45 protein-coding genes and 8 pseudogenes (2 of these 53 cut by a window edge) are annotated in these 57,407 nt (G+C 62.4%); 30 read left to right on the top strand and 23 right to left on the bottom strand.

The features are described 5' to 3' along the window. From cyoA to ACZK2V_RS21805, 5 genes and pseudogenes are all read left to right on the top strand, one after another. Positions 1-422, top strand: partial view of a ubiquinol oxidase subunit II gene (gene cyoA / locus ACZK2V_RS21825; protein WP_486322797.1) — the 3' end only. Its footprint begins 484 nt before the window's first position; only the last 422 of its 906 coding nucleotides appear in the window; the start codon falls outside the window, past its left edge; it ends in the stop codon at positions 420-422. Positions 423-427: 5 nt separating this feature from the next. After that, positions 428-2,402: pseudogene (gene cyoB, locus ACZK2V_RS21820) on the top strand (cytochrome o ubiquinol oxidase subunit I). Beyond that, positions 2,399-3,034 carry a cytochrome o ubiquinol oxidase subunit III gene (gene cyoC / locus ACZK2V_RS21815; protein ID WP_012512371.1) on the top strand — a complete coding sequence of 212 codons (636 nt, stop codon included), beginning with the start codon at positions 2,399-2,401 and terminating at the stop codon, positions 3,032-3,034. Before cyoB ends, cyoC begins: the two are co-directional and overlap by 4 nt. Before the next feature lies 1 nt (position 3,035). Then, complete coding sequence (gene cyoD, locus ACZK2V_RS21810) at positions 3,036-3,368, top strand: cytochrome o ubiquinol oxidase subunit IV (protein WP_006399830.1); 333 nt, start codon at positions 3,036-3,038, stop codon at positions 3,366-3,368. A gap of 142 nt (positions 3,369-3,510) precedes the next feature. Beyond that, positions 3,511-4,182 (top strand): SCO family protein, encoded by a 672-nt coding sequence (locus tag ACZK2V_RS21805; protein ID WP_486323351.1) that lies wholly within the window; start codon positions 3,511-3,513, stop codon positions 4,180-4,182. A 127-nt stretch (positions 4,183-4,309) separates the two neighbouring features. Here the strand turns inward: ACZK2V_RS21805 and ACZK2V_RS21800 are convergent, their stop codons facing one another. Continuing rightward, positions 4,310-4,903 (bottom strand): S8 family serine peptidase, encoded by a 594-nt coding sequence (locus ACZK2V_RS21800; RefSeq protein WP_006399785.1) that lies wholly within the window; start codon positions 4,901-4,903, stop codon positions 4,310-4,312. Beyond that, the gene (locus ACZK2V_RS21795; protein ID WP_049400824.1) at positions 4,903-6,669 is read right to left on the bottom strand and encodes a S8 family serine peptidase; all 1,767 of its coding nucleotides are present in this window, start codon (positions 6,667-6,669) and stop codon (positions 4,903-4,905) included. The genes ACZK2V_RS21800 and ACZK2V_RS21795 overlap by 1 nt, the downstream gene beginning before the upstream one ends. A 310-nt stretch (positions 6,670-6,979) precedes the next feature. Between ACZK2V_RS21795 and ACZK2V_RS21790 the strand changes: the two genes are divergently transcribed. Continuing rightward, positions 6,980-7,420 (top strand): DUF2231 domain-containing protein, encoded by a 441-nt coding sequence (locus ACZK2V_RS21790; RefSeq protein ID WP_486322796.1) that lies wholly within the window; start codon positions 6,980-6,982, stop codon positions 7,418-7,420. Then, entirely contained in the window at positions 7,413-8,723 is a 1,311-nt protein-coding gene (locus ACZK2V_RS21785; protein ID WP_486322795.1) for a PQQ-dependent sugar dehydrogenase, read from the top strand. The genes ACZK2V_RS21790 and ACZK2V_RS21785 overlap by 8 nt, the downstream gene beginning before the upstream one ends. 140 nt (positions 8,724-8,863) lie before the next feature. Here ACZK2V_RS21785 and ACZK2V_RS21780 read toward each other — a convergent pair whose 3' ends face one another. After that, positions 8,864-9,526: an exopolysaccharide biosynthesis protein gene (locus ACZK2V_RS21780; protein WP_049421123.1), complete on the bottom strand. Its 663-nt coding sequence runs from the start codon at positions 9,524-9,526 to the stop codon at positions 8,864-8,866. A gap of 149 nt (positions 9,527-9,675) precedes the next feature. Here ACZK2V_RS21780 and yidA point away from each other — a divergent pair. From yidA to ACZK2V_RS21760, 4 genes and pseudogenes are all read left to right on the top strand, one after another. Continuing rightward, positions 9,676-10,505: pseudogene (gene yidA, locus ACZK2V_RS21775) on the top strand (sugar-phosphatase). Positions 10,506-10,923: 418 nt separating this feature from the next. Next, positions 10,924-13,242: a TonB-dependent receptor gene (locus ACZK2V_RS21770; protein ID WP_486322794.1), complete on the top strand. Its 2,319-nt coding sequence runs from the start codon at positions 10,924-10,926 to the stop codon at positions 13,240-13,242. A gap of 119 nt (positions 13,243-13,361) precedes the next feature. After that, positions 13,362-13,751 carry a hypothetical protein gene (locus ACZK2V_RS21765; protein WP_486322793.1) on the top strand — a complete coding sequence of 130 codons (390 nt, stop codon included), beginning with the start codon at positions 13,362-13,364 and terminating at the stop codon, positions 13,749-13,751. 24 nt (positions 13,752-13,775) lie between these two features. Beyond that, positions 13,776-14,072: a hypothetical protein gene (locus ACZK2V_RS21760; protein ID WP_486322792.1), complete on the top strand. Its 297-nt coding sequence runs from the start codon at positions 13,776-13,778 to the stop codon at positions 14,070-14,072. Positions 14,073-14,079: 7 nt separating this feature from the next. Here the strand turns inward: ACZK2V_RS21760 and ACZK2V_RS21755 are convergent, their stop codons facing one another. Continuing rightward, positions 14,080-15,585: a YifB family Mg chelatase-like AAA ATPase gene (locus tag ACZK2V_RS21755; RefSeq protein ID WP_486322791.1), complete on the bottom strand. Its 1,506-nt coding sequence runs from the start codon at positions 15,583-15,585 to the stop codon at positions 14,080-14,082. Positions 15,586-15,998: 413 nt separating this feature from the next. Between ACZK2V_RS21755 and ACZK2V_RS21750 the strand changes: the two genes are divergently transcribed. The 7 genes from ACZK2V_RS21750 (at position 15,999) to ACZK2V_RS21720 (ending at position 24,373) form a co-directional block, all read left to right on the top strand. After that, the gene (locus ACZK2V_RS21750; RefSeq protein WP_440568613.1) at positions 15,999-16,367 is read left to right on the top strand and encodes a hypothetical protein; all 369 of its coding nucleotides are present in this window, start codon (positions 15,999-16,001) and stop codon (positions 16,365-16,367) included. A gap of 282 nt (positions 16,368-16,649) precedes the next feature. Beyond that, complete coding sequence (locus ACZK2V_RS21745) at positions 16,650-16,772, top strand: class III lanthipeptide (protein WP_197573011.1); 123 nt, start codon at positions 16,650-16,652, stop codon at positions 16,770-16,772. Between the two features lie 428 nt (positions 16,773-17,200). After that, entirely contained in the window at positions 17,201-17,323 is a 123-nt protein-coding gene (locus ACZK2V_RS21740; RefSeq protein ID WP_197573012.1) for a class III lanthipeptide, read from the top strand. Between the two features lie 106 nt (positions 17,324-17,429). Further along, the gene (lanKC, locus tag ACZK2V_RS21735; RefSeq protein WP_081352253.1) at positions 17,430-20,171 is read left to right on the top strand and encodes a class III lanthionine synthetase LanKC; all 2,742 of its coding nucleotides are present in this window, start codon (positions 17,430-17,432) and stop codon (positions 20,169-20,171) included. After that, a complete protein-coding gene (locus ACZK2V_RS21730) occupies positions 20,168-21,772 on the top strand; it encodes an ABC transporter transmembrane domain-containing protein (RefSeq protein ID WP_071227696.1) in 1,605 nt (534 codons plus the stop codon). Before lanKC ends, ACZK2V_RS21730 begins: the two co-directional genes overlap by 4 nt. Before the next feature lie 55 nt (positions 21,773-21,827). Next, complete coding sequence (locus tag ACZK2V_RS21725) at positions 21,828-23,147, top strand: ABC transporter permease (RefSeq protein ID WP_486322790.1); 1,320 nt, start codon at positions 21,828-21,830, stop codon at positions 23,145-23,147. 11 nt (positions 23,148-23,158) lie between these two features. After that, complete coding sequence (locus ACZK2V_RS21720; protein WP_071227694.1) at positions 23,159-24,373, top strand: ABC transporter permease; 1,215 nt, start codon at positions 23,159-23,161, stop codon at positions 24,371-24,373. 57 nt (positions 24,374-24,430) lie between these two features. Here the strand turns inward: ACZK2V_RS21720 and ACZK2V_RS21715 are convergent. From ACZK2V_RS21715 to ACZK2V_RS21700, 4 genes and pseudogenes are all read right to left on the bottom strand, one after another. Further along, a pseudogene (locus ACZK2V_RS21715) lies at positions 24,431-24,643 on the bottom strand (magnesium chelatase domain-containing protein); the annotation flags it as partial. Positions 24,644-24,849: 206 nt separating this feature from the next. Continuing rightward, positions 24,850-27,525 carry an XVIPCD domain-containing protein gene (locus ACZK2V_RS21710; protein WP_081352260.1) on the bottom strand — a complete coding sequence of 892 codons (2,676 nt, stop codon included), beginning with the start codon at positions 27,523-27,525 and terminating at the stop codon, positions 24,850-24,852. Between the two features lie 41 nt (positions 27,526-27,566). Next, positions 27,567-28,229, bottom strand: coding sequence for an imm11 family protein (locus tag ACZK2V_RS21705; protein WP_071227692.1), 663 nt, complete (start codon positions 28,227-28,229; stop codon positions 27,567-27,569). Positions 28,230-28,428: 199 nt separating this feature from the next. Beyond that, positions 28,429-28,786 (bottom strand): annotated as a pseudogene (locus tag ACZK2V_RS21700) (hypothetical protein). Between the two features lie 637 nt (positions 28,787-29,423). Here ACZK2V_RS21700 and ACZK2V_RS21695 point away from each other — a divergent pair. The 3 genes from ACZK2V_RS21695 to ACZK2V_RS21685 all read left to right on the top strand — a co-directional run bounded on the left by ACZK2V_RS21695 (position 29,424) and on the right by ACZK2V_RS21685 (position 32,509). After that, a complete protein-coding gene (locus tag ACZK2V_RS21695; RefSeq protein WP_143048165.1) occupies positions 29,424-30,506 on the top strand; it encodes a hypothetical protein in 1,083 nt (360 codons plus the stop codon). 205 nt (positions 30,507-30,711) lie between these two features. Continuing rightward, the gene (locus ACZK2V_RS21690) at positions 30,712-31,878 is read left to right on the top strand and encodes a TIR domain-containing protein (protein WP_071227690.1); all 1,167 of its coding nucleotides are present in this window, start codon (positions 30,712-30,714) and stop codon (positions 31,876-31,878) included. A 187-nt stretch (positions 31,879-32,065) separates the two neighbouring features. After that, the gene (locus tag ACZK2V_RS21685) at positions 32,066-32,509 is read left to right on the top strand and encodes a DUF4279 domain-containing protein (RefSeq protein ID WP_071227689.1); all 444 of its coding nucleotides are present in this window, start codon (positions 32,066-32,068) and stop codon (positions 32,507-32,509) included. On the opposite strand, the gene arr is transcribed toward ACZK2V_RS21685, so the two are convergent. Both arr and ubiK read right to left on the bottom strand, forming a co-directional pair. Next, positions 32,502-32,936, bottom strand: coding sequence for an NAD(+)--rifampin ADP-ribosyltransferase (gene arr / locus ACZK2V_RS21680; protein ID WP_071227688.1), 435 nt, complete (start codon positions 32,934-32,936; stop codon positions 32,502-32,504). The genes ACZK2V_RS21685 and arr overlap by 8 nt on opposite strands. A gap of 125 nt (positions 32,937-33,061) precedes the next feature. Beyond that, entirely contained in the window at positions 33,062-33,313 is a 252-nt protein-coding gene (gene ubiK, locus ACZK2V_RS21675) for a ubiquinone biosynthesis accessory factor UbiK (protein ID WP_049456468.1), read from the bottom strand. A 155-nt stretch (positions 33,314-33,468) separates the two neighbouring features. Between ubiK and ACZK2V_RS21670 the strand changes: the two genes are divergently transcribed. Continuing rightward, entirely contained in the window at positions 33,469-33,807 is a 339-nt protein-coding gene (locus ACZK2V_RS21670; RefSeq protein ID WP_005411374.1) for a P-II family nitrogen regulator, read from the top strand. Positions 33,808-33,883: 76 nt separating this feature from the next. Here the strand turns inward: ACZK2V_RS21670 and ACZK2V_RS21665 are convergent, their stop codons facing one another. Next, positions 33,884-34,846: an IS110 family transposase gene (locus ACZK2V_RS21665; protein WP_486322789.1), complete on the bottom strand. Its 963-nt coding sequence runs from the start codon at positions 34,844-34,846 to the stop codon at positions 33,884-33,886. Positions 34,847-35,200: 354 nt separating this feature from the next. Further along, positions 35,201-35,740: pseudogene (locus ACZK2V_RS21660) on the bottom strand (RIO1 family regulatory kinase/ATPase domain-containing protein); the annotation flags it as partial. A gap of 110 nt (positions 35,741-35,850) precedes the next feature. On the opposite strand from ACZK2V_RS21660, the gene istA reads away from it, so the two are divergent. The 3 genes from istA to ACZK2V_RS21645 all read left to right on the top strand — a co-directional run bounded on the left by istA (position 35,851) and on the right by ACZK2V_RS21645 (position 39,679). Continuing rightward, entirely contained in the window at positions 35,851-37,350 is a 1,500-nt protein-coding gene (gene istA, locus ACZK2V_RS21655) for an IS21-like element ISPa36 family transposase (protein ID WP_003097546.1), read from the top strand. After that, the gene (istB, locus tag ACZK2V_RS21650) at positions 37,337-38,128 is read left to right on the top strand and encodes an IS21-like element ISPa36 family helper ATPase IstB (RefSeq protein ID WP_003097544.1); all 792 of its coding nucleotides are present in this window, start codon (positions 37,337-37,339) and stop codon (positions 38,126-38,128) included. Before istA ends, istB begins: the two co-directional genes overlap by 14 nt. A 645-nt stretch (positions 38,129-38,773) precedes the next feature. Continuing rightward, positions 38,774-39,679, top strand: coding sequence for an aspartyl/asparaginyl beta-hydroxylase domain-containing protein (locus ACZK2V_RS21645; RefSeq protein WP_024957655.1), 906 nt, complete (start codon positions 38,774-38,776; stop codon positions 39,677-39,679). Positions 39,680-39,765: 86 nt separating this feature from the next. Here the strand turns inward: ACZK2V_RS21645 and speE are convergent, their stop codons facing one another. Then, positions 39,766-40,620 (bottom strand): polyamine aminopropyltransferase, encoded by an 855-nt coding sequence (speE, locus tag ACZK2V_RS21640; RefSeq protein ID WP_010482074.1) that lies wholly within the window; start codon positions 40,618-40,620, stop codon positions 39,766-39,768. Positions 40,621-40,810: 190 nt separating this feature from the next. On the opposite strand from speE, the gene speA reads away from it, so the two are divergent. Next, on the top strand, positions 40,811-42,700 hold the full coding sequence (speA, locus tag ACZK2V_RS21635) for an arginine decarboxylase (RefSeq protein WP_012512349.1): 1,890 nt from the start codon (positions 40,811-40,813) through the stop codon (positions 42,698-42,700). Positions 42,701-42,783: 83 nt separating this feature from the next. Then, positions 42,784-43,062 carry a DUF6122 family protein gene (locus ACZK2V_RS21630; RefSeq protein ID WP_486322788.1) on the top strand — a complete coding sequence of 93 codons (279 nt, stop codon included), beginning with the start codon at positions 42,784-42,786 and terminating at the stop codon, positions 43,060-43,062. Between the two features lie 570 nt (positions 43,063-43,632). Here the strand turns inward: ACZK2V_RS21630 and ACZK2V_RS21625 are convergent. The 3 genes and pseudogenes from ACZK2V_RS21625 to ACZK2V_RS21615 form a co-directional block, all read right to left on the bottom strand. Then, a pseudogene (locus tag ACZK2V_RS21625) lies at positions 43,633-44,948 on the bottom strand (sensor histidine kinase). Continuing rightward, on the bottom strand, positions 44,945-45,604 hold the full coding sequence (locus tag ACZK2V_RS21620; protein ID WP_049461646.1) for a response regulator transcription factor: 660 nt from the start codon (positions 45,602-45,604) through the stop codon (positions 44,945-44,947). The pseudogene ACZK2V_RS21625 and the gene ACZK2V_RS21620 overlap by 4 nt, the downstream one beginning before the upstream one ends. Then, the gene (locus ACZK2V_RS21615; RefSeq protein ID WP_005411366.1) at positions 45,604-45,894 is read right to left on the bottom strand and encodes a PepSY domain-containing protein; all 291 of its coding nucleotides are present in this window, start codon (positions 45,892-45,894) and stop codon (positions 45,604-45,606) included. The genes ACZK2V_RS21620 and ACZK2V_RS21615 overlap by 1 nt, the downstream gene beginning before the upstream one ends. A gap of 151 nt (positions 45,895-46,045) precedes the next feature. Here ACZK2V_RS21615 and ACZK2V_RS21610 point away from each other — a divergent pair, with 151 nt between their 5' ends. After that, positions 46,046-46,480 carry a PepSY domain-containing protein gene (locus ACZK2V_RS21610; RefSeq protein ID WP_032127132.1) on the top strand — a complete coding sequence of 145 codons (435 nt, stop codon included), beginning with the start codon at positions 46,046-46,048 and terminating at the stop codon, positions 46,478-46,480. A 143-nt stretch (positions 46,481-46,623) separates the two neighbouring features. Here the strand turns inward: ACZK2V_RS21610 and ACZK2V_RS21605 are convergent, their stop codons facing one another. The 7 genes and pseudogenes from ACZK2V_RS21605 to ACZK2V_RS21575 all read right to left on the bottom strand — a co-directional run bounded on the left by ACZK2V_RS21605 (position 46,624) and on the right by ACZK2V_RS21575 (position 55,692). Further along, on the bottom strand, positions 46,624-46,992 hold the full coding sequence (locus ACZK2V_RS21605; protein WP_049422920.1) for a hypothetical protein: 369 nt from the start codon (positions 46,990-46,992) through the stop codon (positions 46,624-46,626). Between the two features lie 144 nt (positions 46,993-47,136). Further along, entirely contained in the window at positions 47,137-50,340 is a 3,204-nt protein-coding gene (locus ACZK2V_RS21600; RefSeq protein WP_049422921.1) for a hypothetical protein, read from the bottom strand. A gap of 8 nt (positions 50,341-50,348) precedes the next feature. Continuing rightward, positions 50,349-51,788 (bottom strand): hypothetical protein, encoded by a 1,440-nt coding sequence (locus ACZK2V_RS21595; RefSeq protein WP_107432605.1) that lies wholly within the window; start codon positions 51,786-51,788, stop codon positions 50,349-50,351. A 24-nt stretch (positions 51,789-51,812) separates the two neighbouring features. Continuing rightward, on the bottom strand, positions 51,813-52,868 hold the full coding sequence (locus ACZK2V_RS21590; protein ID WP_107432606.1) for a helix-turn-helix transcriptional regulator: 1,056 nt from the start codon (positions 52,866-52,868) through the stop codon (positions 51,813-51,815). 590 nt (positions 52,869-53,458) lie between these two features. Continuing rightward, on the bottom strand, positions 53,459-53,941 hold the full coding sequence (locus tag ACZK2V_RS21585; RefSeq protein WP_005411364.1) for a hypothetical protein: 483 nt from the start codon (positions 53,939-53,941) through the stop codon (positions 53,459-53,461). A gap of 126 nt (positions 53,942-54,067) precedes the next feature. Beyond that, positions 54,068-55,273, bottom strand: coding sequence for an NAD(P)/FAD-dependent oxidoreductase (locus ACZK2V_RS21580; protein ID WP_486322787.1), 1,206 nt, complete (start codon positions 55,271-55,273; stop codon positions 54,068-54,070). A gap of 13 nt (positions 55,274-55,286) precedes the next feature. Continuing rightward, positions 55,287-55,692, bottom strand: a pseudogene (locus ACZK2V_RS21575) (lipocalin family protein). A 269-nt stretch (positions 55,693-55,961) separates the two neighbouring features. Between ACZK2V_RS21575 and ACZK2V_RS21570 the strand changes: the two are divergent. Then, positions 55,962-56,210, top strand: coding sequence for a hypothetical protein (locus tag ACZK2V_RS21570; RefSeq protein ID WP_006399378.1), 249 nt, complete (start codon positions 55,962-55,964; stop codon positions 56,208-56,210). 87 nt (positions 56,211-56,297) lie between these two features. Beyond that, a pseudogene (locus ACZK2V_RS21565) lies at positions 56,298-57,407 on the top strand (DUF3772 domain-containing protein); it runs 1,318 nt beyond the window's last position.

Below are 57,407 nucleotides of genomic sequence, written 5' to 3'. Positions count from 1 at the left end.
ACATCACCTCCAACTCGACGATGAACACCTTCTTCATCCCGCAGCTGGGTGGGCAGATCTACGCGATGGCCGGCATGCGCACGCAGCTGCACCTGATCGCCAACGAGCCCGGCCAGTTCCGTGGCATGTCCGGCAACTACAGCGGGCATGGCTTCTCGAACATGAAGTTCATCGCCACTGCCAGCAGCAACGAAGACTTCGAGCGCTGGGTGGCCGAGGTGCGCAGCGCACCGGACGCCCTCAGCTTCACGCAGTTCAAGGCGCTGGCCGCGCCGTCGAAGAACACACCGGTGCAGCACTTCTCCAGCGTCGAACCGCTGCTGTTCAAGAAGGTCATCGACCAGTTCATCGGCGTTGGTGAGAACACCGCTGCTGCGACCCCGGCGGGTGCTGCCGGTGGTGCCCAGGTTTCCCAGGAGTAACGAACATGTTGGGTAAATTGACGTGGGAGGCCGTGCCGCTGCACGAGCCGATCGTCGTGGTCACATTGGCGGCCATGGTGCTGGGCGGCCTCGCGCTGCTCGGCGCGGTGACGTACTTCAAGCTGTGGGGTCCGCTCTGGCGTGACTGGTTCACCACCGTGGACCACAAGAAGATCGGCATCATGTACGTGGTGGTGGCGCTGGTCATGCTGGTGCGTGGCTTTGCCGATGCGCTGATGATGCGCGCAGCTGGCGGCGGCCGGGCCGGGCAGTGACGGCTTCCTGCCACCGGAGCACTACGACCAGATCTTCACCGCGCACGGCGTGATCATGATCTTCTTCGTGGCCACCCCGTTCGTGGTCGGCCTGATGAACATCATCGTGCCGCTGCAGATCGGTGCGCGCGACATGGCGTTCCCGTTCCTCAACGCCTTCAGCTTCTGGATCTTCGTGGTCGGCGCCGCGCTGATGATGATCTCGCTGGGCGTTGGCGAATTCGCCATGACCGGCTGGGTCGCCTATCCGCCGCTGTCGGGCATCGAGTTCAGTCCAGGCGTGGGCGTGGACTACTACATCTGGGCGTTGCAGGCTTCAGGCATCGGCACCTTGCTGACCGGCGTCAACCTGTTCATCACCATCCTGCGCATGCGTGCGCCGGGCATGACCCTGATGAAGATGCCGGTGTTCACCTGGACCGTGCTGGTCACCAGCGTGATCATCATCGCCGCCTTCCCGATCCTGACCGTGGCACTGGGTGCGCTCACCCTGGACCGTTACCTGGACTTCAACTTCTACACCAACACGTTGGGTGGCAACCCGATGATGTACGTGAACCTGGTGTGGGCCTGGGGCCACCCGGAGGTGTACATCCTGGTGCTGCCGGCGTTCGGCATCTTCTCTGAAGTGACCGCCACGTTCGCGCGCAAGAAACTGTTCGGCTACAAGTCGATGGTGGGCGCCACGCTGGCGATCGGCATCCTGTCGTTCATCGTCTGGCTGCACCACTTCTTCACCATGGGCTCCGGTGCCAGCGTCAATGCCTTCTTCGGCATCATGACGATGATCATCGCCATTCCCACCGGCGTGAAGATCTTCACCTGGCTGTTCACCATGTATGGCGGCCGCGTCGAGTTCAGCGTGCCGATGCTGTGGACCATCGCCTTCCTGGTCACCTTCACCATCGGCGGCATGACCGGTGTGCTGCTGGCCATCCCGGGTGCGGACTTCCTGCTGCACAACAGCCTGTTCCTGGTCGCGCACTTCCACAACACCATCATCGGCGGCGCGCTGTTCGGCTACCTGGCCGGCTTCGCCTACTGGTTCCCGAAGGTGTTCGGCTTCACCCTCAACGAGCGCCTGGGCAAGTGGTCGTTCGCCTGCTGGGTGATCGGCTTCTACCTGGCCTTCATGCCGCTGTACATGCTCGGCTTCATGGGCATGACCCGCCGCATGAACCAGTACGACAACCCGGCGTGGACGCCGTACCTGATCGCCGCCTTCATCGGTGCGCTGTTCGTGTTCGCCGGCATCATCCTGATGCTGGTGCAGATCTACGTGAGCGTGCGCGATCGCAAGCGCAACCTGGACCTGACCGGCGACCCGTGGAACGCACGCACGCTGGAATGGGCCACGCCGTCGCCGCCGCCGTTCTACAACTTCGCCGTGGTGCCCAAGGCCGATGAGCTGGATGCCTTCCACGAAGCGAAGAAGCGCGGCCTGCCGCCGCCGCCGAAGAAGTACGCACCGATCCACATGCCGAAGAACACCGGCGTGCCGCTGATCCTCAACATCTGGATCCTGGTGTTGTGCTTCGCCCTGGTCTGGCACATCTGGTGGATGGCCGCGGCCAGCTTCATCGCGATGATCGTGACCCTGATCGTGCGGTCCTATGACGAGGACGTGGACTACTACGTCAGTTCCGAAGAGGTGGCGCGCACCGAAGCGGCCAACCTTGCCAAGCTGAAGGAGGTACGCGCATGAACCTGTTGACCCGCCCCGAGCTGGCCAGCGACACGCAGGCGCACGAGGACCACCACGAACACGACCACGGCCACGAACAGGGCGGCATGAAGGTGTTCGGCATGTGGGTCTACCTCATGTCCGACCTGGTGCTGTTCGGTTCGCTGTTCGCCTCGTATGCGGTGCTCAGCACCGCCTACGCCGGCGGCCCCACCGGCAAGGACCTGTTCTCGCTGCCGTTCGTGATGGCCGAGACCTTCCTGCTGCTGGTCTCCAGCATCACCTACGGCCAGGCTGTGCTGGCGATGCATCGTCACGACACCTCGGCAGTGCTGCGCTGGCTGGGCGTGACCTTCGTGCTCGGTGCCTCGTTCATCGGCATGGAGATCTACGAGTTCTCGCACCTGATCCACGAAGGCGCGGGCCCCAGCACCAGTGCCTACCTGTCGGCGTTCTTCGCGCTGGTCGCCACTCACGGCCTGCACGTGGCCAGCGGCCTGATCTGGATGGCGGTGGTCATGCACCAGGTCTACAGCCGCGGCCTGACCCCGACCAACATCACCCGCGTGTCGTGCCTGAGCCTGTTCTGGCACTTCCTGGACCTGGTGTGGATCTGCGTCTTCACCTTCGTCTACCTGATCGGAGCCTTCTGACATGGCCCACGTCGAAACCTCGCGCGCCGGCAATGCGCACGGCTCCACCAAGTCCTACCTGATCGGCTTCGTGCTGTGCGCGCTGCTGACTGTGGTGCCGTTCGCGCTGGTGATGAACCCGGTGCTGTCGCGGCCGCTCACGCTGTTCCTGCTGGTCGGCTTCGCGGTGGCGCAGATCCTGGTGCAGCTGGTCTATTTCCTGCACATGGACCGCAAGTCCGAAGGCGGCTGGAACCTGGCCAGCTTCGTGTTCACCCTGGTGATCCTGTTCATCGTCGTCGCACTGTCGGTCTGGATCATCTGGAGCATGCACTACCACATGATGATCAACTGACCGTGGCCGGGGTGATCGGCATGGACCGCGCGATCACCCCGGCACCTCCGTCCTCTTTCCCCCAAGGGCAGGCCTGACCGAGACCCCGCCCGCGTCTGCGTTGGTGGTACCCGTGAAGCGTCCTGCTGCTGTTGCCCGTTCGTTGTTCTCTCCCCGTTTCCGCCTGCCGCTGCTGGCAGGCCTGGCCATCGGCCTGCTGGCCGGCTGCAGTGCGCAGTCGCGCATGGACTTCTATTCCAAGGACATCGCCTGCGAAGAGCTCGGCCAGCAGTGGTCGATGCCCGACAGCCACGGCACCGTGCGTGGGCCGAAGGACCTGCAGGGGCAGGTGACCTATCTGTTCTTTGGCTTCACCAGCTGCCCGGACGTGTGCCCGACCACCATGGTCGAGCTCAGCCAGGTCAAGCACCTGATGGGCAAGGATGCCGACCAGCTGCAGGTAGTGTTCGTCAGTGTCGATCCCGCACGCGACACGCCCGAAGTCGCCCGCACCTATGTGGAAGCGTTCGACCCCAAGGCGATCGCATTGGTCGGCAACGAAGCACAACTGGCCGCGATGGCCAGCGACTTCAAGGCGTTCTACGAAAAGGAACCCGGCCCGGTGCCGGACACCTACACCATGAGCCACATCGCCGGCGGCTACGTGTTTGATCGCCAAGGCCGCCTGCGCCTGTTCGCGCCCTATGGCATGCCGGTGGACAAGCTGTTCTCGGACGTGCAGCGCCTGCTGCTCGAGCCTGGCCATCCGGCCGCCGGCAACGGCCCGCTGGCCAGCTGCCACCTCAAGCAAAGCGACATGCTCGCCGCCCGGTAGGTGTCGACCTTGGTCGACGCGCGGTGAATGAATCTGGTGGGTGCCGACCGTTGGTCGGCACACACCCCACACACCAATCCCCCGGCCGGCCAGGAGAGCCAACCGGCCGGGGGCACCACTCAACGCCTTACTTGGTTTCTTCCCACTGCACCACGTCCGGCTCGGCCGCCTTGATGCCGGCGGTCGACAGCAGCTTGGTGGTCGCATCCAGTGCCGCGTTCACCGACGGATACTCCACAATCGCGCGGCCCGAGGCCTTGGATACCTTCACCACGGTGCCGCCGGTGGCGGTGGCCGCACGCTGCGCCGAAGCCGCATCGGTGAAGAACACCTTGACCCGCGAGGTCGCCACGACCGGCGCGCCATCGTTGGAGACAGCGGCCGCAAACTTGCTGGCACCGGCATCCGCACGTGCGGCCACACCGGTAGACGCATCCGTGGACCGCTTGCTGCGGGTGCCGACGGCCGCCGCGCTGGCATCAGCCCCGGTGGTGATCCGGAACTGGCCGCCGCTGGCCTGCTGCACGGTTGCCGACGGTGCCAGCTGGAAGCGCGAGCCGCCCACATTGAACGAACGGCCGGTGGCCTCCGCCTTCAACTGCTGCGTGTCTACGGTCGACAAGGTCTTCGCCGGAGGTGTCTGGCCCGAGCTCTGTGCCCAGGCGGTGGTGGTCATCGCCGCGAGGGCGAGGGTGCTCAACAGAATGGTCGTCTTCATCATCAGTGCCCCAGAACGCGGATCTTGAAGAATTCGAGGTTGCCACGCGATGCAGCGTTCGCGGCCTGCCCCAGGTCGGTGACTTCCAGCGTCCAGGTGCCCGTGGCGTTCTCATCCAGGAAGGCATTGCTGGACAGCAGGTCCCAGTTGGTGAAGTTGCGCTGCACACCGTTGAGGCCAGAGCCGATCGCGGTGAATGCCGGTTGCACCACGCTGCGGGTGCCACTGGGCGAGATCAGCACGAACTGCAGCTGGCGGGTGTTGCTGTGGTTGACGCGGAAGCCGAGCTGCACGCTCTCGATGTTGCGTGCACCGTTGGCGAGCTGGAAGGTCAGGCGCGCCGCGGCCGCCGAGGTATTGCCGATGGCCACGGTACGCGTCGTGTTGCGCCAGCCACTATCCACCAGTGCACCCAGCGGCTGGAAGTCCTCTGCGACCTGTACCGCGCGTGCCGCATTGACCACACCGAAACCGTACCAGTTGCTGTAGGCACGGCCGGCGGCATTCACCGTCCAGCCCGGCACCAGCACGCGGCCGTCGGAGTGGGTCACCGCTGCCCGGTTCGGATCGGTGCGGGTGGCGGTGGTGGCCAGGATGTACTTCACATCGCGGTAGGACAGGTTCGGGTTGGTCTCCAGCAGCAGTGCCGCCACGCCCGACACCATCGGCGTGGCCGCCGAGGTGCCGTTCATCTTGCCTGTGTAGTTGCAGGTGCTGTCGATGGCAGACTGGTCGCCGTCCAAGGTGTTGCGCAGGCTCGTGTTCTTGTTGCTTCCCTGCGCGCAGCCGGTGACATCGGTGGTGAGGATGGCCGGATCGTAGCGGATCGCCAGCTGCCCCGGCACGACCTGCCGCTGCCAACCATTCTCACCGCCGAAGCCGGACACCCACAGCGCCGAGCCGGTGGACGAGTAGGACGAGCGCACGCCGTCGGCGCGCACGGCGGCAACGGTGATCACGTTGAACAGGTTGTTACGCGGGTCGCGACCGGCCGGAATGCAACCCGTGTTGCGGTTCTTGGTGTCTGCCGAGCAGATGTCGGTGCCATCCGAGCGTGCGCCGTTGTTGTGGTTGTTGCCGGCGGCCTTCACGTAGATGCCACCGCGCCCACCACGGGTGCCGGACATGGCCTGCTCATAGGCGGCGATGTCGTTCTGGCTATAGGCGAGCGGCAGGTTGGGGTTGCCCGGGCTGGAGCCCCAGCTGTTGTTGAAGACCCCCACGTCGGCCACTTCGGCGCCGTCCCACCACGAGTACTCGATGTTGGAATTCGAATTGCCCTGGGCATTGGAGGCCAGGAAATTGAAGCCCTTGAGTGTGGCCGCCGAGGCAACGCCGCGCACGCCCAGGTTGTTGGCACCTACAGCACCGGCGATGCCGCCGACCATGGTGCCGTGATTGTCGCGGTCGGGATTGGACGGTGAAGGGTTGTTGCTCTGGTTGGCGAAGTTCTTGCCGGCGACCGCCGCGACGTTGGCGGCCAGGTCCGGGTGTGCGATCTGCAGGCCGTCATCGACGATGGCGATGGTGACGCCCTGGCCACGGATGCCATTGCGGAACAGGCCATCCACGTTCAGATCGTTGCCAGCCACCGGCAGGGTATCGCCCAGTACGGCCTGTCCGGTGTTGAGCAGATGCCACTGACGCCCGGCCAGCGGATCGGCCTGCTGGGCCTGGGCGGTGACGGCCAGGCTGCCCAGCACCAGGGCAGTGGCAAGGGCCAGGCGCGCGGAGCGCGGTGGCGCGGAGCGTTGCGTGTGTCGCTTCATACACGAATCCTTCTGTTGTGAATCGGCATGGCAGGACGGCGGGGCGGAACTGCCCCATCGCAACGAGCCAAACGCGACACAACGAAGAACCCCCTACCTCTTCACGGAACCAATCTGCAGATGTGCCGATTGCGTCACAAACGCTTATGCCGTGGGGTAATGACGACTGCAGCGGCCCGCATCTGGTAGGTGCCCATCTTGGTTGGCACGCGTATCGACGCATGGCGTGGATCCACCCGGCATCATCGCGCGCCCTCACATCCGGCTGTGCTACTACAGCCCGTGCACCCTTCCGCATCGGAGCACGATGATGGTCAACCCTCTGGCCCAGGCCCATCGCGGCCCCGGCACCACGCTGTTCAGCCTGTTGAACCCGATACCCTTCGGCTTCTTCGTCGGCGCGCTGATCTTCGACGCGATCTACCTCAACAGCGCCGAGGTGATGTGGGGCAAGTCCGCCGCCTGGCTGATCACCTTCGGCCTGCTGATCGCCATCATTCCGCGCCTGATCAACCTGTTCGCGGTCTGGCGCCGCAACGGCACCGCCACCCGCATCGACCGCATCGACTTCTTCCTCAACCTGGTCGCGGTCGTGCTGGCCATCTGGAACGCCTTCGTGCACAGCCGCGATGCCTATGCCGTCGCGGTGCCGGGCACGATCCTGTCGGCGCTGACCGTGGCCCTGATCGCACTGGGCCTGATCTTGCTGTCACTGCAGCCGCCGGTGCTGCAGGGAGGTCGTCATGGCTAAGCACATCCTGCCTACCGTGGGCACCCTGGCGTTGGCCGTGATGCTGTCGGCCTGTGCCGGCAAGGCCGAATACCACCCCACCGACCAATCCGGTGCGCAGCCGCCGCTGCCGGCACCGAAGAACTTCCTGATGCCGCCGATGCAGGTGCCGCGCGGCGTGGGCTGGGCCGAGGGCCAGTCACCCACGGTGGCCGAGGGCCTGAAGATCGAACGCATCGCCGCCAACCTGCTGCATCCGCGGCGATTGTTGACCCTGCCCAACGGCGATGTGCTGGTGGTGGAGGGCAATGGCCCCGGCGAAGAACCGGTCACCACGCCCAAGCAGTGGATCGCCGGCAAGGTCAAGGCGCGCTCGGGTAAGGCCGGCAAGGGCGGCAACCGGGTCACCCTGCTGCGCCGCACGCCGGGAACGAACACCTGGACCCAACACGTCTATATCGAAGGCCTGCATTCGCCGTTCGGCATCCAGCTGATCGGCGACACGCTGTACGTGGCCAACACCGGCAACATCGTGCAGTACCACTACGTGCCGGGCGAAACCCGCATGTCCGACAAGGGCCGCGAGTTCACCGACCTGCCCAGCACCATCAACCACCACTGGACCAAGGAACTGCTGGCCAGCCGCGATGGCCGCAAGCTGTACGTGGGCGTGGGCTCCAACAGCAACATCACCGAGAATGGCCTGGCCGTTGAATACCGCCGCGCAGTGGTGCTGGAAGTGGACGTGGCCACCCGTGGCAGCCGCATCTTTGCGTCGGGCATCCGCAACCCGACCGGACTGGACTGGGAGCCGAGCACCGGCACGCTGTGGGCCGTGGCGAACGAACGCGATGAAATCGGTGCGGATCTGGCGCCCGATTACCTCACCTCGGTGAAGGAAGATGGCTTCTACGGCTGGCCCTACAGCTACTACGGTCAGCACGTGGACGAGCGCGTGCAGCCGCAGCGGCCGGACCTGGTGGCGAAAGCCATCACGCCGGACTACGCCATCGGCTCGCACGTGGCGCCGCTGGGCCTGCTGTTCTACACCGGCCAGGCACTGCCGGCGCAGTACCACGGCGGCGCCTTCATCGGCGAGCACGGCAGCTGGGATCGCTCACCATTGAGCGGCTACGAAGTGGTCTACGTACCGTTCAAGGACGGTAAGCCGACCGGGCGGCCGCAGACCGTGGTCAGTGGTTTCGCCTCGAAGGACGAGAAGACTCTGATGGGCGCACCGGTGGGGATGGCGATGGACGCCGAGGGCGCACTGCTGGTCGCCGACGACGTGGGCGACGTGGTGTGGCGGGTGTCGGCCAAGTAACTCTGCAGCGTCGAGCCACGCTCGACTGCGTTGGATCTGGCCCTTGTAGAGTCGAGCCATGCTCGACTGCTTTTGCCAGCAGCAGTCGAGCATGGCTCGACTCTACAAAAAGCCATAAGCCGCCGAGCCTGGGATCGGTTCTACACTTCCGACGGCGCCGCGCGCAGCCCGCTGAACACCGATTCGGCAGCGAACCCCACGCCACCCAGCAGCACGCCGAAATACACCACCGTGGCCACAACAAAGCCGTACCCAGCGGCCACCGCCGCACCATCGCGCTGGATGAAGCCAATCGCAAAGGACATCAGCGCCAGCGCCGGCAAGGTATTGCTGAACGGAATCGGCCCGGCCGGCGCCATCAGCAGCAGGGTCGCGAACACCAGCATCAGGTTGTTCAGGCGCATCATCTTCTTCGAGCGCACCATCACTGCCAGCCGCATCGGCCGCGACAACCGCTCCATGCGGTGCACCCACTTCAGCGCACGGCCCAGGTTGGCCTTCAGCTTGTCGGTGGCGATCTCGCGGCGTGCCAGCTTCTGCGGCACCCACAGCGGCCGGTTGCGTACGCGGCTCAGGCCGATCAGCAGGATCGAGGCACCAAACACCGTGCTCAGCCCCGGAATCGACACCGGAATGATGAAGATGGCCGAGAGCAGGATCACGATCAGCAGCAGGCCTTCGTCGCCCAGCGCACTGAGCAGGGTGCCGACACTTACCTGGTCGCCGGGCAGCTCGTCGATCATCTGCTCGATCTGCTGGGCCAGGGGTGCGCTGTCATTGGTTTCGGGGGCACGGTAGGTCATGCGTCGCAAGGTTCTCCAGGGAAGGGCGGTCAGCGGGCCGTCCTGCGGTGGGGGACGCACAGGCTCCCGCAGTATCCCGGCCAACGTGGGCAAAGAGGTGAACCGGGCATGAGGGGTTAAACTGGCGTGCCCCGCACGAGTTGAACGCAATGGACATGGGCCGCAGGCAATCGACCATCGAACTGGTCGCCATCGATATGGATGGCACCCTGCTGGACCCCACCCACACGCTCACCGCGCGGGCCAAGCAGGCGATCGCGCAGGCGCGCGCTGGGCGTGCACATCGTGCTGACCAGTGGCCGCCCGGTTCCCGGCCTGGCACCGTTCCTGCACGAGCTGGGCATCACCGGCGACGACGACTACTGCATCGCCTGCAATGGCGGCCTGGTGCAGCGCATCGGCACGCGCGAAACCGTGGTCGAGTATCCGCTCAGCTTCGACGACTTCCTGTTCTGCGAGCAGGTGGCCCGCGACCTGGGCGTGCACTTCCAGGCGCTGGACAGCCGGCGCATGTATACGCCCAACCAGGACATCAGCTACTACACCGTGGCCGACTCGCATCTCTCGCGGATGCCGCTGTCCTACCGCCGAGTGGCCGACATGGACCCGTCCATGTCGTTCATCAAGCTGATGATGATCGACGAACCCGACGTGCTGGATGCCGCCATCGCGCGCCTGCCCAGCGAACTGACCGAGCGCTTCGCGGTGCTGAAGAGCGCACCGTTCTTCCTGGAAGTATTCGACCACCGCGCCGGCAAGGGGCCAAGCCTGCAGAAGCTGGCCGAGCACCTGGGCATCGACCGCGCCAACGTGATGGCCATCGGTGACCAGGAGAACGACCTGACCATGCTGCAGTACGCCGGTACCAGCGTGGCGATGGGCAATGCCATCGACGCGGCGAAGGCGGTGGCGCGGTTCGAGACCACCAGCAATGCAGACGAAGGCGTGGCGCGCCATTGAGCGTTTCGTCCTGCAGTAACCGCGCGTCCCTATGCCCTGGTAGGTGCCAACCTCGGTTGGCACACGTAAACGGCAAGCGCCGACCAAGGTCGGCCTCTACCATGTCTCGTAGGCCCTGGTAGGTGCCAACCTTGGTTGGCACACGCGCACCGTATGCGCCGACCCAGGCTATACCCACGTATAGCCCACCCATCCCCATCGCCATCCGCGCTGTACCACCGCGCAATGGCGAATGCGGCACTGCGATGCAAGAATTTCGCACGTCGAAATCACCCCATCGAATCCCACGGCAGATGATCGCCTTCGTCTGCTGACCGGCGCGCACCGCGCCGTCACTCCCTCAACGCAATCGCATTGCCAGCCAGGGCGCCGACACCGGTGCTGCAACGCGCTGGGCGTGCGCCTGCGCCGCTCTCTCCCTGCACCTGGATCTGCCCATGAACACCCCACCCACGGCGCGCCTCGCTCTGGCCGTCATCACGGCCATCACCGCACCTGCGTACGCCGCAGAAACGCACGATGCCGCGCATGACACCCCCACCACCTTGAACGCGCTGCAGGTCATCGCCACGCCGCGCGGCGCGGCCGTTGCGCCTACTCAGGTGGTCGGCCCCAACCGCTACGTCATCAAGGCTGAAGACCTCGACGCGATGGTCACCGGCAACAACGGCCTGGCCATGCTCAAGCAGGTACCGGGCGCCAGCTACACCGCCACCGATGGGCTGGGCCTGGATATCTCGGCCACCAGCCTGTTCGTGCGCGGCTTCCGCATGAACGAAATGGGTATCACCTTCGAAGGCGTGCCACTGAACGACAACGGTTTCCTCTCGCTCACCGGCACCAGCGTGGTGAACGTGGGCGTGCCCGATGGCATCGGCGCGATCACGGTCAGCCCCGGTGGCGCACCGGTCAGCGTGTTCTCCAGCAGCGTCAACGGCGGCAGCCTGGAATACCGCCTGCGCGAGCTGCAGGACACGCCCAGCCTGCGCGTGAAACAGGGCGTGGGCAGCAACAACACGCTGGTCACCACCGTGTCCGGGCAGAGCGGCCAACTCGGTGAGCATGGCCCGAAGGTGCTGGTCGACCTGCAGCGCGTGTCCGCCGACAAGTACCAGGGCGAGGGCACCCAGAACTTCCTGCGCGGCGACCTGAAGCTGCAGCAGGACGTTGCCTGGGGCGACTTCACCGTGTTCCTGTCCGACAGCAAGGCCAAGGTCTGGGGTTACAACAACATCTCCTTCGACATGATCCGCAAGCTGGGCTGGAAGGCCGACATCTTCTATCCCGATTATGCTTGGGCGTGGTACGTGGCCTCGCCGGAGAATGCGGACAAGTCCTGCGGCGCCTATACCTGCGGTGAGCTGTCCGAACTGATCCCGTACGACACCGGCCAGATCACCCGCGACCGCGTGTCCTCGATCAACCATCGCTTCCAGATTACCCCGGCGCTGAGCGGCAACGTGCAGTTGTACAACGCCAACAGCCACACCCAGGCCACGCTGACCGACCCGACCGTGCCGTCGCCCAACGGCGCACCGTTCTCCGAACAGGTGCAGACGCCGCGCGTGAATCGCCTGGGCGGCATGGTCAACCTGCAGTTCGAGACCGGCGCGCACACCTTCACTGCTGGCGTCTGGCAGGAGAAGAGCAAGGCCGCGGCCAAGACCGAGTGGTACCAGCAGCCGCTGCTGGGCGAGGGCCCGCCGCTGAAGGCCACCGGCCCGTTCGATGTGTACGGCCCCGCGTTCAAGACCGACAACGCATCGAGCTGGGTGACCCGCTCGCGCCAGTTCTACCTGCAGGACGACATCGTGTTGAACGACACGCTGAAGCTGGGTGTCGGCTTCAAGGCCGTGGACTTCCGCACCAGCGGCGGCGGCCTCGGCGATGCCAAGGACCGGCCGGTGAACGGCACGCTGCGCGCGAAGAGCAACTTCCTGCCGCATGTCTCGCTGTTCTGGAGCCCGACCGAATCCACCGATGCCTTCATCGACCTGGCCAACACCACGAACGGCTACCGCGTGGCCCAGCGCGGCAACATCGGCTACACCGCCTCGGCGTGGACCATCACCGACCAGGAAGAGTTCGACCGCGTGGCCGGCACGCTGCGCCCGGAGAAGAACTGGAATCTGACCGTCGGCGCGTCGCATCGCTTCGACCGGCTGACGATCACCGGTGACGTGTTCTACAACGACATCCGCAACCGCCTGCTGTCGGCCGCCATCGGCACCCAGTTCGCGCAGATCAACACCGTGCGGTTGATGCCGAAGATGCACGTGATCGGCGCCGACCTCGGCATCACCGCCGACCTGACCGACCACCTGCAGTTCTACCAGGGCGTGGCCGTGGCCCGTTCGTACTACGACAGCGATTTCGTGGTGGGCGACACGGTGTACCCGATCAAGGGCAACGCCCAGCCGGGCTATCCGCAGATCTCGCTGGTCAGCGACCTGTCGGCGCATTTCGGTGACTGGCGCTTCGGTGCCACCAGTACCTCCTACCTGCGCCAGCCTTTCACCTACGAGAACGACATCCGCGTGCCGACCTTCTGGCAGGTCAACACCTATGCCGCCTACCGCTTCGGTACGGACAGCGCGGTGCCGGGCCTGGAGCTGCGGCTGGACGTGAGCAACCTGTTCAACCGCCACAACATCGGTACCGCCACCATCGCCGGCTCGTCGTTCTCGGGGGATTACCAGACCCTGCAGCGCAGCGCGCCCCGGCAGCTGATGTTCAGTACCTCGATGGCGTTCTAAGTAGATCCACGCCATGCGTGGATGCACCTGGCGGTCCCCAGGCAGGTGCCCAGATCCGCCCACAAACCCGCCTTGCGCAATCAACAGGGATTTTCTGGCGGCGACGCAAGGTTCCCACAATGTTGCTGGGTCATGCTGTCGGCATGGCTCAGTACAACCCGCGATCACCGTTGTTCGACATACGGAGTCATGGACGGCCCCGGCAGGCGCTGTCCGTGGCGCCTGTGATCGACCTGCAGTCCGAGTACCAGTTCTGGCACGTCTACGAGCGTGTGGTCCGCCCGTTGCCCGGTGGGGGGCTGCGGCTGGCCTGGCTGGTGTGCCAGAAGGTGTACCGGGACCGGTGGCAGCACCCGCACGACAGCGACGAGGCGGCGTTGTCGCGGGTGTTGTTCGGCGGGAACATGACGGCTGACCGGGCGTCGGAGCTGGCGGAGCTCCACGCGCTGGTCAGCCGTCGGGTGGCGTTGCTGGCCCGGCGAGGCGTATTGTTCGGGCGCGGCCGCTGACCCGCACATCTGCAGGGAGTTCCGATGGATCTTCTTCTGGGGCGATATCGCATCCTCGCGTACCGCGGATTCCACGACCTGCCACGGCTGATGCTGGTGACCGATAGCGCATCAAAGCACTGGGTGCTCGACTGTCCGTTCGAGGACGAACGGGATGACTACGCACCGGTGTATCGAGTCCTTGCCGTGGAAGCTGGTGCCGCAGGGCCGGCGGAGATATGGGAACGGCACAGTCGTGGGCTTCTGCTTGGCGTCGGCGTTCTGCCAGTAAACAGGCTGCAGTTTGACGAGACGCGGCGTACCTCCTTCATCTTGACGTGATCCTTCGTTACACCCCCGGCTTTCCCCGGTCCAGTTGCCGATAGCCAATCGCCTCAGCCAGATGCGCCGTCTGGATCACCTCGCAACCTGCCAGATCTGCAATCGTGCGCGCCACCCGCAGAATCCGATGCATCGCCCGTGCGGAAAGCTGCAGCCGCTCGATCGCCTGCTCCAGCAGATCCTGATCGGCCTCACTCAATTTCGTGCACGCACGCAGCGCCGCCGGTGGCAGATGGGCATTCAGCCCGCCACGCGCCTGCTGCCGGGCATGGGCGGCTTCCACCCGTGCACGTACCGCAGCACTGGGTTCACCCAGCGGCGTACTCTCCCGCAGCTCCACCGCGTCCATACGTGCCACGCTGATGTGCAGGTCGATGCGGTCCAGCAACGGGCCGGACACCCGCGCGCGGTAGCGGTTGATACGTTCGTCGCTGCAAAGGCAGCGGTTGCTACGGTCCCCGGCCCAGCCGCACGGGCAAGGGTTCATCGCTGCCACCAGCTGGAACCGTGCGGGATACTGCACGCTCCGCGCTGCGCGGGCGATGCGGATGTGGCCGGATTCCAGCGGCTCGCGCAGGGTTTCCAGCGCGCTGCGGTTCCACTCTGGAAGCTCATCAAGGAAGAGGACTCCATGGTGGGCCAGTGATATCTCACCGGGGCAGGGCGGGTTGCCCCCACCTACCAGCGCCGCCGCACTGGCACTGTGATGCGGTGCCCGAAAGGGTCGCTGCCGCCACCGTCGTGGGTCCAGTCCTTCGCCACTCACCGATGCAATCGCGGCCAGCTGCAGCGCCTCAGTCTCTTCGGTATCCGGCAACAGGCTGGGCAGGCGCGAGGCCAGCAGTGTCTTGCCGCAGCCAGGGCTGCCGATCAACAACAGATGATGCCCACCCGCTGCGGCCACTTCCAACGCGCGTCGTGCGTGCGCCTGCCCGCGCACGTCGGCCAGATCGGGTAGTGGCAACGGTGTCGTGTCCACGCGCTCCACGGGCGGCAACAGACGCGGATTGCCCAGCCCGGCGCAGCACTCCAGCAGCGTGCGCGCTACACGCACATCGGCGTGCTCGGCCAGTGCGGCCTCCGCCGCGTTGCCGGGCGGCACCACCAGAATGCGCCCGGCTTCGGCGGCCGCGATTGCGGCAGGCAGCGCGCCCGCCACTGGCCTCAGTTCACCGGTCAGCCCAAGCTCGCCCAGAAACTCGTATTGAAGCAGCGACTGCGGATCGACCTGGCCGCTGGCCGCCAGAATGCCCAGCGCAATCGCCAGGTCGTAACGCCCACCTTCCTTGGGCAGGTCGGCGGGCGCGAGGTTCAAAGTGATGCGCCGCTGCGGGAAGTCGAAGCGCGCGCAGAGCAGGGCGGCACGGACGCGCTCGCGCGATTCGCGCACACTGGTCTCGGCCAAGCCCACGATCTGAGTGACAGGAAGGCCGCCAGAGAGATGCACTTCCACCCGCACCAGCGGGGCATCGACCCCGGCGCGGGCACGGCTGTAGACCAGCGCCAGGCCCATGTGTGGTTTCCCGTTTAGAGACATTGAATAGTGCAACAGCAATCGGCGGTCAGCCATCGGGGACTGCATCAGACGCGGCTAGGAAATGCCCTAACGTTGAATGAAAGTTGTGATGGGCAACGCAGCGACGCCCGTCACTTTGGACATTGAAGCAGGCGTTGATCGAGATGTGGGAAGTTGGAGTCAGTAGTCGGGTCCCGGGCAAGCCCGAATCATCGTGTACGAACGCACAGGCGAATCTTCTTTGGTTGATGGAACATCATGGATTCGGGGAATTCCAAGTACCGGCTCTAAAGCGTTGCCTCATAGAAACGGGTCCACGTGACCAAAAGACGAGTAGCGCTAATCGTCAACCGTTGTTCCCGCCAAAGTGACGCATATGGCTGAAAATTAGATGTCCCAATGCGCGGCTGATGGGTGAATATGAAATTCAAGATCTGACCAAAACCCTTTACATCACGGTGTTTGCAAGTCTGCGAGAAAGGAATGGAGCGTCGATAGGAAGAATCAATTGTCATTTCATTGATGTCGGTGAAAGAAGAGTATCCAACACTGAGTCCATCGTGATCCGGAGAAGAACGGTAGAAATCCAAAAGTTCGATGCCTTGTTCTTATCTGCCTATCAGGGAGATTGCGACAGTAATGTCGGTGCGGCGTCTGGCAATTGGATGCCGCTGGTATGCAGTATCTCTGGCGGGCCGAAAGTAAGTCGCTCGTTCCACATGTTGAGAAATTGGTTCTCAGCCTGTGAGTCTCTAAGGATCAGTTTCCGGTTCTGGTGAGTACATGTGGAGCAATGATGTGTGCTGCCATTCCCTGCCGTTGGCGGTGCACGATGAAAATTATGAGAGGAATTTCTATGGCGAAGAAGTGATGGAGTGAGTTCAGAGGCTCAATTGCCCCATCTCCTGGGATCAGGAACATTTCTCCCCGGGGTGGTCTTATCCATCCTTCTCCGCGTACCAATCTGCGCGTCTGATCATTCAGATGCGCAGTGTGCCGCCGATTACCCAACCTTTGGCTGGGGTTGATCGGAAATTCGTAGTCAACCAAGGAGGAATGTCATGAATCGTGTACTGAATCTGCAGCGTTTGGCCTTCGATACCAATGTCAGCCTGATGGGCAATAGCTGCAGCAGCTCCACACACAGCTGCTGTGATGGCAGCGTAGAGGATCCGCGGCTGTAATAGCTGTTGCTGCATGACGTGTCGCCGCCGGCTTCCTAGGTGTCCCGGCTACACCACATGTATTGCCACACCAATCTGATCGATCTACCGCAAGGGATTCATCATCGACGCTATCGACCCAGCGACATGGCCGAGAGTGACTCATCGGCGAATCTCCTATCAGAAAGAGGATCTTTCATTGAATCGAGTTCTCAACTTGCAGAGACTGCTTGTGGAAAACACCGTGTCTGCGCTTGCCAACAGCTGTACCAGCTCCCAGCACAGCTGCTGCGCCACGCCTGTGGAAGGAGAGCGTTAACACAAGAGTCGTCAGCTGATCGTGTGATCCGCCAGCTGTCGTGAGTAAGTGCCAACTCAGGGGGCGCGCTCATCCAGGGACGATGAGCCAAGGAGAGTGACGCTACCTTGAGTCACTAAGGAGAGAAAGAATGAATCGTGTACTGAATCTGCAGCGCCTGTCTCTGGATACCTCGTTAAGCCTGATGGGCAACAGCTCTACCAGTTCGACCCATTCATGCTGCGGCCCCACGGAGGAGCAGAAACTGCAGTAGTTGACCTAAAGGAGGGCGCCGGATATCTGGCGCCCTCCCATGACAATGCCGGCTGCCAGTGCTCGGTTGGAGACTGCGGGCCGATCATCTCCAAGGATAGCGCGTGATGTCTTCCAGAAAACCTACGCTGCGCGAGCTGCGGCATGTTGACAAGGTCAACTTCATCAGCAGCGACGAGCGCTTCTACGAGCCGAACTACGAGCATTACAGGCCGAGCGATGAGCTAGTGTCGATTGTTGATCAGCTTCTAGTGGCGCATGGGCAAGGCTGGGGCATTCGCCGGATCGGAGTGTGGTCCCATGTCTTGCCACTCGCGAGGTCTGGCTCGCGGTCGCTTCCAGCTCAGGGTTGGAAGATCCATTTGTCAGCAATCGAAGATAACTGCAAGCAGATTCTTCAGCGTGTTGCTGAGCTTCTGCTTCAGCGTGATGTGGAGTTTAAGTTCGCCAACGACCGCCGCACGATGAGGATGATGACATCCAAGCGTTGGCCCCGAGGTGGATCTGGGAAGTTCATTACGGTCTACCCGCATACGGAGACTGAGTTCAAAGAACTCATCGAGCTGATGTACCAAGAGGTGGGGGCGAATGTCGGATCTTACATCCTGTCCGACAAGCGCTACAAAGACAGCCGCTGTATCTACTACCGGTACGGCGGCATCATCCAAGTGAACCGTCTGGACTTCATGGGAAGAATGATCCCGATGCTTGTTTCACCGTCAGGAGACCATGTCCCTGATCATCGGACCCCGTACTTCGAGACTCCTGAGTGGGCTCAGGACCCCTTCCCTGCCGAGGAAGAGGAAACAGGGGAGATGGTCTTGAACAACGGTCGCTACTTGATCGAGAGCGCGCTGGGCTTCTCGAACACTGGTGGAGTGTACCTGTCAAAGGACACTCTCACCGGTCGCCAAGTCGTCATCAAGGAGGCCAGGCCCCATGTGGAGCTCTATGAAAATGGCGGAGATGCAACCACCCGCCTGGAAAGAGAGATGTCGAATCTGAGCATCCTCAGTCCGCTGGGAGTCGCCCCTGCAGTCTTGGACTCGTTCTGGGATTGGGAGAATTTCTACCTCGTTGAGGAGCATTTCGATGCTCTCGACATGCGGCAGGTCATGCTCCAGTTCTCGCCGCTGATGACGGTGCGCCCAACGGTGGCAGACAGTGAGAAGTTCTATGGGATGTATCGAACGATCTTCATTAATCTCTTCAGAGTCGTTGATCTGGCGCATAGGGCAGGAATGGTTATTGGCGATCTGTCACCCCCAAATATTCTGGTTAAGAAGGAATCCCTGGAGGTGCGGTTGATTGACCTGGAAGCTGCATTCCGACCGTCTCATGGAGAATCCGACGACATCCATACACCTGGATTCAGAAGCAAGATGAAGAGCAGGACAAAGGTAAGCAGCATCGAGGATGACCTGTACGCAGTTTCGGCGATCATGATGTACTCCATGTTTCCGATCGTGGCGATGGCGTATGTCAGAGACGACCTCTTCGACAACGTCCTTCCCATTCTCGTCCAGGATATCGGCTGGGAAGGGACCCCGGTGCTCGATGTGATTCGTGGTCTCGCGCAGGGACGGATCGATCTTCGCGAGGCCGAAGAAAGGCTACAGGTAGGAGCCTCAATAGATGAGCCGTACGGTATGCGCGAGGCTTCTTCTGAGCCAGTGGAGCACTTGATAGAACGGTTGTCTAGGTTCGTTCTGATGAACTATCGACTGAATTCGAAGTACACGCTGTTTCCTTGTGACCCCTTTGCTCTCTCCACAAATGCAACTAGCTTGGGATTTGGTTCCTCCGGCGTAATCTACGCACTCACACGCGCCGGTGCCGAGGTGGCCAATGAAGTACTCGAGCGGCACTTTTCGGATGCAGGACGTCTTCATGAGGCGAACACAGCGCCCGGTGTGCTGACGGGGCTGGCGGGAATCGGATGGGCCCATTTGGCCATGGGCTACGATTCTGTCGGGCTTGGCTTCATTGACATGGCCAACAGAAGTTCAGTTTCGAAGGGCCAGATCTCGTTCTACTACGGAGCAGCCGGCATCGGAATGGCGAATCTGGCAGCCTTTCTTGCCTCGCAAGTCACGAACTATCTGGAAACTGCCTTAGAGCTCGGTCTGCAGCTGAAATCATCTGCGGTTCGTACGGAGAACGGAATCTATTGGGAGGACGACGGCGTCATTCGAGTAGGACTCGGCTATGGTCAATCCGGAGTGGCGCTTTTCTTCCTCCGGCTGTCTCAAGTGACCGGCGATTCTAAGTGGAGGGCGATAGGAGAGTTGGCACTGGCCTACGACCTGTCGAAGGGAAACGAGCTGGAGGCAGGTATCACCACGTTTGCCGCCGCACCTACTGGCCTAACCACCTACGAACCCTACGTGGAGCAGGGTACCGCAGGCATTATAAAAGTCGCCATCAGGTACGGTCTCTGGGATGTAGTTGAATCTCTGGCCTTGGATCTCTACCGCAAGTATTCCGGATTTCCGGGTCTTATTTACGGCCTTGCCGGATTGATAGACACTCTGGTAGATGCCTATGTGTATTCAGGAGATGCAAAGTACCTGAATCTGGCCAATCGCCCTTATGAGGGGCTGACCGACATCTATGTTTTTGGCGACGATGACACAGCGGCGATACCGGGAGAGAACCTGTTTCGCATTTCCTGTGACTACGCCACAGGTGTTGCTGGGGCTATCCGGGCCTTGCATCGACTGAGTTCGCCGTATCCCGATGAATTCTGTCTGGACATCTTGGACGCCCCCTTCTTGAAGGTGCAGGCAGGCCATCAGCTGGGCCCTACCCTCATGGAAGGGCCTGAGTGGGGAATAGGGCAAGAATGAGTACGCCGAGCGGCAGCACTGCGGTGGATCCTGGCCGCGGCCACACACCATGGCGTGACTTCTCGCGTTTGCTAGGCGAGAACCGGAATGAGTACGTGGCGGTGACGATCACCTCCTGTGCAATTGGTGCATTTGAAGGTCTGATACCCCCCCTCCTGATCAAGGCGATTCTTGATGAGGCGTCGTTGAGGGGCGATTTTTCGCGTTTGATGTACCTGATCCTTGGCTATCTTGCGCTAGGTGTGTCGCTCAACGTGGGTGCCTACGTGACTTCGCTTTGGCAGCAGCGATTGGACAATCGCATTGTGAGGCGAGTCAGTGAGGAACTTCTGCGCGTCTTCTACAGTGAACGCTACGAAGACTTCCTGCGAAACGGAGTGGGATACTACATTTCGCGGATCAGATCTGACGTAAAGGATGGTCTGGTACCAATGCTTGCCTTGGTCAGAGGAGTTGCAGTCAAGATCTCCATGCTTGTGGCCTTGGTCATAGCACTGCTCTACATCTCATGGAAGGCCTTCGCAGTTCTTGCCGCGATCATCCCAATTGCCACGATTGTCAGCTTGGTGGTCGGCAAACGCATCAGTGCTTTGACATCTACGGAGCGGGAAAAGGAAGCCCAGGTTCTGGTTGTCCTTGCCAGAGCTGTTGGAAGCCTGAAGATGGTGGGGACGTTCGGATTGACAAGCAAGACGTTGAGTTCGTTCGATAGAGGCATGCACGGCCTCTTGGATGCAGGCTACAGTCGATTCAAGGTGGTGCGCACACTTCAAGGCGCAAGTGATCTGACGATGGTTCTGTCGGATGTCTGCTCGATATTCGTTGGTGCGATATTTGTCTTTCAGAAGAAGATGACATTTGGTTCGTTCATTGCATTCATGAACGCATTCTGGCGTGCGGCTACAACCCTAATTGCCATCTTCAAGAACTGGGCAGATCTGAAGAGCTACGGCGCCACGGTTCATCGAGTTTCAGGGTTTCTTGAGTTGCGAAAATCGTCTGAATTTAAGTATTCAGAAAGTGTCATAGCCGATCGCTTGTCCTTTAGCTTCGGCCAAACCAGCGTTCTTCGAAATGTATCCACAGTCATTGATCGGGGGCAGAGGGTTCTCGTCACTGGTGACAACGGCTCTGGAAAGACCACACTTGCCAACATCCTCGCGAGGCACCTGCTGCCCACAGCAGGTAGTCTTTCACTGCCTGCACGAATCAGCTCATCCACTCTGCCGCTCGCATTTCCTCCTCTCGCCATAAAGGACCTTGGGGTTGACGTAGAGCTTCTGAAAACACTGGCTGTATTTTCTTCAGAGATTCTTGAGGCCTATCCTGACCAGCTGTCTGCGGGTCAGCAACAGAAGGTTGCCTTGGCCATGGCACTTAGCAAGAGGGCCGATCTCTATGTATTGGACGAGCCACTTGCGAACCTGGACGCCGGCATCCAACGTATCGCCATGGATATGATCATGACGATCACGAAAGGCAAAATACTGATAATGATCATGCACGGCGGAATCGAGTACCGAAATCTGTTTGATACAACTCTTGCGCTTGAGTCAGAGAGTGCTGGGACTATGGATGAGAACGCAGTCCAGCAGGCTTAGTCGGACCCCATGGGCCGGCGCAGAACAGGTGGGACAGCACAGGATGGTTGCTTAGATGTTTGGCTATTACGTGAAAGTTGCGCTGCATAACGCCGCAAGGAACAAGGTCATCACTGGATTGGTGATTCTGGCGATATCGGTTGGCATCGGAGCGAGCATGACAACCCTCACAGTCATGCACATCCTGTCTGGAGACCCTCTTCCAGGCAAGAGCGGGCACATCTATTACCCTCAAGTTGATGTGAACCCAGAGTCCAAAGGACGTGAGCCCTATGATGTAATGGATTACCGCACCGCATTTGATCTATGGTCGGCCAAGCAGGCGGACAGCCAGGCGATGGTGGTATCCAATCCCGTCAAGGTTAGGTCAGAGCTTCCTAGCGGAGTACCGCTGATGATCTCTTCGATCTCAACAACTTCAGAATTCTTTACGATGTTCGACGTGCCGCTACAGTACGGGCGCGCTTGGGGTGCTGAGGATGACGCGCGTCGCAGCCGTGTCGCAGTGATCTCAGATCGACTCAACCAGCAGTTGTTCGGCGGCCGCAACAGTGTCGGTCAGAGCTTAAGAGTCAAAGATACGAATCTTCAGATCATCGGTGTTCTAGGCCCATGGCGTCCTTCCCCACTGTTCTACAAGATCAGAGGTGGGCGCTTCTCTGGTGGTGAGACATCCGGCTTCTACGGTGTAGCGGACGATGTGTTTCTTCCTCTCTCAGCTAGCCTCGAGATCAACGAGGGCGACTTCCAACCGTTTACCTGTTGGGCTACCCCAGATCGTCCTGGTGTTCTCGAGAGCTCGCCCTGTGTCGCGGTCGCGCTATGGGTAAAGTTGAGTGGTCCGGAGCGCGTTCAGGGATACGATCGCTTCCTCCGTAACTATGCAGCTGAGCAGAAGCGCCTTGGACGTATCAAGCACGGCGACAACACCCGGTTGAGGTCTCTGATGGAATGGCTGGACTTCAATCAGGTAGTTCCCAGCGACGTAAAAGTGCAGACGGTTTTGGCCTTCGCGTTCCTTCTGATCTGCCTCGCAAACGTAGTCGGCTTGCTGCTTGCGAAGTTCATGAGACACGGCGGAGAGATCGGCCTGCGTCGCGCGTTGGGAGCGAGCAGAGTCGCTATCTTCACGCAGTGTCTGGTCGAGGCCGGTCTAATCGGTGCTTTGGGCGGCGTGCTTGGCTTGTTCCTAACGTTACTTGGCTTGTGGATGATACGCATCCAGCCAGTAGCATACGCAGATCTGGTGCACCTGGACATCGCAATGTTTCTGGTCACAGTCATTCTATCTTTGCTCACAAGCCTCTTGGCGGGTGCGATTCCCGCGTATCGAGCGAGTTTTATCCAGCCGGTTACCCAGCTGAAGCTGCTTTGAAGGAGTGTGCCATGCAAGTTGGAATCATCGTGGCGGCGCTGAAGAAGCACAAACTGGCCACATTCTTGATCACCATTGAGATAGCCTTAGCGTGTGCAGTTCTATGCAACGCAATCTTCATGTTCATGGAGAAGAGTCGAGCGCTCAACCTTGATAGTGGCGTTCAGGAGTCGTCACTTGGGATCGTCCAGCTCTCCGGATTCAGCGCAGAAGACGCACATGACATCAACGCCCGTGTGATGAACGCTATCCGGGCTATTCCAGGTGTGGAGGCTGTGGGCGCCATTAGTGCTGTTCCCTTTGGCGATCCTGGAGTCCGTGCCGGTGTGAACACTGACGAAGCGCTTGAGCGCTCTGGCGGTGTTCTGGATTTCTACCTTGGGGATGCTGTGGCGCTGAAGTTGCTCGGTTTGAATGTGGTGTCTGGTCGTATGCCGGAGCCGGCCGAGTATGCGCCCATCGAGCAGTACGTCCCATCCAACGCCCCGGTGCTGGTGACTCGGCAGTTAGCCGATCGCTATTGGCCGGGGCAAAGCGCAATCGGCCAAAGCATTTGGGCCATGGATACCCGATTCACGGTAATAGGTACCGTCGACCACCTTGCTGTCTCTCAACCGGGATTGGGAGAGGCATTGGGCAATGACTGGTCGCTCATCGTTCCAGCATTGGCCGGGCCTCGGCTCGCTGGCAGATACCTGGTGCGAGCCAATCCGGAAGATCTTCCGCAGATCTTTGGCCAAGTAGGGAGGGCTATATCGGCGGCTGCACCTGATGTGGTTTTTGACCATTCTGCCAGTCGCCCGGTCTCCGAACTCAGGTCAGACCACTTTCGCGGTGCCAAGGTCATGATGGGGTTGCTTGCCGCAGTGATCATTGCCCTTCTTGGGGCCACTGCATTGGGAATTGTGGGCTTGGCCAGCTATTGGGTAGAGCAGCGCCGGAAGCAGATCGGCATTCGTCGTGCTTTAGGGGCCACGCGATCGGATATTCTGCGTTACTTCCAGATCGAGAATTTTCTGATCGTCAGTCTCGGCATTGCGGTTGGACTGGTCCTTTCCTACGCGATGAATATTGGCCTAATGCGGTTCTACGAGTTGCCAAGGCTACCGGCAGCCTACTTGCCGGTGAGTGCTATAGCATTGTGGTTGCTAGGCCAAGCAGCGGTCCTGGTTCCGGCACTGAAGGCCTCAGCAATCACGCCCCTAGAGGCGATCCGCTCGCTCTGACCCATTTTAGGTGAAGCCGAGCCCGCAGCCCGACGACGCCAAGGTGCGACATGCTCGAGGCGCGATGTTCAACGTGATGCGCCGCTGCGGAAAGTCGAAGCGCGCGCAGAGCAGGGCGGCTCGCACGCGCTCGCGTGATTCGCGCACACTGGTCTCGGCCAAGCCCACGATCTGCGTGACAGGCAGGCCGCCAGAGAGATGCACTTCGACCCGCACCAGCGGGGCGTCGACCCCGGCGCGGGCACGGCTGTGGACCAGCGCCAGGCTCATGTGTGGCTTCCTGCGGAGGGATGTTTGATGGTGTGGCAGGCGCTCTGCGCAGGGATATCGGGGTTTGTTGGCGACGCAGCTAGGAGGATTCCGACAGGTGCCCGGAGCGTGCCTTGTTCCTATGCGGCGACCAGTCTCTGCAATGTGAGCGCCGGAACTCGCCCGGTATCAAGTGGATCGGCGTTGATCAGCCAGAACCGCTGCCATCAGCCCATCCGCGGTCCCTGCCGGCTCTCTTCCTGCTGCCGCTCCTGCGCTTGCGCCAGCTGCTGCGATTGCTCCCGATCCTGAGCGTCGAGGCTCCGGTTGGCCGCTGCATACTGCTGCTCCGGTGCGATCGCCAGGGCGTCCTGTGTTGGCATCTGCACCCGGTTGGCGGCGGGGTCCGAGGACGCGCCCGGCCCGGAGCGCGTCACGAACAGCGTAGTACCCGCAGCACGGGTTTCAGTGGCTTCACTCAGTGCCATGTCTACTTTGTCGCCAGGCTTGAACCCGGCGTCTGCCGCAAGCCTGTAGGCGCTGGCCAGCAGGCGGTCGCTGCTCTGGTCCCACGGCTTGTTGTTCTTTTCATCCAGCATGGCTACCGACGAGCGCAACTGCTCCAGCAGCCTGCTGCCATCCGGACGCAGGACCGAGCTTTGGTCTCGGTCTACGTCAGCGTCGTGCTGGGTGGCAGGCCTGGAGGCGTGTGGCGAAGGTGCGTCCGGTGCGACGCCCGCAGGTTGCTGCTCTTGTTCTGAGGTCGTGCGCCGCACGTGTGCCTGAGCAATCTCCTCTGGCGTGGTAACGGAAACGATCTGCATGCGCTCGTCATCCTTCCCCGCCAAGGTGGCCAGCGAGCCATCCTTCTGTACCTGCAGCATGAAGGTGCCAAAGCTGGGCACGGTGCGTGCGTGATCCTGGGCAACAGCGGCTACAGCGTCATCAATTTCTTCTGCGTTTCGCTCAATGCCGGCGCTTCGGTAGGCGTCCACCACTTGGCTGCGCAAGCCGTACTCGGTTGGCGTGGGATTGGCCCGGGCAATGTCCGCCATGGAATTCAGCTCCTGCACACCGGCCTGCTGGCTCTGACGCGTGCGATTGAGCTCCTCGATGATGCTGCCCTCGGCCGGGTTGGTGCCATACACCCAGCCCGGGGTGTGCCACTGCCCGTTGGCGTCCTGCGTGTACTTCTCGCCGTTGGAAGCGCGCAGGGGCTGCGTCTGGGGCAGCGCGTTGGTGATCACCTCCGGTACCGGCTCAATGGTGGCGAACTCGTGCCAGTTGTACTGGTTGAACGCCACCTGGTAACGGGCGGCGAGCGCCTCCGGCGTGTTCAAGGCGTTCTGGGCAATGATGCGCTGCGATTCCCGTTCCAGTTGGCCGGACTTTTCCGGGCCCACGGGCACGCTGTAGTCAAAGGGGACGCGTCCATCAATCATTGAGTGGATGGAGAGGTTCCATTCGCCGCTGTGCGGATTGCGCACGTAGTGGCGGTTGGTTTCAAACGGCTCGCGCGGCGGCGTGCTCTCGCCGCCTGCATTGAGCTTGAAGGGGTTCTGCGGCCTGGGCAGGTTGGCCATGCCCAGTGAATATGAGTCGTTGGCGGCTTTGTAGTTCAGCTCGTCCACCAGCCGGCCACCGGCGACCATCGTGATCTCGCGGTAGCTTCCGTCGGGCTGCGGTGTGCGCACGCTGCGGCTCCAGGTGCCCTCTGAATCCTCCGGGTCGCGGCTCCATTCGTTGCCACTGCGGTCCACCTGGGTGTAAACGGCTTTCTTGTCCTGGTACTGGGCCCAGTACTCACCGGTGAAGCCGCCGGCCACGCCGCCCAGCAGTCCGGTAGCCAGCGCACCTGGCCCGGTCCACGAGCCGGTAACGACTCCGTACCCTGCGCCCAACAGGAAGCCGCCGCCAAAGCCGCCCGCGGTGCGCCCCACGAAGTGGGTGGCCGCAGATTTTGCGCCGGCGTCGTTGCCCTCGCTGCGCAATTCGGCCACGCGGTGGCCGGTGATGGCGAAGTCCACGGCCAGTGCGGCGACACCCGCGGCCCCGAGTACGCGGGCGCCGGTAATCTGTCCGCGCGCGGCGGCAGCTTCGGCGGCACCTTCTGCAGCGCCCGCTCGCCCTGCAGAGCCAGCCAGTTCCGGGGCCGTGCTTGCCGGGCCAGGGCGCACGATGGTCAGTGGCATCTCCGGGTTGAACGCAGTGCGTATGCGGGCAGCGGTGTGCTCGGTCAGCTGCAGGCGACCGCCCTGGTTGGCCTCCTGAATCGCGGTGCCCATCGATGCGCGGCCACCCCAGCGCTCGCTCAGGGTCGAGTTGCCGGGTTCGTCGATGGCATCCAGCGCCGCCTTCACATTGGCTTCGGACTGGGTGACAGCGCGCCAGCGCAACTCGGAGGGGTTGAGGGTCTTCAGTTCCGCAATCTGCGCGGCGTGGGTGCGCTGGTAGCCGTCCAGATCGGAGAAGAAGGTGCGGATCTTGGCGTTGGCTTCCGCCGCGGTCATGTTCTCGGGCGTGTTGGTGACCAGGTCGCCGTTGAGGATGCCGGCGCGAAGGGTGTATTCCAGGTTCTGGATGCGGGCACCCATACGCTCGACGGCGGCAGCGCGCACATCCGGCGGAGAATCCTTCGCCAGCAGGGTTCGGCCATCGTAGGTTTCCGTGAGGTCGTCGAGAACGAACTTCAGTTGATCCGTGTACGCACTCAACGGGCCGCCTGAGTGTGGCGAAATACCCAGGCGGGTTGCCAGCGCGGGGTTCGCGGGCAGGTTGAGAATGTTGTCGGGTCCGTGGAGCGTGAAATGACCACTCCTGGCAAGCGACTTCAGCAGTTGGCTTTGCTCGAACGCATTCTGTTCGATCAGATGGTGTCCCTGAAAAACCGGCGTGTCGGCCATGCGCACCACCTCGTTCAAGAATCCGTTTGAAGGAGCTCGTCTTAGAGATCGGCTACATCACGCAGCCGTACGCCGGAGAAGTTGGCCGCAGCCAATGCATCAAACATCGCGCGGTCGCAGATGGGCGGTGCGCCCATTCGATCCTGGCGGAAGATATGGGCATCGCCCACAACGTCCTGTTTGAACACCAGGCTGGCTCCTCCAACGAGGCTGTAAAGCTTCTCGTCCTCGCCGGTCTGATAATTGTGATCGAGCTTGATCCTCACGCGGGAAGCGGCTTCATCCAGGGCATCGAGCCTGCGCAGCACATTGCCCAGGTAGTACCGAGGGCCGGGGCTGCCGTCGGCAAGGCTGAAGTCGCAGGCCACAAAGGCAAACGCTTCGGGGTCCATCCGTTCAAACAGCTGCTTCAACGGTTCCGACACAATCCAGATGCCAGCGAGCTCTTCCAGATCGCGTGGCATTGCTCCCTTCTGGGGCACATGAATCAGGTGGGGGCGCTCCGGATACTGGCCTGGCGTTCCATCAGGACGCGAGACGACATTCATCCCTGGATCGATCAGCTTCTCTTCGTTGGCGATCTCTATGCCTGGAACCCTGCTGTTGCCCAGGAGGCCGGCGTCGATCAGGAAGAATTCGCCCTTGTGAGATGCGGCTTCGGCTGAAACTTCAGTGGCGGTCGATTCGGTCACGGGGGCGTCCATCTATGGATGCGGGGGCAGAACGGGAAGGCCGTTGGACCGATGCTAGCTGGGCTTCAGTGCAGCCACAAGTTGTGTCAAACGGTGCCCGAAGTGCTCGATTCGGGTGAATCCTGGGAAAGTTCGGAACAATGCAGAAGAGCGCGCTGCGATTCATTCGTCACTCCGCACACAGACAGAAAACGCCGCGCCATACGCGCGCTCAGTCCTTGGGTCGCATCCGCTCGTGGATGAAGGCGGTCAGCGCGAGATCGGCCATCACCAGCCCCTCCATCACCCGGTCGCCGACGTACTGCTCCGGCTCGCCGTTCTGGCGCGTGCGCTCGGCCGCCAGCAGGATCTCCTGCACGATGCGTTGGCCGGTGAGCGCGCAGTCGGCGTCGGACAACTGCATCTGCCGGCTGCGCAGGTGATGCCGCTCGGGCCAAGGCTGTCCGTCGGCCGCAGCGCCCGCGCCGATGGCGTGCAGGATGGAGATGAGGCTGTTTGGGTCCGGGGCCGGAGCGGCTGAGGGCGCTTCCTGGATCGGGCGCGCGGGGAGGGGAGTGCGGCGTGGTCATGGCGGGCTCCGTGCATGCAAGCGGAAGCCGCCACCTATAAAGGTGGCGGACAGGGCGTGGCTCGAAAACCGGTGTGTGATGATCGCCGGCGGGCACGAGGCCCCCACGCCCCGCCCGCCATAGCCGGCAGACGGATTGCCAGCCGGTACCACGCAAGGTGATACCGGCTGGCAAGCGCAAACTTCATCACAACAACGGGTTTTCGAGTCCCGACCACCGATGCACGGTGGCGCAGTAACGATTACCTGCTGTTGTGCGGAATGCCAAGGGGTAGGGTCAATGCCGCCAAAACCCGAGACGTTTTTGGCATTGTCGCATAAGGGGCGGAGCTACGAGAGACCCTGGGGGATAAGGGCTTTGGTGCTTGTGGCGTTTCGTAGGTGAGTTCTTCTGAAGGAGCATTCGGGACATGGCAATTGCGACATTGCTTCACTGGCGAGAATGCTTGGAGGTCCATGCGACGGAACCGGAGAATGCTGGAAGCTGGTAAAGAGGGGGGCGGGACGATGTCTGCTTCCGGTCGAACGCGGACATTCGTTTCGGGCGAGCAGCTTGCCATCAAGCTAGCATCCACTTCCGAGCCAAGCATACTGCGTCCATGTAGCATTGCCTCCCATCTGAACATGGATATGAGCCCATGAGTGGGAATGGATTCGAGCATGATGCATCAAGCTTTAGCGAAGCGCGCATGGCTCTCGAGCGGGAGCGCGCCCTTCTCAATAATGCAATTGAACGGCGTAGCAGAACTAATCGTCTGTATCAAGTTGTCACCGTCGCTACATTTGGCGCGCTGATAGCGGCAAATTTACTGGGTACTTACGCAGAAATCGTTAAGCAGAACATCGGAATTATTGACTGGCTTCGATCCGCTGCACCGACCAGCCTCGCGGGGACAATTGGCTCCCTGGCCGTCGCGGTTATTGCCCTCTTGTTCGCCACTTACACATACTTAGACGCTTCCGCGCAGGCGAAGGCGCGGCGAGCTGTCAGACTAGCCACGGCCGTGTTCTCCCAATCTGAGCAGGATTCATTCACTCCACCTGCAGTTCCAAGTCATGGTCACTTTGGTGCTGCAGGTCAGGATTCCTCTGCTTCAGCGGCGCGCCTGCGGCCAACCCAGCATGAGATTGCTGACATAGCCAATCAAGTATCAACAGAACTATTGTCCCGTTCTACCGAAGCAGATTCAATCAGGCAGATTCGTACTCTCTACGAAACGGCCCAGGAGCGGTTGAACGCAGAGATCATTGCTCTTAATAGACGCGCTCTGCTCAATCTGATCATTGGCAGTTTCGTGACCGTTCTTGCTGCATTAGTGCTGGTCTATGTTGCGGTGTCTGATCCTTTGCGAGACATCCTGGCCACAGGGACCACTCGACAACTGAGATGGTTTGAATTGGCCGCTCATTACGTTCCTCGTCTTGGCATTGTGATTTTCCTCGAGGTCTTCGCATTCTTTTTTCTTCGGCTTTACAAGAACACTCTGGCAGAGGTGCGCCTATATCAACTCGACTTGACTCGAGTGAGTACGCAAGCTGTCGCCGTCGAACTTGTTTTCACATCGAGCGATGGCGCTGAACGAGCTGCCACGGCAGCTGCGCTGATCAATGTCGAATGGCGGGGGCCAAGAGCACCGGATAGTCCAAGTCGCGGGCTAGACCCGAAGCTTGTGGGAGAGCTTGCAAGCATTGCAGCGAAGATGGCCAGCAAATCGGTGTAACTGGTGGAACGTGCCAACGCTAAGCACCAGTTCAGCGGAACGTCCGCCATCGAGTTATTCGATGCAGCAGCTGGTACTGTTAGTCGTAGATCCACTAAGCTTCGTGAAGAAAATTTGCCGGTTGATTCGTTTTCGGTGCTGCGCCCCCGCTGGCGAGTCGATTGATTGAATTGCTCAACAGAAGTATCAGCAAAGGAATCTAGAAATGCTTAGAGTCTTCATTAGCTATGCGTCCGACGATAGAGAGCGAGTGCTCCCGTACTTTGAAAGATTGAGGCAGCAGGGGTTTTCTCCTTGGATAGATCAGCTAATTCTTCCTGGGCAGAGCTGGGAGCTTGAGATAACGAGAAACTTCAAGTCTGCTAACGCCATCATCATCTTCATGAGCGCTAGGAGCGTCACCAAGCGCGGGTTCGTCCAGCGAGAAGCGAAGGACGCGCTGGAGCTCATGCGGAACAAGTTGCACGGGGACATTTTCATCATTCCCGTTCTACTAGAAGATTGCGAAGTTCCTGACCAAATATCGGACAACTATCAGCACATTGACCTCAACGTCGAGGGGGCTTGGGATCAGGTTGTCGCGTCCCTGAAGCTGGCAGCGCAGCAACAAAGTGTGGACCTTGCCGACGGAGCAACGCATGGTCCCTTCAAGGTGTTTACGGAGGAGGTCAAGGAAGAGTGGAAGGGTAGGCCTGGTCACGACATCGAAGTTTCGTATCCACGGTTCGAGTCCGAGACCCATCAAGACGCTGCAAGAGAGCTGAGTCAGCTCTTCGCTGGCCGCGCTGCACGGACTCTGATTCACGCGAGGCAGCGGCCTTGGGAGCAGAACCCTGAATTCTTCGAAGAAGGAGCGGGGAATGCATTCAACGGGCGTTGGGATCACTTTTCAATTGAGTTAGTGAACGATGAAGTTCTCAGTCTTCATTACTCAGTCGGTTGGTATGGAGCCGGCGCGGCGCATCCCAATACTCACTTCGAATCCTACAACTTCTACATCAATGGCAGAGTCACTACGATGGAGTTGTCCGCCCTTTTCACTGACTCTGACGAAGCCTTGAAGAGGATAAGTGCTGCCTGCATTCAGCAATTGTCGAAGGAGTACTGGGAGAGAACTGCGGAGCTTCCAGAGCAGTCAGACATTGAATCATTCAGATCTGGCGCGGGTGAGGAGTGGGAGAATTTCCAGGTATTCACGATCTCTCGTAACGGCTTGAGGTTCCTGTTTCATCCTTACCAAGTCCATGCCTACGCGATGGGTTCATGGGGGGCGGAGGTGTCTTTCTATGATCTCTTGGATCTTCTGCCCGCTGATGGAATTCACGTAAAGCTTGGGCACAAGTCACTAGCCGCCGCAAAGACTTTGGACTAGTTAGTTAATGATCTTGCGTAGCGCGCTGAGACGTTGATCCAAGTACTTATAGGCATTATCTCAGGGGGATATGGGAATTTATTGGAATACTGGCGGAAATCCAGGAAGATGCGCGCTGCGTGGCGAAAGCGGATATCGACGAGGTGGACGGGTTGAAAAATATTCCTGAAAGGACAACTGAACTCGGATGGCAACATTCGATCATTCCCTGGTAACCCTCCGATTCTTCGGGGACGACCTCCTGCCCGAAGAAGTCAGTGCCTTGCTCGGAGCGACTCCAACCGCATCGCATCACAAGGGCCAGGAACTCAGAGGCAACCAATCAGGCACCGTGCGTATCGCCAGGACCGGCAGCTGGCAACTTGATGCGGAGCGTCGTGAGCCTGAAGATCTGGACGCTCAGATCTTCGAGATCCTCGATCAACTCACCGACGATCTCGCCGTATGGCAGTCATTGGCACGCTTCCGGCCTGATCTGTTCTGCGGTCTCTTCATGGGCAGCAACGGTGGTGTCTTGCTTTCGCCTCGCGCGCTGCTCGCCCTTGGTCAACGCGGCATTGAGCTCGGGCTGGACATCTATGAAGCCGATGAAGAAGTGCGCAACGCTCCATGCCCAGAGGTCATCAATTGATGATCTCCCCACTCCCCGAAGCAACAAACGCCCTCAACTGCCGAACGAATTCCGCGTCGTAGGCTTCCCACTCCACAATCTCCCCAACCACCCGCAACGGCTGCGCACTCCGATACGACCGCGTTGGGTTCCCGGGAAACTTCTTGTTGGTCACGTTCGGATCGTCCTCGAACGGCCCGGTCGGCGCCACCACATACACACGCGGTCGCCCTTCACCGCGGGCCATCTCCGCAGCCAGCCCGGCGCCCTTGGCAATCGTGGTGAAGTAGATGTGGTTCATCACCACGCTGTCGCGATAGTTGGACCGAAAGCCCGCGCTCAGCAGTTCGCCCACCGCCAGGTCAGCGCGGGTGCCGTGATAGAACGGCCCGACGACCTGGTCGCAGGTGTCATGCGAAACGGGTGTCCATTCGGTGTCCTGCGCCATCGGCACTGCCCCTGCGTGTCCTGCCGGATCGACAGGCCGGCGAGTCTAGGGCGCCCGGTGGGCCTTGCTGCAAGCCCCCATCCGGGAAATACTCTGTAGTGGGAGGCGCGGTGCGCCTCCTTTTTTCATTCTGCGGCGCCGCGCCCTTCCAGTTCGCGCACGGCCGTTTCCAGCGCGTCCAGCTTTTCGCGGGTCTTCAGCAGCACGGCGCGCTGTACTTCGAACTCCTCGCGGGTGACCAGGTCCAGCTTGGCCAGGCCGGCCTGCAGTGCGCTCTTGAAGGTGGCCTGCAGTTCCTCGCGCGATTCGCGCAGGCCCGGCGGCACCAGGTCGCTGAGGCGACGGGCGAGGTCATCGATGTGGTTCAGGTCGATCATGGGGTGCTCCGTGGGGGTGGGCCCGTGCATCCGGCGCGGGCAGGCCATTCGGGCACAAGGATACTGCTGGCACCCAGTGCCCGGACAGGCGGCAGCGGCTTCGCACGGGCCGCGTTCAGGCGCTATCCTCCACGCCGGAAGACAGGAGATAGACGATGAAGATGGTCATGGCGGTGATCAAGCCGTTCAAGCTCGACGACGTGCGCGAAGCGCTGGCCGAGCGTGGGGTCACCGGGATCACGGTGACGGAAGTGAAGGGCTTTGGTCGCCAGAAGGGCCATACCGAGCTGTACCGCGGCGCGGAGTATGTGGTCGATTTCCTGCCGAAGGTGAAGCTGGAAGTGGCGGTGACCGATGACCAGGTGGAGGCGGTGGTTGAGGCCATCGTGAAGGCCGCCGGGACCGGGAAGATTGGTGACGGCAAGGTGTTCGTGTACGACCTGGGCAGCGTGGTGCGTATTCGTACCGGGGAACTGGACGCGGACGCGTTGTAACCCGTTCGGCGGGATGTTGTAGAGCCGAGCCGATGCTCGGCTTGCTCTTTGTAGAGTCGAGATCCTATGTTCGTGGTCAAGCCTGCTGGAAGCAGGCTTGACCCACCTTCAGCATGGCCGGATCGAAGTCCCGGCCGCTTTTGAAGACACCCCAGGCGATCCTGGCCAGCTTTCTGGCCAGGATGTTGAAGACGGCGGTGCTGGGGTGACCGCGTTTTGACAGCTCGTCGTAGAGCGGTTGCCCCCGACGACACCGCTTGAGCCCCATGGCGGCCATGTAGAGCATCTGGCGCAGCACTGGCGCGCCCTGTTTGGACAGCCGACGCCGTCCCGTTCTGCCGCCAGACTCGTTAGGCCGGGGATCCAGGCCGGTGCAGGCGATCCACGCGTTGGCGTTGGCCAACGGCCAGCGCGTCATGTAGTAAATCAGGTGAGCGGCGACGGCGGGGCCGATACCAGGGATGGTCAACAGGCGCTTGTAGAGCGCGCCATGCTCTCCATCGCGACCCAAGCGCTGCAGTTCGCTTTCCAGCTCGGACAGCGTCCCAGCCAGAGCGCAGAACAGATCTGACAGCTCCCCGGGGGCACTTTTGCTTACCCCGAAGGATTGCTCCAGGCGCGCGCGTGTCTTTACCAGCGTCTGCCGCTTGCGCAGCAAATCGTGCATCTGCTGCTGCTCGTCGGTACGCGGTACGTATTCACGCAGGCGATCGTTCTCCTTCTTCACGTACCGGGCGATCGCTTCGGCGTCCATGGCGTCCGTCTTGCCACGCGAGCCCGTCGCCCGGCCGTAGTACTTGATCAGACGTGGATTGATCACATAGACAACGTGGCCTGCCTGGCCAGCCATCCGAGCCAACAACTCGTAGTACCGCCCCGTCGCCTCCATGCCAATCCGGCATCGCTGGGGCAAGGTGTTGAGCCACTGGGCTATGCCGGCCCGGGTGTTGGCGATCCTGTCGCCGGCCTTGCGGTCGGCCACTGCCGGTACGAACTCCTTGGAGTCCACGTCCACGCCAATATCGAGAGAATCAGACATTTGTACGGCTCCCAGCTATCTTTAAGGGGCTGGGGTGGTACCGCACCGACGTTAGCTTGCCTACATCGACGATCCCCTTTGGGGGCCGTACGATCCTTTATCGACGTTCGTGTGCGGGATGGGGATCGCTCGACTCGTCTGTCGGCTAGTATCCGCAGATGCATGCTTGACGGTCCCTCCACCCTGGCTCCTACATACCTCGTAGGAGCCGGGAGGAACATACAAGCTTGCTCGACTGCTCTGCGCTTCAGTCGAGCAAGCTCGACTCTACGAAACGGCAGCCGAGCATGGGCTCGACTCTACAAAGAGCGGTAAAGCGGTCGAGCAAGCTCGACCCCTACCAAAGCAAAGCATTTACCGGCGCTTGGCCCACTTATAGAACCGCTTCCAGCCCTGGCGCACGGCGGCGACCCAGCCGGGGTCGGCCACCAGTGCGGCCTGCGCGGCACTCGGCGCTTGGCCGGTTACGCGCTGGCGGATCTTCAGCAGGTTCTTCATGTCGCTGCGGCGCATCTGCCGGCTCAGCGGGTTGCGGCGCAGCCAACGCGGGGCCCGCCAGGCCGAGGTGAAGTCCAGCAGCACCGGTACGCCGCTGCTGACCACCACGTTGGTGCCATGCAGGTCGTTGTGGGTGATGCCGGCGGCGTGCAGGCGGCTGAGCGCGTGCTGCAGCTGCTCGAACACTTCATTGCCAACGGCCTGTGCGGTGCTCAGGGTCTGGCCGGGAATGAACTCCATGCCCAGCGCCAGGCCACCGAGGGTGCCGAGCAGCGCGGGGGCATGCTTCCAGCCGCCGAGGCGCTGCAGCATGCGGGCTTCACGGCGAACCATCAGCCGGGCGATCAGCGAAACGGGAGTGCCGCGGTAGCGGGAATAGTCCTTGATGACTGTTGGCGCGCATCCAGAACTGACCCACTTTCGGCGGTGATGCGCGGGTAAAACTGACCCACCTGAAGCCCACATCCTGAGCATCTTTTGCTCGGGGGATTTCAGGAGTGATCACCATGGTCATGTTGGCCAAGATCCGGCGGATGCATTTCCGCGATGGCCTGCCGCTGCGCGAGATCGCCAAGCGCACGGGCCTATCCCGCAATACCATCCGGCGATGGCTGCGCAGCGGCCAGTCCGAGCCGGTCTATCCCAGGCGAGCCTCGCCCTCCCGGCTCGATCCCTACCGGTCCCAGTTGGAGACGTGGCTGCGTGCCGACAGCCATCGTCCCCGGCGGGAACAACGCACCGCCAAGGTGCTGTTCTCGCAGTTGCAGGCGATCGGCTATCCGGGCACCTACACCCGGGTGACGGCCTTCATCCGCCAGTGGAAGGCGGCCGGCGGCGCCAGCCGCCGCCCGGCCTTCGTGCCGTTGCACTTTCCTCCGGGTGAAGCCTTCCAGTTCGACTGGAGCCGCGAGTACGCCTTCGTCGGCAGCCACGCCAAGATGCCGCTGGATCTCGCCCACGTGAAGCTGGCCTGCAGCCGCGCCTTCTGGTTGGTGGCCTATCCCACCCAGAGCCACGAGATGCTGTTCGATGCTCATACCCAGGCGTTTACCGCCTTCGGTGGCGTGCCGCGCCGCGGCATCTACGACAACATGAAGACGGCGGTGGACGGGATCGGCCAGCACCGGGAACGGCGGGTCAACGCCCGCTTCCACGCCATGACCAGCCACTACCTGTTCGCCGCGGAGTTCTGCAACCGCGCCGCGGGTTGGGAGAAGGGGCGGGTCGAGAAGAACGTGCAGGACCGGCGCCGACAGATCTGGATCGAGGCCGGGGCCCGCCACTGGCCAGATCTGGACACCCTCAACGCCTGGCTCGCCAGCGAGTGCCGCGCCGCTTGGCCGATGCAGGCGCATCCGGATGCCTCCGACATCACCGTGGCCGAAGCTCTGGAGGACGAACAGCCCCACCTGATGCCGATGCCCGCGCCCTTCGACGGCTACATCGAGCGGCCGGTGCGGGTCAGTTCGACCGCGCTGGTCAGCTTCCAGCGCAACCGCTACAGCGTGCCGTGCGAACACGCCCACGCCGTCGCCAGCCTGCGCGTGTATCCCTTCGAACTGGCCGTGGTGGTCGGCGAGGCCGAGGTCGCCCGCCACCGGCGCAGCTTCGAGCGTGATCGGGTCCACTACGACTGGCAGCACTACATCGCCCTGGTCCAGCGCAAGCCGGGGGCACTGCGTGACGGCGCGCCGTTCCTGTCCATGCCCGATCCGCTGCGCAAGCTGCAGCAGGTGTTGCTGCGCCAGCCTCACGGCGACCGCGCCATGGCCCAGGTGCTGGCCGCCGTACCCGTGCACGGGCTCGAAGCGGTACTGGTGGCGGTGGAACTGGCACTCGAGTCCGGCCTGGTGCGCGCCGACCACGTGCTCAACGTGCTGGGGCGATTGCAGCATCCGGACCGCACGATCGAGACGGTCGCCTCGCGAGTGACGCTGCGTCATCCGCCGGTGTCCGATCCGGCCCGCTACGACGCCCTGCGGGAGGCAGATCATGTCGACGCCTGACCTGCCGCTGCGCATGCAGCAGCTCAAGCTGCACGGCATGGCCAGCCAGTGGCCCGAACTGCTGGCCAAGATGCGCCTGCACACCATGGAGCCCGAACACTGGATGGCCGAACTGCTGCAGGCCGAGTCCGCCGAACGGCAGGTTCGTGCCCAGGCCAACCAGATGAAGGCCGCACGTTTCCCCGTCCATCGTGACCTGCTCGGGTTCGACTTCGCGGCCAGTCCCGTTGATCGCGCACTGGTCGAACGACTCCACCAGGGTGACTTCATCCACACCCCCGAGAACGTCGTCCTTGTCGGTGGACCGGGCACCGGCAAGACCCACCTGGCCACCGCCATCGGCATCCAGGCCGTGCGCCAGCATCGCCTGCGCGTGCGCTTCTTCTCCACCATCGAACTGGTCAATGCGCTGGAGAAGGAACAGGCCCAGGGCAAGGCCGGGCAGATCGCCCTGCGCCTGACCTATGCCGACCTGGTCATCCTCGATGAACTGGGCTACCTGCCGTTCACCCCCTCAGGCGGCGCGCTGCTGTTCCACCTGATCAGCAAGCTCTACGAGCGCACCAGCCTCGCCATCACCACCAACTTGGCCTTCTCCGAATGGGGTCAGGTGTTCGGCGACGCCAAGATGACCACCGCGCTGCTGGATCGCATCACCCACCACTGCCACATCCTGGAGACCGGCAACGACTCCTGGCGGCTGCGCAACAGCACCGCCGCCAACAAGACCAAAGCCAGAATCAGGGCAAAGGAGGCCACCACCCAGACCACCAACTGATACCCTCAGCCCCGTACACCGGGTGGGTCAAAGTTCAACGCGCAGCCTGGGTCAGTTTTAAGTGCGCGCCAACACTTGATGACCGCCTCGCGCCCGTCCAGGCAGGTACGGTAGACGTCGGGGGCCAGGAAGCGTTCGCCGCGCTTGAGCAGCAGCGGGGTGGCGGCGTCATCGCCGCAGGAGGAGGGGGGCAGAGCGGGAAGATACATGTCGGGGTCTCGGACGACCCGGTGGGTGGCGCAAAGCGTCAAGCGAACCGGTGTTACAGGGAGTTACTAAGTTTTCGTTAATTTTAGTACTCGCCAGTTCGCTATTCCACGATTTGTCGGAGAAATGTCGGGGTCGTGGCTGGAACAGTTCGTCGCGCCCAATCGGACAATTCTGTCTCACTTTGTCGGTGATTCTTTCAAAATCAATAGGTTGCGTTTCGCTCTATTTCGTTCATCCGCGGCCCGCTGAACGTCACGCACGTCCAGCTTGACCCCGACGCACGGCCTGCCGACCATAAGCTGTTAATTCGCGACATCGGCGGCCGCCCCTTCCTGGCACGTCCCCGTCCCCTGCCGCGGTCCCCACCGGTGCTGGCCGTCCGGCCGTGCATCGCCCTGATTCCCGTTCCGGCTGCGGCTGGAGGAAAGTGTTTTGATCATCAAAATCGTCATTGCAGCGCTGTTCGTCGCCTGCGTGCTGTACATCCACTTCCGTGGCAAGGTCCGCGCGCGCTGGTCGCGCCAGCTGCTGGACCACTCCAGTTTCATGGCCCCGATCAACGTGGTCATGTACATGTTCTCGAAGGTGCCGACCACGCCGTTCCTGGACCCGGCCAAGGAATTCCCGCAGCTGGAGCCGCTGCGCCAGAACTGGCAGATGATCCGCGACGAGGCGCTGGCGCTGCGCGATGCACAGAAGATCGCTGCGTCCAGCACGTTCAACGACGCCGGCTTCAACTCGTTCTTCCGCCGTGGCTGGAAGCGCTTCTACCTGAAGTGGTATGGCCCGTCGCATCCGTCGGCGAAGGCGATGTGCCCCAAGACCACCGCGCTACTGGAGTCGCTGCCGGATGTGCGCGCGGCGATGTTCGCGCAGCTGCCGTCGGGCAGCGAACTGCGCCCGCACCGCGACCCGTTCGCCGGTTCGCTGCGCCTGCACCTGGGCCTGGCCACGCCCAACAACGACGGCTGCTACATCGAAGTGGACGGCATCAAGAAGAGCTGGCGCGACGGCGAGTGGATGATGTTCGACGAGACCTACATCCACCACGCGCACAACGAGACGCCGGATGATCGCGTGATCCTGTTCTGCGACATCGCCCGCCCGCTGCGCTTCGGCCTGCCGGGCCTGTTCAACCGCGCGGTGGCGGCCACGCTGCTGGCCGGTGGTGCCTCGCCGAACCTGCCGGGTGACCCGACCGGTGGCGTCAACAAGGCCTTTGGCAGCGTCTACAAGGTGCGCCTGAAGGCCAAGGCACTGCGCGAGCGCAGCGTGGTGGCCTACCAGCTGATCAAGTGGGGCCTGGTGGTGGCGGTGATCGCGGGTATCTGGGCGCTTTGATCGTTACATGAGGTTGCCGGCCAGCGGCCGGCACTACCGCAACATGAAAAAACCCGCGCTGTTGCCAGCGCGGGTTTTTTGTTGGATCAACCCTTCAGTGCCGCCTGCACGAACGGCGGGGTCACCAGCACGCCGGTGTGCAGCGCGGCGGTGTAGTACAGGGTGTTGAAGGTCTTGGCGGCCGAGTCGGCCTGGCGGAAGTCGAAGCTGCTGTCGCCCTTGCGCGCCATGGTCACGCTCCACCAGCCGGTGGGGTAGCACGGCTGCGGGAACGGCAGGGTCTTGAACGAGCCGAAGCCGGCCTTGCCCATCTCGGTGCGCATTTCATTGATCAGCTCCAGCTGCATCAGCGGCGACTCGGACTGCTGCACCAGGATGCCGTCGTCCTTCAGGGCCTTGAAGCAGCTCTCGTAGAAGGCCTTGTTGAACAGGCCTTCGCCCGGGCCGACCGGGTCGGTCGAGTCCACGATCACCACGTCCACGCTGCCGGCCGGGCAGTTGGCCATGTAGGCCACGCCGTCGTCGAACAGCAGCTCGGCGCGGGCGTCGTCGTTGGAGTCGCACAGTTCCGGGAAGTGCTTGCGCGCCATCACGGTGACCTGCTCGTCGATATCGCACTGGGTCACGCTCTCCACGCCGGTGTGCTTGAGCACTTCGCGCAGGGTGCCGCAGTCGCCGCCGCCGATGATCACCACGCGCTTGGGCGCGGCGTGGGTGAACAGCACCGGGTGGCTGATCATCTCGTGGTAGAAGAAGTTGTCCTTGCTGGTCAGCATGATGGCCCCGTCGATGGTCATCAGGTTGCCCCAGTCGGTGGTCTGGAAGATCTCGATCTTCTGGAACGGCGACTGCACCTCGTCCAGCTTGCCGGTGATGCGGTAGCCGATGGCCGAGCCGGTGCGCTCGAAGTGTTCGATGTACCAGTTGTTGCTGTCAGTCATTGAAAACAGTCCTGTTCGGAGGGGTGAAGCCGGGCTGGCGGGCGGGGCCGCGTGGCACAGATGCCACATCCGGACGGATCGGCCCGTTCAGGTTGGAACCTGTCACGGGCGCGGGCGCGCATGATAACGAACCTGTGGGCATATAGGCGTTATCATGCCCCCCCTTTTATTGCCAACAAGGCCGACTGAAATGACCGATTGGTCCCTCGACCAAGCCCGCAAGACCTACTCGATCCCGCATTGGGCGGACGGTTACTTCGACGTGGATCAGGCCGGGCACATGGTGGTGAGACCGACCGGGGCGGACGGCCCGGTGGTGTCGCTGCCCAAGGTGGTGGACGCGGCCCGTGCGGCCGGCGCCAAGCTGCCGCTGCTGGTGCGCTTCCCGGACATCCTCGGCCAGCGCCTGGGCAAGCTGCAGGCGGCCTTCGGCCAGGCCCAGCAGGACTGGGAGTACAGCGGCGGCTACACCGCCGTGTACCCGATCAAGGTCAACCAGACCCGCGGCGTGGCCGGCACCCTGGCCAGCCACCACGGCGAGGGCTTCGGGCTGGAAGCGGGCAGCAAGCCCGAGCTGATGGCGGTGCTGGCGCTGTCGCGCCCGGGTGGCCTGATCGTCTGCAACGGCTACAAGGACCGCGAGTACATCCGCCTGGCCCTGATCGGCCGCAAGCTGGGCCTGCAGACCTTCATCGTCATCGAGAAGCCGTCCGAGCTGAAGCTGGTGCTGGAAGAGTCCAAGGCGCTGGACGTGAAGCCGGGCCTGGGCGTGCGCATGCGCCTGGCCTCGCTGGGCGCCGGCAAGTGGCAGAACAGCGGTGGTGACAAGGCCAAGTTCGGCCTGTCCCCGCGCCAGCTGCTGGACCTGTGGAAGTCGCTGCGTGACACCGAGTACGCCGACTGCCTGAACCTGCTGCACTTCCACATGGGCTCGCAGATCTCCAACGTGCGCGACATCGCCAACGGCATGCGCGAAGCCACCCGCTACTTCGTGGAGCTGTCGCGCCTGGGCGCGAAGATCACTCACGTCGATGTGGGCGGTGGCCTGGGCGTGGACTATGAAGGCACCCGTTCGCGCAGCTTCTGCTCGATCAACTACGGCCTGCATTCCTACGCCAGCAACATCGTGCAGCCGCTGGCCAATGCCTGCGAAGAGTTCGGCCTGACTCCGCCGCGCATCGTCACCGAGTGCGGCCGCGCGATGACCGCGCACCACGCGGTGCTGATCGCCAATGTCTCGGAAGTGGAAGAGGCGCAGGAAGGCCGCGTGCCGGACCAGCACGACGACGAGCCGGCCGCGATCCGCCACCTGCGCGAGATCCACGACGAGCTGGACGTGCGCCCGGCGGTGGAACTGTTCCAGGAAGCACAGCACTTCCACGCCGAAGGCCTGGCCAGCTATGCGCTGGGCCAGATCGACCTGCCGCAGCGTGCGCGCATCGACGATCTGTTCTACGCCATCGCCCATGGCGTGCGTGCGCGCCTGAGCTACGACGAGAAGAGCCATCGCCCGGTGCTGGATGAACTGAACGAGCGCCTGGTCGACAAGTATTTCGTCAACTTCAGCGTGTTCGAATCGATCCCGGACGTGTGGGCGATCGACCAGGTGTTTCCGATCGTGCCGATCGAGCGCCTGGACGAAACCCCGGACCGCCGCGGCATCATCGCCGACATGACCTGCGACTCGGACGGCATGGTGGAAACCTATGTCGAGAACGAGAGCCTGGACAGCTCGCTGCCGCTGCACAAGATGAAGCCGGGCGAGAGCTACCGCATCGGCTTCTTCATGGTCGGCGCCTACCAGGAGATCCTGGGCGACATCCACAACCTGTTCGGCGATACCGACGCGGTGGAAGTGCTGGCCGATGCCGATGGCTATGCCATCACCCAGCAGCGCCGTGGCGACACCACCGATGTGATGCTGGATTACGTGGGCTACCGCCTGGACGAACTGCGTGCCACCTACGCACAGCGCGTGGCCGAGGCGCAGCTGTCGCCGGAACGCGCGCAGGAGTTGTCGGAGGCGCTGGAAGCCGGCCTGACCGGTTACACCTACCTGTCCGACGAACCGCTGGTCTGAGGTCAACGGGAACGCCGGGCATGGCCCGGCGCTTCCGGTCCCGATGAGCGCGCGCGATCTTCCACCTGTTCCTGCATGCCGCCGTGCCAGCCCTGCTGGCATGGCTGTTCTGGCGCAAGCGCTTCGCCTCGGCGTGGCTGCTGATGCTGCTGGGCTGGATCATCGATCTGGACCATCTGCTGGCCGATCCGATCTATGCACCGAACCGCTGCAGCATCGGGTTCCACCCCTTGCACACCGCACCGGCCATCGCGGTCTATGCGGGGCTGTGCGTGCCGAAGAAGACGCGGTTGTTCGGCATCGGTTTGATCATCCACATCGTGCTGGACGCGATTGATTGCTGGTGGATGCATCACCGTTGATGCTGGGTGCGTGTCGACCAAGGTCGACACCTACCGGGGGCGCGATGGCCGAGGGAACTGATGCACTGCTTTGGTAGATGCCGACCTTGGTCGGCGCTTTTGATGCGTGTCGACCAAGGTCGATACCTACCGGAAGCACGGCGACCGGTAGGGTTGGCGCTTGGTAGAGCCGGCCGTTGGGTTGGCCAAGGTCGACACCTACCGGATGCACGATGGCCGACGGAACCGATGCACTGCTTTGGTAGATGCCGACCTTGGTCGGCGCTTTTGATGCGTGTCGACCAAGGTCGACACCTACCGGGTCCACGGCGAACGGCGTTCCCGGTGATCACGTGGTTGCCGGCCAGCGGCCGGCACTACCCGCCGTTGGGTTGGCCAAGGTCGACACCTACCGGGTGCACGATGGCCGACGGAACCGATGCACTGCTTTGGTAGATGCCGACCTTGGTCGGCGCTTTTGATGCGTGTCGACCAAGGTCGACACCTACCGGATGCACGGCGAACGGTGTTCCCGTTGATCACGTGGTTGCCGGCCAGCGGCCGGCACTACCCGCCGTCAGGTTGGCCGCCTCACGCCACCGGCAACCACAACGTCGCACGCAGGCCGGGCTGCGCATTTTCCAGCGCCACGCGTCCGCCATAACTGGCGGCGATATCCCCGACAATCGCCAACCCCAGCCCACTGCTGCCCTCGCGCTCATCCAGCCGCACGCCGCGCTGGGTGACCCGTTCCAGGGCGTCCGCAGCCAGGCCAGGGCCGTCGTCACGTACTTCGATGCGCAACTGGCCGTCGTCGGGTTCCGCGCTGACGTGGACCTGCTGCCGTGCCCAACGTCCGGCGTTGTCCAGCAGATTGCCCAGCATTTCCTCCAGGTCCGCACCGGCACCGGCGAACTGCAGCGCCGGATCGATACCAGCCGCCGTGAACGTGATGCCACGTTCGCCATGCACGCGTGCCATCAGCCGGCACATCGCCTGTGCGACGGCCGCCACGTCGGTGCGCTGGCGATGGTCGGCAGCCAGTCCTGCAGCCAGGTAACGGTCGACACTGGCCTGCATACGCGCACTCTGCTCGCGTACGGTGGCGCGCCAGTCCGCGCCGTCGCCGTCGGCCTCAGTGGCCAGCACGCTCAGCGGGGTTTTCAGCGCATGCGCCAGATCCTGTGCACTGGTGCGCGCGCGCGACCATGCGTTGCTGATGCTCCAGCAGCGCGTTGAGCTCCTCGCCCAGCGGTGCGACCTCCGCACCCAGCCCCTGTGTATCGATGCGCTGCGCGTCGCCGCGCCGCACCCGTTCCAGCTGTGCACCGAGGCGATGCAATGGACGCAATCCGAAGTGCACCTGGCTGGCCAGCACCGCCAGCCACGCCGCGACCAACACACCCAGCGCGATGGCAGTACGCTGGCGGAACGCGGCAACGTCTGCATCCAGCGCGCTGCGATCGGTGGCAACCACGGCCACGAACGGTTCGTTGGCGCGTGGCAGGCGCACCTGCTGCACGCGTGCGCGCAGGGATTGCTGCAGCGGTCCAGCCAGATTGCGGGTGGCCGCTCCCATGGCCGTGGCAGGCAGCGTTTCATCCCACAGCGAGCGCGATTGCAGCAGCACACGGCCATCGGCACCGGCGATCTGCCAGTAAGCACCTGAGAACACGCGCTGGAAGCGTGCGTCATTCGGTTCCTGGCGCAGGCGCAGCTGTCCGTCCGCATCCACTTCGGCCTGCGCCAACAGGGTCAGCATGTCCTGCTGCAGTTCATGGTCGAAGCGATCGCGCGCTGCGCTTGAACAGCTCGCCCAGCAGTGCGCTGGCCAGCAGCGAGACCAGCAGCAGGCCGACGCCACCGGCCAGCAGCAGGCGCCGCCGCAGCGAGGGTTGCCGGTTCATGGCGCGGCCAGCCGCCAACCCTGGCCGCGCACGGTCTGGATCAGATCGATGCCGAGCTTGCGGCGCACCCGCCCGAGCAGCACGTCCAGTGCGTTCGAGTCCGGATCGTGGCCGCCATCGAACACCTGTTCGCCCAGGCGGTCGCGGCCGATCACCTGGCCGCTGTGGTGGATGAGGTAACTGAGCAGGCGGAACTCCTGCGGGCTCAGCGACAGCGCCTGCCCATCCAGTTCAAAGCGGCCGGCGTTGACGTCCAGCTGCAGCGGGCCGCAGTGCAGGCGCGGGCTGGCGTGGCCGTGGCTGCGACGGATCAGTGCGCGCAGGCGCAGCACCAGTTCGTCGGCCTGGAACGGCTTGGTGAGATAGTCATCGGCACCGGCATCGAACCCAGCCAGCTTGTCGTGCCAGCGCCCGCGTGCGGTCAGCACCAGCACCGGAAAGCTGCGGCCGTTGCCGCGCCAGCGTTCGATCACGCTCAGTCCGTCCAGCCCGGGCAGGCCCAGATCGACGATGGCGGCCTGCAGATCTTCGATCTGGCCGATCTCCTCGGCCTGGCGGCCGTCGGCGACCACGTGCACCACGTAGCCGGCCTGCTCCAGCAGGGGCACCAGGCGCTGTGCCAGCGCGGCATCGTCTTCGGCCAACAGGATGCGCATCAGTCGTCGAGCTCCGTCTTCAGCAGCTTTCCGCTGCGCGCATCATAGTCCAGCTCCACCACCACGCCGTCGCCGCGCAGGATCTCCACTTCGTAGACGCCGTCGTCCAGCTCCACTTCCAGCAGCTGGCCCGGAAAGCGCTTGAGCGCATCGCGCACCACGCTTTCCAGCGGCACGTAGCGGCCCTGCTGCACGGCGCGGCGCGCGACCTGCTGCGCCGGGTCCTGTGCTGGCGCGGCGGCGGTCGGGGCGCTGGCCAGGGCCAGCAGCAGGGGCAGGGTGGAGAGCATCGGGGCGCAGGGCGGGCTGTAGGAACAGGCGTGAGTGTGCCGGGGCTGACTAACAGCTGGCTAACAGTGCCGGCTAAGGAGCTGTTAACCACGGGGTGCATTGTGGCGTTGCCGGGATGGTCCGGCCACGAACACGAACAGGAGAACCCCCATGTTGAAGTCGCTCACCCTCGCCACTGTTGCTCTGCTGGCCATCGCACCGGCCGCACAGGCTGCACCGCTGGGCATGGCCCAGGTCGAACAGACCCTGCGCAAGGCCGGCTACACCCAGATCCATGAGATCGAACGCGATGATGGCCTGTGGGAGGCTGACGTGAGCCGCGCCGATGGCCGCTTCAGCGAGGTCTACGTTGACCCCAAGACCGGCGAGATCTTCGACGAGCACAGCGGCCGCGCGCTGTTGACCACCGAGCAGGTGCTGGCACGGGCACAGGCGCATGGCCTGCGCGAGATCCATTCGCTGGAACGCGATGGTGCGACCTGGTCGCTGGAAGCCCGCAATGCCCGCAACCAGAAGGTGGACGTGCGCCTGAGCGGCTATGACGGCCGCATCCTGCACAGCGAGCGCGACGGCTGGCTGGATTGATTCGCGTGCCGGTAGGTGCCGGCCGCTGGCCGGCACACGGGGAGAAAGCGTGTCGACCAAGGTCGACACCTACCGGTCGGATGGCGTGGGTTGGAATATGCTAATTTTGGTCGGCGGAAAAGGTATATCCGGCCCAAGCCTTTTCAGCCATCGGCCTCCCCACGTTCAGCCTCGATGATTGGCAGTTGAGCCGCAAAGAAGTTCGCTGCTACAAGTGCATTGATGAGCACGTAGCTGCAGATGGCAGTGTCCAGCCAGGCTCCCGAAAACAGTGAGATCGCCAGGCCCATCGACGCGAGAATGACCGTGGCGAGGAAGTTGCCACCCCTGGCTGCGCGCGATCTGGCCAGAGCGGTGGCCTGACGCCACCAGAATCCATCGGCGTAGCGGCGGCCCTTTGCTATACCGAGATTGTAGCGCTGGACATTGATACCCCGGATAAGGGCGTACACTTCCAACGGCAGCAGGATGAGCAGATTGAAGGCGATCAACAGCGGCGATAGTTCTTCCACGTAGTTTCCTTACCAAGCTGCGGGATTGCAGCGACAAACCAAGCTTGCTGGGTCGCTGCGACACATCCTGTCGCTCGTTCGGAACCCATACGTGGTCCGGACGTTGACGCTGGCCGGAAGGCCAGCGTCTTGTCTTATGATCGGTCAGTGCTGCGGCTGGACGCGCCAGCGTCCAGTACGCAGCCAGGTCTCATGCGAATTGGGTGAGTACACGCTCAGAAGTCCCTGGTCGTTGGCGCACAGGTAGTTCCAACAGCCGTCTTCAAGGGTCAGATCCGCGAACGTCCGGCCATCCTGGCTGAGCAGGAGCTTGCTGTGGCTTGTGTGCCAGAAGACGCTCATGTTCTCCAAGTGGAAGGCGTCTCGTACGGAAATACTGTCCTTGTCCCGGCTCCATTCGTAGGCTTTGGTAGCACGGAACAACTCGTTGGATCCAAAGCACAGCAGATGATCGGCCATCCGCGTGACCAATACACCGGAACCATGGTTCATCCGTCCCTCCCACGTGCAATTGCGCCATCCTTTGCCGGGCACGAAGTACTTTACAGCGGGCTCGAGTTCAGTCTTCTTCTTGTCATTGCCGTAGATCCAATTGTAGGTGCAGAAGATCAGCAATGAGTGATGGCCCGGAAGTGCACGCAGGGCGTCAACCTCCATACCCTCTGGCAAGTTGGGTGTGCCTTCCCAGCGGGACCAAGGGCTGTCCAACGACTGAGTGGCAAACAGCACCGTCTCGCGATAGCTGCCAGTCTCCTCTGAATCGAACACCAACCCCTTCTTGGTGTACTTGTAACTACAGTCGCAGAGGAATCGCCAGATCCAGATGCCTTCGAACTGTACGATGTCATCTGTAGGCGAACAGGAATAATCCCCTTCGTTGATGGGATACGACGTTCGATTCCAGTGACGGCCGTCGGACGAGTATGCAAAGCCTTCGCTGTACCCGGTGAGAATCCAGGTGCCGCTGACCACGAGGATATTCTTGGTCGAAGTGGTTTCCACGCCAAAGGGGTGGACCTCCTCCCACTGCACGCGGTCATCACTGAGGTAGTAGCGGCCTTCTTGCGTGGCAACCAGCCAGCGGTCACCGTTGGTCTTCATATCCCGGATCTGCTCCGGGTCGCAGGGTGGGGAGGTGATATCTTCCCAATCGATGCTGACAAGCAGCACCTGACCGTCCTTCTCCACCGTAGCCGAACGGCTGGCCAGGTTCTTCTCGCGCTGCTTCTGGAGTGCAAGCTCCCGTTCACGCAAGCGCCGTTCGAGTACAGGTGTGGAGAAGTCTCCTTCTGCGAACAGTCCCAGCTGGCAGTCGGCATCGTCGCAGGCGCTCGAGAAGCTATCCAGTGTTTTCTCCAAACGCCGCTGATAGTGCTCGAACTGATCGCTCCACTGCTCATTTTCTGCAGAGTTGTCGAGATCAAAGTCCGCGTATCCGGAATCGTTCTCGAAGTCGAATCTGGGGAGTCCGAACCGACTTACCAGCGCATTGGCTGAAGACAAGGCACCGGCGTGGGTGGCGAGCAGATCAACCACCTTGCCGCGCATCTGGTTCAGCGTATTGGCACAGGACTTTCGACCCACCGAGAAGGCCGTAGATCCCACCGCGTTGGTGAATTTGCTGAAAATCCCCTCATCAAAGGGAGAGGCGCCAAGGAAGTAGCTGTAATCGATGGCCTTCATGCCGGCCTTGCTCAGGTCACCGGAGAGGTTGATGGCCGCCAGGCTTGCTGCGTGGAGCTCTCGCCTGGCATCAGTGAAGGTGTCAACGAGGCTGAATTCACGATAGCGCAGAACGTTGGACCAGCCAGCAGTCAGCCGCGACAGCCGCGCGCCTGCCTGCAGCACACGTTCGTGATCCTCATCCGCGAGTACCGACTGGATGGCTGCAAGCTGCTCCTTGAACTGTGCTGGCTTGAGCACTCCGAGGATGCGCATTACCTGCGGACTCTCAATTTTTCGTCCTTCAATGGAGAGCAGGAAGAATGCATCCAACAGCCAGCAGTACACGCGATTGTCATCGGTCAGCAGCACGCGCAGCTCTTCCAGCTGTTCAGCCTGCATGTGGCCGCGGGTGTCCCTCGAGAGGAAGCGCGACACTGCCGTAGGCGTATCAGCCTTGGCGGCCAGGTGGTTGATGAAGTCGCGGCCGAGTGGTCCGCACTCCGAAGCATCCGGCAGGCAGAGCGACAGCAACTCGATGTAGGTGCGCCGCTGGTCTGCGTCCTCGGCTGCATCAAGGAAGCTGTGCTGCTTGATGTCCGGTAGCCGGGAAACCAGCGAGATCTGCTCTTGCTGCTCTTCAGGGGGCGGAAATACGTCGGCCTGGACGTCAAGCCCATTGATGTCGCGGTAAATGGCGATGGCCAGCAGGCCCCCACCCACGATCTCCGCGACCAGGTCACGCAACGTGTACGTCGTTGCCAGGCCGTCGAACTCGTCACCAAAGATGCGGGAGATGATTTTCTCACGCGCGGCATCTGAATTGCACAGCTCATCGTCGCTGATCAGCGCCATGATCCTGCTGTGCTGGTCGGACAGATAGTAGAGCGCATTGAATCCGATGCCGGAAACATTGGACTGGATGAACGCGGACTCGATCTCAATGTCTTCGGTGACGATTTGGATGTTGCGTCGGTAAAGATCGATGCCAGTAACATCCATCTGGTCGATGAGGTCGATGATGAAGTCAAGCAGGCGGGCCTCGTCATCACAGTTGACGCCAAGATTCTCAAGCGTCACCACCAGGTGATTGATGTCCTCCAGCGTCAGCTCGATATCCTGGTGCTTGAGCATGAAGTCATAAGCGAGCTGTACGACAAGAAGCGAGCGCGGGAGTGAGCGATAGCGCCGCTTGTTTGCCTCGATGTTCAGCGACCACTTGTTGAGCCGGACATTGTTCTCAAGGGGGCGAAGCCGGTTGCCAATCCTGTCGATTGCCTCGTCGAGGAAACAGCGGGTTTCGATGATGAACTCATTCATCGTCCCGAGATTGTTGCGGATGACGGCGATGGCCTGAGCGTTGATCAGGTTCTGCTGCTGAAGCTGTTGGAGATAGTACCAGGCAATCTTCTGGATCTTCAGCGTGTCATGTTGGTTGGCAAGCGCATTGTTGCGGGTCGAGCCGCTGATGGCGCCGAGCAGACGTTTGCAGAAGCCGGCACCGGCCTGCTTCTGAAGCCGGTCCTGGCTGCTGGTCAGCAGTCGGGACGCGTCGAGCGCCAATCGCTGGGTCATGGCCGCATTGCCGCGGTGACGTTCAACAAGATCTGCGACTGCTCGCTGTTCATCCGCGTCGAGCGACGAATGGAAAACGTCCATGGATGTGTCTTCGATGATGCTGTTCATGGCTGGCCTTACAGACGGTTGAGTTTTTCGCGAAGTTGACGACTTTGGGCTTTCAGGGTCGCTATCTGCCCTGAAAAGTGCTTTTCAGAGAGCACCAGTCCCTTGTGGAAATCGGCATAGAACAGTTGGGATTCCTGCAGCAGCTCAAGGGATTGCTGCAGTGACAGCCCGTTCTCAACGACCTCGCGGGTTCCTTCCAGCGTCAAGCGGAATGCTTTTTCGACGTGGTTGTCCACGGCGATGGTCATTGCCATCGAGGCAATGATGCCGCCGATGATGCCGCCGACAAGGGCACCCGGTGGCCCGCCCACCATGCCCAGCGTCGCGCCGATGGAGGAGCCCAGGACGCCCGCGCTGGTCTGCAGGATGTTGGTGCCGGTCCGTGTCTCCAGCTCTGCAAACGTCATGCGGCCAACCCCGACCATCACCAGGCACTGGACCAAGTCGACGGCGCACACGGCCGCGCCGGCGACACCACCGCGGGCAAGGACGCTGGTGAAGCCAGCACCTGCAAACAGGGCCGGCATGGCGCGGGTGGCCAGTGCAACGCTTGCGGTCGCCGTGCCGGCTTTGAGCGCCGCATCGCCAGCGGCTATGACGGTGTTCTGCAGGATCCGGTGTACGGCTTGTTCGGTAGTGATCTTTCCATCGCGGACGTGCTGCAGGTGCTGGAAGGTGTTGATGCTGCCGGCGATCACCGAGGTAACCAGTGCGGCGGAGCCAGCGGCACGCATGCTCTGCTGCAGCGTCGCCCTGTTCAGGTAGCCATCCTGCATCTGTTTGTGAGCGGCTTTCCCCTCTGCGCTACCCGTGCCAAGCTGTTCGGCATCGCGTTTGCTGAGTGGAGTTGAGGCGGCTCCATCGACCTCTATGCTGTCTGCAGCTTTGTCGCGGACCTTGGCCGCAGCCTCGGACACGGCGGGACGCTTCTGCTGGTTCTTCAACACGTCGCGCTGGGCGGACTGACGGATACCCTCAATCTGGTCGGACGGCCCTACGAACAGATCGCTGTCTTGGTAACGATGAATGCCGTCCTTGCTTGAGCGGAAGGCTTTCTGGGTTGCATCAGCATCTTTGAAGTACTTGAGCTGCGCACCCAGCAGCTGCTCATCCCCTTTCATCACAACGATATCGTGGGTCGTGTGATTGCGTGATAGTGGGCTGTTGCTGAACGTGTCGGTGAACGCACGGACATCCTTGTCTTTCAGGATCGCATCAAGATTGAACGTTTCGGCATGCCACGCTTCGGCCGCAAATCCGCCTTTGATCGCTTTATTCTGGGCAGTCGAAGCAATTCGTTGCATGAGCATGGTGCTCTGATCGATCTGGTGGATCATCTGGCCGACCTTCTCGGCAGCGGCTCCCGTCCAGATTGGACAGACACTGACAGCGGCCGGGATTGCTTTTCTGGTTTGATCTTCCATGGAATTTCTCTCGGTAATCAGCATGCTCTGTGCGGGATCGCACAATGATCAGTAAAGGGAAATGACGCGTTGGTTGCGGTCAAGAATGGCTTCGCGAAGCCCACTGGGCTGAAGGACCCGGATGTTGTCCCCCAGGCTGTACAGCCACCAGAAATTCTCCTGGTCGTCTGGCAGGTGCGCGTGGAGACGAACCCAGTCCGTAGCCTCCAGCGCTTCAAGATGCTGGTCTTCGCACAGTGGTGTTTCCCGGAGCGTCCAAGCAAGCTGAGGATGGATGTCGGCAATCAGTTCGATGTTTCCCGAGCCTTGCCGCGGCGTGAACGCTGCACCAGGCAGATAGTGGTCCATCTCGAACCCATCATCATCGGAGCGAATATCCAGAAGCGACGCCTGAGCGATGCGATGCAGTGCAAAGTGGCGTACATCCTGATAGCCGGACACGCTTGCTATCAGATAGCTCGCTGGTCCGCGCGAAACGAGACCCTTGGGATGAAGGGTCATGCGTTTGCTCTCGCCTTTTGTGCGACTGAGATAATCTACTTGTAGCTGGCGTTGATGCAGCAGTGCCTCGGCTACCGTGTTCCAGACGGTTCCATCCACCACCGCGGGCAGCAGCGCCTTGCCATTGGGTATGCTGCGCACTCGCTGGGCCCAGCGACCGTGACCACCCGATATCTGGCCATTGATACGAGAGTGTGCATCCGAGAAGTGCGGCCCGAGCAGCGCCATGACATCAGGGGGAAGAAGGTGCCGCAGGTGATTCTCAGACAGGCAAAGGGCCAGTGCTTCAGCCGAGCTCATTACTGGAGCTCCTGCCCGCGCATGCGGCTCGTATGACCAGCGATAGGGCCGTTTTCGCCTGATTGCTGCGTCCTCGTGGTCCTTCGAACACATGAGGTTGAAACGGCCATTGAGCATTCCTTCCAGGTCGCGCTGCAATGATCGTGGGCTGATATCGAAGTCCGGATCCTCCTGAAGCAGCGCATCACGCAGCTGCACCGTCGAGATGCTTGCGGGGTAACGGGGAATCAGACGTAGCAGCACGACGTTGCGTCGTGTTGGGTCTTTCTTCTTGCGGGAGCTCATTTTCTGATCGACGCTCATGGCGGTGGTGCGACGTTCAGCGACGCCGTTGCCTTGAGCTTGATCGATGAATGCGACACAACCTGTCGCACGCCACAGAAGCCGGTGCGACGCCGTGCTGCTTCGGCGGGGAAATCGCCCGCCATTCGAAGGCTTGTATTGATCGTGTCAGCAAAGACGCCGCAGACGGCGGTCGGCCAAACTGGAAATCGAGGGGGGCGGTGCCGGTCGAAAAGCGACAATGCTTCTTACGCGAATGGCTCTTCTGCCGCTGACGCAACAACCAGCGTGTGACATGCGGCCTCGCGATGCCGAGTCCAATACTCATTGAGCCGTGCTTCCTTGTACGGTACTTCGTCCAACCTCGCCCAGCTTCTGGCGAGCCCCTGATGGTGACGATGACCTGAGCCGCGCAGATTTGCAATACAACCCAGAGCAAATCCATCGCCGTCAAATTAATGGCGTTGGTGGTCTGCCTTGCCCTTATCGCTCACTGCGCATTTAGATTCACAGGTGCGGGTGATGACGGCCTGGATTGCGTGCAACCCAGAGCGTGTCGACCAAGATCGACACCTACCAGCCGAGGGATGTCCCAATCGATGGGTCGGCGCTTACCAGCCAAACGGCGGCGGGTAATCCCAATAACCCGGGCCGCGGCCGTAGTAGCCGCCGTACGGGCCGAAGAAGCCCGGGCCCTTGCCTTCGCTCACGTGGATGTTGACGTTGACCCCGTGGGTCTTGCCCTCATCGGTGGTGTAGTTCTTGCTCAGGTTCAGCGTGGCGGCGTTGTAGTGGCTGTTGCCACCGTTCTTGGAATAGCCGATGCCGGTGGTGAAGCTGCCGGACACTTTGACCTTGTCGTCGGTGACGTCGGCGATCTTCGCGTCGTCGTGCACGCGCGGGCCGCTCTTGTCACCGTAGTACGTGCCCGGCGGGTCCTGCTGCAGGGCCGGGTCGTTGAGGTAGCGCATCGGCGCCTGCGGCAGCGTCAGGTCCAGGCCGGCGGCCTGCGGCGCGGTGGCGCCAGCGGCGGACTGGGCCAGCACGGTTCCCGGCAGGGCCAGGCACAGCAGCAGGGTCAGGGGGCGGATCATGACGGCGCTCCAGCGGACAGGTGGCCACGCAACACGCGGCGGTACAGGCCGACGCTAGCAGGGGTTGCTTGAATGATGCCTGTCGGCGCCGGATTGGGGTAGAGCCAGGCCATGCCTGGCTGCAGGTCACAACCGCCCGAACCCGAACAGCCCTTCCAGCGCATGCCTGCGCCGCTCGATCCGGGCCCGCAGCAGCTGGGCGCCGATCATCGAATAAGTGATGCCGTTGCCGCCGTAGGCCATGGCGAAATGCACCCGTGGCCCCCACTGATCGTGCGGGCCGAAGAAAGGCAGGCCGTCGGCGGTTTCGGCGAAGGTGCCGGCCCAGGAGAAGGCGGGCACCGGATCCAGCCGCGGGAACCAGTGCTGGAGCTGTTTCATCAGCTTGTCGGCCTTGCGCTCTACGCGCCGATCGCGGCGGGCGGGAATGTCGATGGCGTCGTCCAGCCCCCCCACGAGCAGGCGGCGGTCGCCGGTGGCGCGCAGGTACAGGTACGGGCGTGCGCTCTCCCACACCATCGTGTCGCGCAGGCGGCCGAGCACGTCCGCATCGATCGGGTCGGTGATGAAGGCGTAGCTGCTGCGGTTACGTGCGACGCGCTGCTGCAGCCACGTCTGGTTGGCGTAGCCCATTGCCAGCACCACATGGCGGGCGTGAATCGTGGCGCCGCCCTCGGTGAGGGCGCTCACGCCGCGTGCGGAGGGAGTGAGCGTGTGCAGCACCGTGCGATCATGCACCTGGCCGCCGCGCCGGCGCACGCGCTGCAGCAACCCATAGGTCAGGCGATAGGGATCGACCCGCGCCGCCTGGCGCGTGAGCAGGGCACCGCCGGCGTCCACGTCGAAGCGCTTCCGCAGTGCCTCCGGGCCCAGCCAGCGGGCATCCAGGCCGATTCCGCGCCGTGCCTCACCTTCGGCCATCAGGCGCGGCACGTCGCGATGGCGGCTGGCCAGGTACAGGCTGTCCATGCGCTGGAAGTCGACATCCAGCCCGCGTGCCACATCGCCCAGTGCCGGAATCGCCTCCGCACAGGCCCGGTAAGCCAGCGCGGCGGCGTCCTGGCCATAGCGCTCGGTCAGTTCCAGCAGGTGGGTATCGATCTCGTACTGCAACAGGGCGGTGCTGGCAGCGGTGCTGCCCCAGCCGATGTCACGCTGCTCGATCACCGCCACGTCGTGGCCATGCCGGGACAGTTCGTCGGCAATCAGCGCACCGGTGATGCCGCCACCGACCACCAGTACGTCGCAGCGCAGGTCCTTTTCCAATGGCGGAAACGCCTGGATCAATCCATTGCGTACCGCCCACCAGGGGTAACCGCTCTTCAGGTCCATCGCCGTGTGCTGCTCAGGCGGTAGGACGGCCGGTATGCGGGGTCTGGATCAGTTCGGACAGATCGAAGCCCTGCAGGCGGGCGGCCGCCAGATAATGGTCCTGCACGGTAGCGTCCAGCTGCGGTTCGCGGGCCAGCAGCCACAGGTACTTGCGATCGGGGCTGCCGACCAGTGCCACGCTGTAGTCCGGCGCGACCTGGATCACCCAGTAATCGCCCTTGGCGAACGGCAACCAGCGCAGGCCCTTGGGCAGGAAGCTCACTTCCAGGCGCGCTGTCGTTGTCGACGGCGCAGGCCTCGCCGGTGGCTTCCTCGATCTCGCCGTCCATACGGCAGCGGTTGGTGACGCCGACGTTGCCGTTGTCGAGCAGGGTGTAGTGCGCCGACACGTCGGTGCAGCCTTCTGGTTCATGGCGCATCGGCAGGCGTGCGATCTCGTACCAGGTACCCAGGTAGCGGGGCAGCTTGAGGTCGGCAACGGTCTTCAGCGGCGGGTGCTCGGTCATCGGCAGTCGTGGCAGGGGTGGGCCTCCACGATGCCGATGGCCTTGCCATGGGCGGGTGAAGCCGGGGCGATGGCCGTGTCCAGAACGTTCCGTCGCCCCGGCGGAGCGCCCGTTGTCACCGGCGTGGCGGTATCCTGCTGCCAGCGCCGTGTTTTCCTGATCCAACCGAGGTGGAGGTGCCGATGTACCAGGTGATCCTGTTGAAGAGTGAATCCGCGTTCGCACGCGAACAGTGGCCGCAGGTCGATGACCTGGTCGACTACGAAGGCGTGGCCTACAGCCTGCGTGCCGGCCCGCGCCAGCCGCTGCCGACCGACCACGACTGGCACCCGGTGGCGGTATATGCGCCCGATGAGATTACCGAGGAAGAGTTCCAGGACTGGTACGCGCTGCAGCAGCCGACGGTGGAAGAGCTGCGCCTGAAGTACTGATGCTCGACGCTGCCAGGGCCGTCCATCCGCCCTTGACCGGCTCTGCCGTATAGTCGCGCGCAGGCGCGGTGGTCCGCGCGAACCGGTGTGGCTGGCTTGTCTTCTTTCCTGCGATCGATCCGTGCACGGGGCCCTTGGCTGGCCCTGCTGCTGTGCAGCGCCTTCCTGCTGTCCGCGCCGGTGCTGGCGCAGGATGATGCGCCCACGCCGAAGCAGCAGCTGGCAGATATCGATGCGAAGCTGAAGGAGGTCGACCGCAAGCGTGGTGATGCGGCTGCCATCGAGACGCTGGCGATGCTGTCCGAGAATGCCTCGCAGGTACGGCGTGACGCCGAGGCGCTGGAAAAGGAGCTGCAGCCACAGCTCGTCCGCCTCGACGAACAACTGGCGCAGCTGGGCACGCCTGCCGAGGGCACCACCGAGCCGCCTGAACTGGCGGCACAACGGCGCACCATCAACAAGCAGCGCGACGGCCTGGCCGCGTCCTTAGCGCAGGCCAAGACCAGTGCCGTGCGTGCCCAGCAGCTGGCAGCCGACATCGACCAGCAGCGCACTGCACAGCGCGCCGAAGACATGGGGAAGAAGGTCGCCTCGCCGTTGTCTCCAGCACTGTGGAGCAAGGTGGCCGAACGCCTGCCGATCGATATCGCACGCGTCGCGCCGTTGGCCGAGCAGGGGCGCGATACGTTTGTCGCTGGCGTCCGGGCCAATGGCTGGGGCACGCCGTTGCTGGGCCTGGTGGCCGCGCTGGTGATGATGTTCCCGCTGCGGCTGTGGCTGCGCAGGCTGGGGCGGCGCTTTGCGGAGTCCGAGCGCGCCGGACGGTCGCCTGCGCCGTTCCGGCCTGGCCATGTGGCTGCTGCTGGTGGGGACACTGCTGCCCGGCTATGCCGTGGTTGTACTGATGGCAGCGCTTGATGCGATCGATGCCATCGCGCCGCGCCTGCAGGTGGTGGCCGATGGGTTGGAAACCGCGACCTTCCGCGCCGCCTTCATTGCGGCACTCAGCGCCTGCATGCTGGTTCCCAAGCGGCCGTCGTGGCGGTTGCTGAATCTGGATGACACCGCCGCGCTCAAGCTGCGCAAGTACGCGTGGGGCGCGGCGGCGCTTGCCTGGCTGAGCACGGTGCTGGTGGCCCTCGATCAGGCCACGCGTACCAGCGACGTCACCACGGTGGCGTTGGATGGCCTGATTGC

This window comes from Stenotrophomonas sp. 93052_Sma, from assembly GCF_056481145.1.
This window is presented reverse-complemented; position numbering and strand designations above follow the sequence as displayed.

Coding starts and splice junctions, on each gene's coding strand:
- ACZK2V_RS21690 (WP_071227690.1), top strand. CDS start 30,712: ATGCTTAGAGTCTTCATTAGCTATGCGTCCGACGATAGAGAGCGAGTG.
- ACZK2V_RS21800 (WP_006399785.1), bottom strand. CDS start 4,903: ATGATGAAGACGACCATTCTGTTGAGCACCCTCGCCCTCGCGGCGATG.
- ACZK2V_RS21685 (WP_071227689.1), top strand. CDS start 32,066: ATGGCAACATTCGATCATTCCCTGGTAACCCTCCGATTCTTCGGGGAC.
- ACZK2V_RS21725 (WP_486322790.1), top strand. CDS start 21,828: ATGTTTGGCTATTACGTGAAAGTTGCGCTGCATAACGCCGCAAGGAAC.
- ubiK (WP_049456468.1), bottom strand. CDS start 33,313: ATGATCGACCTGAACCACATCGATGACCTCGCCCGTCGCCTCAGCGAC.
- ACZK2V_RS21750 (WP_440568613.1), top strand. CDS start 15,999: ATGGGTGAATATGAAATTCAAGATCTGACCAAAACCCTTTACATCACG.
- ACZK2V_RS21615 (WP_005411366.1), bottom strand. CDS start 45,894: ATGCTCTCCACCCTGCCCCTGCTGCTGGCCCTGGCCAGCGCCCCGACC.
- ACZK2V_RS21720 (WP_071227694.1), top strand. CDS start 23,159: ATGCAAGTTGGAATCATCGTGGCGGCGCTGAAGAAGCACAAACTGGCC.
- ACZK2V_RS21795 (WP_049400824.1), bottom strand. CDS start 6,669: ATGAAGCGACACACGCAACGCTCCGCGCCACCGCGCTCCGCGCGCCTG.
- ACZK2V_RS21580 (WP_486322787.1), bottom strand. CDS start 55,273: ATGGACCTGAAGAGCGGTTACCCCTGGTGGGCGGTACGCAATGGATTG.
- ACZK2V_RS21785 (WP_486322795.1), top strand. CDS start 7,413: ATGGCTAAGCACATCCTGCCTACCGTGGGCACCCTGGCGTTGGCCGTG.
- ACZK2V_RS21595 (WP_107432605.1), bottom strand. CDS start 51,788: ATGCTGATTACCGAGAGAAATTCCATGGAAGATCAAACCAGAAAAGCA.
- istB (WP_003097544.1), top strand. CDS start 37,337: ATGTCGACGCCTGACCTGCCGCTGCGCATGCAGCAGCTCAAGCTGCAC.
- ACZK2V_RS21730 (WP_071227696.1), top strand. CDS start 20,168: ATGAGTACGCCGAGCGGCAGCACTGCGGTGGATCCTGGCCGCGGCCAC.
- ACZK2V_RS21740 (WP_197573012.1), top strand. CDS start 17,201: ATGAATCGTGTACTGAATCTGCAGCGCCTGTCTCTGGATACCTCGTTA.
- ACZK2V_RS21790 (WP_486322796.1), top strand. CDS start 6,980: ATGGTCAACCCTCTGGCCCAGGCCCATCGCGGCCCCGGCACCACGCTG.
- ACZK2V_RS21570 (WP_006399378.1), top strand. CDS start 55,962: ATGTACCAGGTGATCCTGTTGAAGAGTGAATCCGCGTTCGCACGCGAA.
- cyoD (WP_006399830.1), top strand. CDS start 3,036: ATGGCCCACGTCGAAACCTCGCGCGCCGGCAATGCGCACGGCTCCACC.
- ACZK2V_RS21600 (WP_049422921.1), bottom strand. CDS start 50,340: ATGAACAGCATCATCGAAGACACATCCATGGACGTTTTCCATTCGTCG.
- ACZK2V_RS21585 (WP_005411364.1), bottom strand. CDS start 53,941: ATGATCCGCCCCCTGACCCTGCTGCTGTGCCTGGCCCTGCCGGGAACC.
- ACZK2V_RS21780 (WP_049421123.1), bottom strand. CDS start 9,526: ATGACCTACCGTGCCCCCGAAACCAATGACAGCGCACCCCTGGCCCAG.
- ACZK2V_RS21760 (WP_486322792.1), top strand. CDS start 13,776: ATGGATCTTCTTCTGGGGCGATATCGCATCCTCGCGTACCGCGGATTC.
- lanKC (WP_081352253.1), top strand. CDS start 17,430: ATGTCTTCCAGAAAACCTACGCTGCGCGAGCTGCGGCATGTTGACAAG.
- ACZK2V_RS21610 (WP_032127132.1), top strand. CDS start 46,046: ATGTTGAAGTCGCTCACCCTCGCCACTGTTGCTCTGCTGGCCATCGCA.
- ACZK2V_RS21620 (WP_049461646.1), bottom strand. CDS start 45,604: ATGCGCATCCTGTTGGCCGAAGACGATGCCGCGCTGGCACAGCGCCTG.
- speA (WP_012512349.1), top strand. CDS start 40,811: ATGACCGATTGGTCCCTCGACCAAGCCCGCAAGACCTACTCGATCCCG.
- istA (WP_003097546.1), top strand. CDS start 35,851: ATGGTCATGTTGGCCAAGATCCGGCGGATGCATTTCCGCGATGGCCTG.
- ACZK2V_RS21705 (WP_071227692.1), bottom strand. CDS start 28,229: ATGGACGCCCCCGTGACCGAATCGACCGCCACTGAAGTTTCAGCCGAA.
- speE (WP_010482074.1), bottom strand. CDS start 40,620: ATGACTGACAGCAACAACTGGTACATCGAACACTTCGAGCGCACCGGC.
- ACZK2V_RS21770 (WP_486322794.1), top strand. CDS start 10,924: ATGAACACCCCACCCACGGCGCGCCTCGCTCTGGCCGTCATCACGGCC.
- cyoC (WP_012512371.1), top strand. CDS start 2,399: ATGAACCTGTTGACCCGCCCCGAGCTGGCCAGCGACACGCAGGCGCAC.
- ACZK2V_RS21590 (WP_107432606.1), bottom strand. CDS start 52,868: ATGAGCGTCGATCAGAAAATGAGCTCCCGCAAGAAGAAAGACCCAACA.
- ACZK2V_RS21745 (WP_197573011.1), top strand. CDS start 16,650: ATGAATCGTGTACTGAATCTGCAGCGTTTGGCCTTCGATACCAATGTC.
- ACZK2V_RS21665 (WP_486322789.1), bottom strand. CDS start 34,846: ATGTCTGATTCTCTCGATATTGGCGTGGACGTGGACTCCAAGGAGTTC.
- ACZK2V_RS21710 (WP_081352260.1), bottom strand. CDS start 27,525: ATGGCCGACACGCCGGTTTTTCAGGGACACCATCTGATCGAACAGAAT.
- ACZK2V_RS21695 (WP_143048165.1), top strand. CDS start 29,424: ATGAGTGGGAATGGATTCGAGCATGATGCATCAAGCTTTAGCGAAGCG.
- arr (WP_071227688.1), bottom strand. CDS start 32,936: ATGGCGCAGGACACCGAATGGACACCCGTTTCGCATGACACCTGCGAC.
- ACZK2V_RS21765 (WP_486322793.1), top strand. CDS start 13,362: ATGTTGCTGGGTCATGCTGTCGGCATGGCTCAGTACAACCCGCGATCA.
- ACZK2V_RS21670 (WP_005411374.1), top strand. CDS start 33,469: ATGAAGATGGTCATGGCGGTGATCAAGCCGTTCAAGCTCGACGACGTG.
- ACZK2V_RS21755 (WP_486322791.1), bottom strand. CDS start 15,585: ATGGGCCTGGCGCTGGTCTACAGCCGTGCCCGCGCCGGGGTCGATGCC.